Here is a 56,694-nt window from a genome sequence, read left to right as displayed (position 1 = left end):
ATCGTCATCCACGAGGCCAACGCCCGCCCGGGCCTGGCCAACAAGATCGGCTCGCGGTACGCCAGCCAGGTCGCCGTCTCCACGCCCGACAGCAAGCTGCGGAACTCCCGTTACATCGGCATCCCGCTGCGCCGCTCCATCGCCACCCTGGACCGGGCCGCCGTACGCCCTGAGGCCCGGGCCGCGTTCGGCCTGGACCCGAACCTGCCCACGCTGCTGGTCACCGGCGGCTCCCAGGGCGCCCGCCGCCTGAACGAGGTCGTCCAGCAGGTCGCGCCCTGGCTCCAGCAGGCCGGAATCCAGATCCTGCACGCGGTCGGCCCGAAGAACGAACTGCCGCAGGTTCACCAGATGCCGGGAATGCCCCCTTACGTCCCGGTAAGTTATCTGGACCGGATGGACCTCGCGTACGCCGCGGCCGACATGATGCTCTGCCGCGCGGGCGCGATGACCGTCGCCGAACTCTCCGCCGTCGGGCTTCCGGCCGCCTACGTCCCGCTGCCCATCGGCAACGGCGAACAGCGGCTCAACGCCCAGCCGGTGGTCAAGGCCGGCGGCGGTCTGCTGGTCGACGACGCGGAGCTGACCCCCGAGTGGGTGCAGCAGAACGTACTCCCCGTGCTCGCCGACCCGCACCGGCTGTACCAGATGTCCCGCAGCGCCGCCGAGTTCGGCCGCCGGGACGCCGACGACCTGCTCGTCGGCATGGTGTACGAGGCGATCGCCGCCAGTCGTGCACAGCGCTAGCACTGTATGACGGAAGGCAGGGAGCGTGGCCGGATCGACCACCGCCGAGCGCGGTGAACGCAAGCAGGAGTCGTCCGGCCCGCCGCCCCGTCTGCGGTCGAGGCGGGCCCGGCTTCGTGTGATCGTCATTCTGGGTCTCGTCCTGGTCTTCCTCGGTTTCCCGACGGTCTGGCTCTTCTGGGGCTCCGCCTGGCTGCGTGCCGAGAAGGTCTCGGTGTCCGGTACACGGGTCCTGACGCCGGCTCAGGTCAGGGCGGCCGCCGAGGTTCCCCTCGGGAAGCCGTTGATTTCCGTCGACGCCGATGCGATCGAGACGCGACTGCGCCGGAAATTGCCCCGGATCGACTCGGTTGACGTGGTCCGTTCCTGGCCCCACGGAATCGGGCTGAAAGTGGTCGAGCGGACTCCGGTTCTGATTGTGCAAAAGGGCGGAAAGTTCGTCGAAGTGGACGATGAAGGTGTCCGTTTCGCCACGGTTTCCGAGGCGCCGAAAGGCGTGCCCGCACTGGAATTGTCACTGTCCCGGTCCAGCTCCGCCGCCGCCGGCCTGCGTCGCTTCGGCGAGTCCCGGCTGGTGCGCGAGGCGGTGGTCGTCGCCCGCGCCGTTCCGGCCGCCGTCGCGCGCGGCACACGAACCGTCAAGGTCCGTTCCTACGACGACATCTCGCTGGAGCTGGCGGACGGCCGCACGATCGGCTGGGGGAGCAGCGAGAAGGGCGCCGCGAAGGCCCGCACGCTCACCGCCCTGATGAAAGCCTCGCCCGGTGCGCGGTACTTCGACGTGAGTGTTCCCACCGCGCCTGCGTCATCAGGGAGTTGACGCACATCCGCGCAGGCCAGCACCCTGGTTGGGCAGTGCTACGGCTGATCACATAGGGTGAAAAGAAAAACGGGAGGTTCGGCGTGTTCGTTGAACGTGCGCCACTTGTCGACTTAGTGTCCTGTTCAGAAGACTCCAAGGAACAGACACACTGGTAACCCTAAACTTCAGGCTTAGGGTTCGGGTCGGCGATACGGACCGTCCCATTCGGCATCAGTCGTCGGGTCGCGGGGCGCAGCGCGTCACAGTGATTCGGCGACACGTAACTCGAGGCGAGAGGCCTTCGACGTGGCAGCACCGCAGAACTACCTCGCAGTCATCAAAGTCATCGGTGTCGGCGGCGGTGGTGTCAATGCCATCAACCGGATGATCGAGGTCGGTCTCAAGGGCGTCGAGTTCATCGCCATCAACACCGACGCGCAAGCTCTGTTGATGAGCGACGCCGACGTCAAGCTGGACGTCGGCCGTGAACTCACCCGCGGACTCGGCGCCGGAGCCAACCCGGCCGTGGGCCGGAAGGCCGCCGAGGACCACCGCGAGGAGATCGAGGAGGTCCTCAAGGGGGCCGACATGGTCTTCGTGACAGCCGGTGAAGGCGGCGGCACCGGCACCGGCGGCGCGCCCGTCGTGGCCAACATCGCCCGCTCGCTCGGTGCCCTCACCATCGGTGTGGTCACGCGCCCGTTCACCTTCGAGGGGCGGCGCCGCGCGAACCAGGCCGAGGACGGCATCGCCGAACTCCGTGAAGAGGTCGACACCCTCATCGTCATCCCGAACGACCGGCTGCTGTCCATCTCGGACCGCCAGGTCTCGGTGCTCGACGCCTTCAAGTCGGCCGACCAGGTCCTCCTCTCTGGTGTCCAGGGCATCACCGACCTCATCACCACCCCGGGCCTCATCAACCTCGACTTCGCCGACGTCAAGTCGGTCATGTCCGAGGCCGGCTCGGCCTTGATGGGCATCGGCTCGGCCCGCGGCGACGACCGCGCGGTGGCCGCGGCCGAGATGGCGATCTCCTCGCCGCTGCTGGAGGCGTCCATCGACGGTGCCCGCGGTGTGCTGCTCTCCATCTCCGGCGGCTCGGACCTCGGTCTGTTCGAGATCAACGAGGCCGCCCAGCTGGTGAGCGAGGCCGCCCACCCCGAGGCCAACATCATCTTCGGCGCGGTGATCGACGACGCTCTGGGCGACGAGGTCCGGGTCACCGTGATCGCGGCCGGCTTCGACGGCGGCCAGCCGCCCGCCAAGCGGGACACCGTCCTCGGCTCGTCCTCCGCCAAGCGCGACGAGCCTGCCCCGGCGCGGCAGACCGAGAGCCGCCCGTCCTTCGGATCGCTCGGCAGCGTGACCCCGAAGGAGGACCCGGAGCCCGCTCCGGAGCCGGTCAGCGACATCCCGGTCGCCCCGCCGGTCCCGCCGGCGCCGCGGACCTACTCGGACAGTGCGGCCGAGGAACTGGACGTACCGGACTTCCTTAAGTGATTCTCCTGACGTGATAGGACAGCGCGAAAGCGTGAGCGGCGCGCACTTCGGCTTCACCGACCGGTGGGGCGGAGTGAGCGCCGCTCCGTATGAGGAGCTCAACCTCGGCGGAGCGGTCGGCGACGATCCCGACGCCGTACGAACCAACCGCGACCTCGCCGCCAAGTCCCTGGGCGCCGATCCGGACCGGGTGGTCTGGATGAACCAGGTGCACGGGGCCGACGTGGCGGTGGTGGACGGGCCGTGGGGATCTTCGTCCGAGATCCCCTCGGTCGACGCGATCGTCACCGTGCGGCGGGGCCTCGCCCTCGCCGTGCTCACCGCCGACTGCGTGCCGGTGCTGCTCGCCGATCCCGTGGCCGGGATCGTCGCGGCGGCCCACGCGGGCCGGCCCGGCATGATCGCCGGCGTCGTCCCGGCCGCGCTACGCGCGATGACGGAGCTGGGCGCCGAGCCCTCCCGGATCGTCGCCCGCACCGGACCCAGCGTCTGCGGCCGGTGTTACGAAGTGCCGGAGGCGATGCGCGCCGAGGTGGCCGCCGTCGAGCCGGCGGCGTACGCCGAGACGAGTTGGGGCACGCCGGCCGTGGACGTGAGCGCCGGAGTGCACGCCCAGCTCGAACGGCTCGGGGTGCGCGACCGGGAGCAGTCGCCGGTGTGCACGCTGGAGTCGGGCGATCACTTCTCGTACCGCCGCGACCGCACCACCGGTCGGCTCGCGGGCTATGTGTGGTTGGACTGATGGGGCATGACGGACCGTAAGGACGAACTCGCCGCGAATCTGGCGAAAGTGGAACGGCGTATCGCCGACGCGTGCACCGCCGCGGGGCGGGAACGCGACGAGGTGACGCTGATCGTGGTCACCAAGACCTACCCCGCGAGCGATGTGCGGATCCTGTCGGAACTCGGCGTCCGCCACGTCGCCGAGAACCGTGACCAGGACGCGGCCCCCAAGGCCGCCGCCTGTATGGATCTGCCCCTTACTTGGCATTTTGTCGGTCAACTCCAGACCAACAAGGTGCGATCCGTGGTCGGTTACGCGGACTTCGTGCAGTCTGTCGATCGTTCCAAGCTCGTCACAGCTCTGTCGAAGGAGGCCGTCCGGACCGGGCGCGAGCTGGGGTGTCTCATCCAGGTCGCACTCGACGCCGGTGAGAGCGGCCGGGGCGAGCGGGGCGGTCTGGCGCCCGAAGGCATCGGCGAGTTGGCCGGTCTCGTCGCCGAGGCGCCGGGGCTTCGGCTCGCTGGACTGATGACCGTCGCGCCGCTCACCGGAGAGTACGCGGGGCGCGAACAGGCCGCGTTCGGGCGATTGCTGGATTTGTCGACTGACCTGCGCAGGAGTCATCCGACTGCCACCATGGTCTCGGCGGGGATGAGTGCGGACCTCGAACAGGCCGTGGCGGCCGGAGCGACACATGTACGCGTCGGCAGCGCGGTACTCGGAGTCCGCCCCAGGCTCCGGTAACGTCGCCAGGAAGTCGGACCACAGCAGAAAATATGGTCATTGCCGCCGTTAGGCGGACAAAGGCCTCGTGGATCGCGGGCACTTGGCAGTCGTCAGCCGATCCACCACAGAGCGGAGGACTCAGAGCATGGCCGGCGCGATGCGCAAGATGGCGGTCTACCTCGGCCTCGTGGAGGACGATGGGTACGACGGCCGCGGATTCGACCCCGACGACGACTTCGAACCCGAACTCGACCCTGAACCCGAGCGGGATCACCGACGGCACGAGCCGTCCCATCAGCCACATATCTCACATCAGCCCCAAAGGGACGAAGAGGTACGAGTCGTACAACCGTCCCCTCCTCGTGAGCCGGTCGCTCGTTCCGCTTCGCTACCCGCGGAATCCGGCCGCCCGGCGCGCATCGCGCCCGTGGCATCCATCACACAAGAACGCGCAAGTCTGGAGAAGAACGCACCGGTGATCATGCCCAAGGTCGTGTCCGAACGAGAGCCTTACCGGATCACCACGCTTCACCCGCGGACCTACAACGAGGCCCGTACCATCGGGGAACACTTCCGTGAAGGCACTCCGGTGATCATGAATCTGACTGAGATGGACGACACAGATGCGAAGCGACTTGTCGACTTTGCGGCCGGTTTGGTGTTTGGTCTTCACGGCAGTATCGAGCGGGTGACGCAGAAGGTGTTCCTGTTGTCGCCTGCTAACGTCGATGTCACGGCGGAGGACAAGGCCCGCATCGCAGAGGGCGGGTTCTTCAACCAGAGCTGAGACACACCATCGGAAACAGCAGCAACAAGCAGGGCACAGGGGAGAGGGAAGCAAGAGATCATGAGCGTGGTTCTGGATGTCGTCTACATCGCGCTGATGTGCTTCCTCATCGTGCTCATCTTCCGGCTGGTCATGGACTACGTCTTCCAGTTCGCCCGCTCATGGCAACCCGGCAAGGCGATGGTGGTCGTTCTTGAGTCCACTTACACTGTCACGGATCCACCGCTCAAGCTTCTGCGGCGGGTCATCCCGCCGCTGCGTCTCGGGGGCGTGGCGCTCGACCTGTCCTTCTTCGTTCTGATGATCATCGTCTACATCCTGATCACACTCGTGCGGAACGCGATGTGAGCGATGTGACAGATACGGTCTTGCCGACTGCCGACGACTACGTTGAGGTGAAGAGATGCCGTTGACCCCCGAGGACGTGCGGAACAAGCAGTTCACGACCGTCCGCCTCCGAGAAGGCTATGACGAGGACGAGGTCGATGCCTTCCTCGATGAGGTCGAAGCCGAACTGACCCGCCTGCTCCGCGAGAACGAGGACCTGCGCGCCAAACTGGCCGCGGCCACGCGCGCTGCTGCGCAGAATCAGCAGAACATGCGCAAGCCTCCGGAGCAGCAGGATCAGCAGCAGCCCCCGCAGCAGCAGGGGATGCGCGGTCCCGGTGGTCCTGTACCCGCCGGCATATCGGGCCCGCCGCAGCAGCAGATGGGTGGCCCCATGGGTGGTCCGCCCCAGCTGCCGAGCGGTGCCCCGCAGCTGCCCGCCGGTCCCGGCGGTCAGGGTGGTCCGCAGGGTCCCGGTCCGATGGGCCAGGGTCCGGGCGGTCCGGGCCCGATGGGCCAGCCCCCCATGCAGCAGCAGATGGGTGGTCCGATGGGCGGCCCCATGGGCGGTCCGATGGGCGGCCCCGGTCAGGGAGGCCCCGGTGGCGACAGCGCCGCCCGTGTCCTCTCGCTGGCCCAGCAGACCGCCGACCAGGCGATCGCCGAGGCCCGTTCCGAAGCCAACAAGATCGTCGGCGAGGCGCGTTCGCGTGCCGAGGGTCTGGAGCGTGACGCCCGAGCCAAGGCCGACGCCCTGGAGCGGGACGCGCAGGAGAAGCACCGCGTCGCGATGGGCTCCCTGGAGTCCGCTCGCGCCACGCTGGAGCGCAAGGTCGAGGACCTGCGCGGCTTCGAGCGCGAGTACCGCACGCGCCTGAAGTCGTACCTGGAGTCGCAGCTGCGTCAGCTGGAGACCCAGGCCGACGACTCGCTGGCCCCGCCGCGGACTCCGGCTGCCGCGTCCCTCCCGCCGTCCCCGGCGCCTTCCATGGCTCCGGCCGGCGCGAGCGCCCCGTCCTACGGTGGTGGCAACCAGACGATGGGCGGCGGCCCGTCGCCGTCCGGTCCGTCCTACGGCGGTCAGCAGCAGATGTCGCCGGCGATGACCCAGCCGATGGCGCCGGTGCGTCCGCAGGGCCCCTCGCCGATGGGTCAGGCGCCCTCGCCCATGCGGGGCTTCCTGATCGACGAGGACGACAACTGACGGCCTGATGGCCAGTAGTACGGCGTAGACATCGGCAGCGTTCAGGGCGGGGCCCCGGGTTCACACCCGGGGCCCCGCCTTTTGCCACGTGTTGCTACGTGCGTTCGTGCGTACGCAACGCCGAAGGCCCGGACCCACCAAGATCTTTGGCGGGTCCGGGCCTTCGCGATCCGTCGGGCCGGTCGGCCCGGGGGCTACGCCTTGCGCAGGCGGAAGGTGAGCGTCAGGCCCTCGTCCGTGAAGGGGGCGCCGTAGCTGTCATCCGCCTCGCCGGGCACGAAGTCCGTCGCCAGGACCTCGTCGGCGATCAGACCCGCGTGCTCGGTCAGGGCCTCGGTGACGGCCTGGTCGGTCGCCGTCCAGCGCAGTGCGATGCGGTCGGCCACGTCGAGACCGCTGTTCTTGCGGGCCTCCTGGATCAGGCGGATCGCGTCACGGGCCAGACCGGCGCGGCGGAGCTCCTCCGTGATCTCCAGGTCCAGGGCGACCGTCGCGCCGGAGTCCGAGGCCACCGACCAGCCCTCGCGCGGGGTCTCGGTGATGATGACCTCGTCGGGAGCCAGCGTGATCGTCTCGCCGTCGACCTCGACCGACGCCGTGCCCTCGCGCAGGGCGAGCGAGAGGGCGGCCGCGTCGGCGTTCGCTACGGCCTTGGCCACGTCCTGGACGCGCTTGCCGAACCGCTTGCCCAGCGCGCGGAAGTTGGCCTTCGCGGTGGTGTCCACCAGGGAACCGCCGACCTCGCTGAGGGTGGCGAGCGACTCGACGTTCAGCTCCTCCGTGATCTGCGTGCGCAGTTCGGAGTGGAGCGCGTCGAAGCCCGACGCGGCGATCAGCGCGCGGGACAGCGGCTGACGCGTCTTGACGCCCGACTCCGCGCGCGTGGCACGGCCCAGTTCCACCAGCCGGCGCACCAGCACCATCTGCTTGGACAGCTCCGGGTCGATGGCGGTGAGGTCCGCCTCCGGCCAGGACGACAGGTGGACCGACTCGGGAGCGCCCGGGGTGACAGGAACGATCAGGTCCTGCCAGACCCGCTCGGTGATGAACGGGGTCAGCGGGGACATCAGCTGCGTCACCGTCTCGACGACCTCGTGCAGGGTACGCAGAGCCGCCTTGTCGCCCTGCCAGAAGCGGCGGCGCGAGCGGCGCACGTACCAGTTCGACAGGTCGTCGACGAACGCGGACAGCAGCTTGCCGGCGCGCTGGGTGTCGTAGGCGTCCAGGGACTTGGTGACCTGGTCGGTGAGCGCGTGCAGCTCGGACAGCAGCCAGCGGTCCAGGACCGGCCGGTCGGCCGGGGCCGGGTCGGCCGCGGACGGGGCCCAGCCGGACGTACGGGCGTACAGGGCCTGGAAGGCGACCGTGTTCCAGTACGTGAGGAGCGTCTTGCGGACGACCTCCTGGATGGTGCCGTGACCGACGCGGCGGGCCGCCCAGGGGGAACCGCCGGCCGCCATGAACCAGCGCACCGCGTCCGCGCCGTGCTGGTCCATCAGCGGGATGGGCTCCAGGGTGTTGCCCAGGTGCTTGGACATCTTGCGGCCGTCCTCGGCGAGGATGTGGCCGAGACAGACCACGTTCTCGTAGGACGACTTGTCGAAGACCAGGGTGCCGACCGCCATCAGCGTGTAGAACCAGCCGCGCGTCTGGTCGATGGCCTCGCAGATGAACTGCGCCGGGTAGCGGGTGTCGAAGAGTTCCTTGTTCTTGTACGGGTAGCCCCACTGCGCGAACGGCATCGAACCCGAGTCGTACCAGGCGTCGATGACCTCCGGCACGCGCGTGGCCGTGCTGCCGCAGCCGTCCTGCGGGCAGGCGAAGGTGACCTCGTCGATGAACGGGCGGTGCGGGTCCAGGCCCGACTGGTCGGTGCCGGTGAGCTCGGTGAGCTCCGCGAGGGAGCCGACGCAGGTGAGGTGGTCCTCGGCGCAGCGCCAGATCGGCAGCGGCGTGCCCCAGTAGCGGTTGCGGGACAGCGCCCAGTCGATGTTGTTGTTCAGCCAGTCGCCGTACCGGCCGTGCTTGACCGTGTCCGGGAACCAGTTGGTGTTCTCGTTCTCCGCGAGGAGGCGGTCCTTGATCGCGGTGGTGCGGATGTACCAGGACGGCTGCGCGTAGTAGAGGAGCGCGGTGTGGCAGCGCCAGCAGTGCGGGTAGCTGTGCTCGTACGGGATGTGCTTGAAGAGCAGGCCGCGGCCGTCGAGGTCCTCGGTGAGCTTCTCGTCCGCCTTCTTGAAGAAGACACCGCCGACGAGGGGGACGTCCTCCTCGAAGGTGCCGTCCGGGCGGACCGGGTTCACGACCGGCAGGCCGTAGGAGCGGCAGACCTTGAGGTCGTCCTCACCGAAGGCGGGGGACTGGTGGACCAGACCGGTGCCGTCCTCGGTGGTGACGTACTCGGCGTTGACCACGAAGTGGGCCTCGGCCGGGAACTCGACCAGCTCGAACGGGCGCTGGTACGTCCAGCGCTCCATCTCGGCGCCCGTGAAGGACTGGCCGGTGGTCTCCCAGCCCTCGCCGAGGGCCTTGCCGACGAGCGGCTCGGCGACGACCAGCTTCTCCTCACCGTTCGTCGCGACGACGTAGGTGACCTCGGGGTGGGCGGCCACGGCCGTGTTGGAGACCAGGGTCCAGGGCGTGGTCGTCCACACCAGGAGGGCGGCCTCGCCGGCCAGCGGGCCGGAGGTGAGCGGGAAGCGGACGAACACGGACGGGTCGACGACCGTCTCGTAGCCCTGCGCCAGCTCGTGGTCCGACAGGCCCGTGCCGCAGCGGGGGCACCAGGGGGCGACGCGGTGGTCCTGGACCAGCAGGCCCTTGCCGAAGATCTCCTTGAGCGACCACCAGACCGACTCGATGTACTCGGGGTCCATGGTGCGGTAGGGGTCGTGGAGGTCGGTCCAGAACCCCATGCGGGTGGTGAGCTCTTCGAAGGCGTTGGTGTGACGGGTCACCGACTCACGGCACTTCGCGTTGAACTCGGCGATGCCGTATTCCTCGATGTCCTGCTTGCCGGAGAAGCCGAGCTCCTTCTCGACGGCCAGCTCCACCGGGAGGCCGTGGCAGTCCCAGCCCGCCTTGCGGGCCACGTGGTAGCCGCGCATGGTGCGGAAGCGGGGGAAGACGTCCTTGAAGACGCGGGCCTCGATGTGGTGGGCGCCGGGCATGCCGTTGGCGGTGGGCGGGCCCTCGTAGTAGACCCACTCCGGGCGGCCCTCGGACTGCTCCAGGCTCTTGGAGAAGATCTTCTGCTCGTCCCAGAAGGCGAGCACCGCGTGCTCTAGGGCGGGCAGGTCGACCTGGGCGGGTACCTGGCGGTACGTCGGCGATGTCATCAGCGGGCTTCCTCCGGCGGACTTGCTGCCTTCCGTCCGGAGGGACGAGAGCTGAGTCTGTGCCTGCGCCGCCTTCGGCGCGCTCCCGCGGTACCACCCTCCTTGGCCCTCCGGCGCGGGGTGTGCGTCGGCGAGCCCCCTCATTGGGGTCGCGATGCCGGTTCTACTGGCCACGGCGCTCGGCTGCGGCTTTCTTCCGACGGCTCCGGGGTGATCTTCACGTCGCGCTCACCCCCGGGCTTCCACCGTCCCCGGGTCGCTCTGGGCTGCGTACGCCGCTACTCGTCCCCATCCACGCTTTTCGCTCCGCCCAGTGTACGGCGCCGCGCGGACAGCGGCCGACCGCTTTTCGGGACGGCCGGGGCCAGGGAGGCGTACGGGATTCCGTTTGGGGGATTTATGGGTTTGATGACCCGATTGGGGAGGTATAGGTGTTCGGATCCTGGGACGTCCGGCTCGGCGGATTACCCGGCGGGGAGCTGGGCACAACGGATGCAGGTTCGCCGCGCGGCGTGCGCGAGGCGGGCGAATCGGGCGGTGTGCCCCGTTGCCGCGGGACTCAAGTCGATTTATCGTCCCAGCACGATTTCGCGAGCAAGATCACAATATGTGAAGGGGCCGCGGCCATGGTGGCGAAGAAGACCGCCGTACAGCAGTCGGCCTCCGGCAGGTCCGCGGAGGCCTCCGGCGGTGCGGCCAAGGACGTGGGCGGGAAGAAGACCACGCAGGGGGGCTCGGCGGGGCGGGCGGCGAAGGGTGCGGCCGGGAAGGCGACCGAGGGGACGAAGGCGGCTGTCACCAGGACGAAGACGGCCGTCAAGAAGGTGACGGCCAAGAAGGCCGCTGCCGGGAAAGCGGTGGCCGGGAAGGTGGCGGCCAAGGGGACGGCGGCCAAGAAGGCGGGGGCCGAGGCTCCGGCCGGGAAGGCGGCTGCCGAGAAGACGGCCGTGCAGGAGACGGCTGTCGAGGAGACGGAGGCCGGGAAGGCGGCAGCCATAGAGGTGGCGGCCACGAAGGCGACTCCCAGAAAGGCGACGCCCAGAAAGGCGGCGGCCAAGAAGGCCCGGACCAAGGAGGCGGCGGGCACCAAGACGGCAGCCGGGAAAGCGGCTGCCAAGAAGGCGGCCAAGGAGGCGGCGGCCGGGAAGGCGGCAGCCGCAGAGTCGACAGCCACGAGGGCGGCGGCCAAGGAGACGGCGGCCCCCAGCAAGGTGGCCACCAAGACGGCGGCCAAGGAGACGGCGGCCCCCAGGAAGGTGGCCACCAAGACGGCGGCCAAAAAGGCGGCGGCCGAGGGGGCGGCGGCCAAGAAGGCCGCTGTCAAGAGGGCGAAGGCCGCCAAGGCCGTCGCCGCGGAGAAGGACGTCGAGGCCGAGGGCGTTCGCGCCGGAGGCAGGAGCACCACCACGAAGGGCGCGGCCGGAAAGGGCACCACCCGGACCGGCGCGGTCACACAGGACACGGCCGGGAGCAGCACGGCCAAGAATGCGGGTGCGGCCGAGGCCGCGCAGCAGACGGGAGCGACGACGGTGGGTGCGAAGAAGACCCCTGGCACGGCCACGGCGGCCAAGACCGCGGTTCCCAAGGCGCGGGGCGCGGCGGAACCCGGTGAGCTCGCGGTACGCCCGGGCGAGGACCCCTGGACGGCGAAGGAGGTCGACGAGGCGCGTGCCGAGCTCCAGTCCGAGGAGACCCGGCTGCGGGAGGAGATCACCTCGTCCGAGCGGTCCCTCGCCGGCCTGATGCGGGACTCCGGGGACGGCGCGGGCGACGACCAGGCGGACACCGGCACCAAGAACATCACCCGCGAGCACGAGCTGGCCCTGGCCGCGAACGCGCGCGAGATGCTCGTCCAGACCGAGCGCGCCCTGGAACGTCTCGACTCGGGCACCTACGGCCTGTGCGAGAACTGCGGCAACCCCATCGGCAAGGCCCGGATGCAGGCCTTCCCGCGGGCCACCCTGTGCGTGGAGTGCAAGCAGAAGCAGGAGCGCCGGTACTGACCTGCGACCGAATGCCTACTGAGCACGTGGGGCGCACAGAGTGTGCCGTACCCTCGTCCCAGGGCCTGTCTGACACATTCCCGCCTGCCCCGCGACGCCTGGCACGCGCGCTCGCCGCGTTGCCGCACCGCCCGCCGTGGCTCCGCCACGAGGGCGCTCCGGCGCCTTGCGATCGCACGCACCAGACGCCGCGGGCCCCGCCCTGCGGGCGGACGACGGGAATGTGTCGGGCAGGCCCTGGTCAGGCACCTAGGTTGAAGGACTCACGTGGCAGAGGCGGAGCGCATCATCGGTACGCCGGACACACCGGACGCGGCCGGCAGCGGGCAGGAGCGGCCCGGCGAGCACACGGCCTCGGGCGAGCGCGCCGACTCGGAGGTCACCCGCGCCCCGGCCGGTGGGTCCGGCACCGACGCGGCGGCCGCCGGAGCGTCCGGCACCGATCGGCCGGAGGCCACGGCCGGGCGGCCCCGGGGCAAGCGGCGGATCGCGGTCCTGTTCGCGGTCGCCGCCTTCGCCTACGCCCTCGACCTGGTCAGCAAGTTGATCGTGGTGGCCAAACTGGAGCACCACCCGCCCATCGAGATCATCGGGGACTGGCTGAAGTTCGAGGCGATCCGCAACGCGGGCGCGGCCTTCGGCTTCGGCGAGGCCTTCACGGTGATCTTCACCGTGATCGCGGCGTCGGTGATCGTGGTGATCGCCCGGCTCGCCCGCAAGCTCTACAGCCTGCCCTGGGCGATCGCGCTCGGCCTGCTGCTCGGCGGTGCGCTGGGCAACCTCACCGACCGGATCTTCCGGGCGCCGGGTGTCTTCGAGGGCGCGGTGGTGGACTTCATCGCACCGAAGCACTTCGCCGTGTTCAACCTGGCCGACTCGGCGATCGTGTGCGGCGGCATCCTGATCGTGCTGCTGTCGTTCAAGGGGCTCGACCCGGACGGGACCGTCCACAAGGACTGAGCCCCGCACGGAGTTGTCCACAGGCGCCGTACGGGGCCGACGATCCTGTCCGGCATACTCGACGGGTGAGCACGATTCCCGAGATCCGTACCCTGCCCGTGCCCGACGGCCTGGAGGGCGAGCGCGTCGACGCCGCCATCTCCCGCATGTTCGGCTTCTCCCGGACCAAGGCGGCCGAGCTCGCCGCCGGCGGGAAGGTCACGGTCGACGGATCGGTGGTCGGCAAGTCGGAGCGTGTGCACGGCGGCGCCTGGCTGGAGGTCGAGATGCCGCAGGCGCCCGCGCCGGTGCAGGTGGTGGCCGAGCCGGTCGAGGGCATGGAGATCGTGCACGACGACGATGACGTGGTCGTGATCGCCAAGCCGGTCGGCGTGGCCGCGCACCCCTCGCCGGGCTGGACCGGGCCGACCGTCATCGGAGGCCTCGCCGCCGCCGGATACCGGATCTCGACGTCGGGCGCCGCCGAGCGTCAGGGGATCGTGCACCGGCTGGACGTGGGCACGTCGGGGCTGATGGTGGTGGCCAAGTCGGAGTACGCGTACACGTCGCTGAAGCGCCAGTTCAAGGAGCGCACGGTCGACAAGCGGTACCACACGCTCGTCCAGGGCCACCCCGACCCGACCAGCGGCACCATCGACGCCCCGATCGGCCGGCACCCGCAGCACGACTACAAGTGGGCGGTCACCGCCGACGGCAAGCCGTCCGTCACGCACTACGACCTCATCGAGGCGTTCCGCGCGGCCTCCCTGCTCGATGTGAAGCTGGAGACCGGCCGCACCCACCAGATCCGCGTCCACATGGCCGCCCACCGGCACCCCTGTGTCGGGGACCTCACCTACGGCGCCGACCCGACGCTCGCCAAGCGGCTCCATCTGACCCGCCAGTGGCTGCACGCGGTGCGGCTCGGGTTCGAGCACCCGGGGGACGGGCAGTGGGTGGAGTTCGCCAGCGACTACCCGGCCGACCTGCAGAAGGCCCTGGACCAGGTCCGGGAGGAGACGTACGGATGAGCAGCACGCCGTCGCCGTCGTACGTGGTGCGGGTCGCCGAGGGCCCGGCCGACCGTGAGGCGTGCTTCGCCGTGCGCAAGGAGGTCTTCGTCGGCGAGCAGGGCGTGCCGGAGGAGATCGAGTACGACGCGTACGACGCCGGGGCCGTCCATGTGCTGGCGGTCCGGGAGGACGGTGTGCCGCTCGGGACCGGGCGGCTGCTGCACGGGGAGGCGGCCGTGGCGCAGACCGGCGCCGGACCGACCGTGGGTTGCCTCGGCCGGCTCGCCGTGGCGGGCTCCGCACGCGGGCTCGGTGTCGGCGTCGCCCTGGTGCGGGCCATCGAGGACGCGGCACGCGCGCGCGGGCTCGCGGCCGTGGACCTGCACGCGCAGACGCACGCGCTCGGCTTCTACGAGCGGCTCGGCTACGAGCCGTACGGGCCCGAGTACATGGAGGCGGGCATTCCGCACCAGGGGATGCGGCGTTCGCTCTAGCCCCGCGTGACGGGTGCCGAAACGGTTTGCCCTGGGAGCTGCGTGGCAGGCTTGAGGTCAGTTGTGTGACCGTTTGACCTCCCGGAGCGCTGACCGTGGATCAGTTGGCCCTGCTGTTCGTGCTGCTGCTCGGGGCCGTGATCAGTGTGCCCGTGGGCGACCGGTTCAAAGTGCCCGCGCCGGTGCTGATGACGCTCCTGGGGATAGTCCTCGCGCTGCTGCCGTTCGTGCCGAACGTCGAGATCCCGCCGGACCTGATCCTGCCGTTGCTGCTGCCGCCGCTGCTGTACGCGGCCGTGCGGCGCACCTCGTGGCGGCAGTTCACGGCGAACAAGAGGCCGATCTTCCTGCTCGCCGTGGCACTGGTGTTCGTCACCATGGCCTCTGTGGCCGCCGTGGCCGACGCGATCGTGCCGGGCCTGCCGCTCGCCGCGGCGTTCGCCCTCGGCGCGCTGGTGGCGCCGCCCGACCCGGTCGCGGCGACCGCTGTCGCCGGGCAGCTGGGGCTGCCGCGCCGGCTGGTGTCGATCCTGGAGGGTGAGGGGCTCTTCAACGACGTGACGGCCATCGTCCTCTACCACGTGGCGATCGCCGCCGCCGTCAGCGGGACGTTCTCGCCCTGGAGCGCGGGGCTCGATCTGGTGCTGTCGGCCGTGGTGGCGGTGGCCGTGGGCATCGCGCTGGGCTGGGGCGCGAACAAGCTGATGGAACTGCTCGGGGACGCCACGCTCCAGATCGGGCTCACCCTCCTCGTGCCCTACGCCTCGTACGTCATGGCCGAGGAACTGCACGGGTCCGGGGTGCTCGCGGTGCTCACCACCGCGGTGTTCCTCGCGGAGTACGGGTCCGACGCCGACGACGTCATGACGCGGCTGGCCGGGCACACGTTCTGGAACATCGTCGACACGCTCGTCACCGGTGTCGCGTTCGGGCTGGTCGGCCTCGAGCTGCACAACGCCATTCGCACCGCTTCCGGCCGGTGGGGCGAGCTGCTCGGATGGGCGGCGGTGGTGGTGGTCGTCGTCGTGCTCGTCCGGCTGCTGTGGCTGATGCCGGCGACCTGGCTCACCAAACGGCTGCACGCGCGGCGGGACTACGACGAGGACATCCCGGTGAGCTGGCGCGAGACCGTGGTGATGTGGTGGTCGGGGATGCGCGGGGTGGCCTCGGTGGCGCTGGTGCTGGCCATTCCGCTGGAGACGGACGCGGGGGCGCCGTTTCCCAGCCGGGACGAGATCATCTTCATCGCGTTCGGGGTGATCATGGCGACCCTGGTGCTGCAGGGGCTGACGTTGCCGTGGCTGGTGCGGCGGCTCGGCGTGAAGGCCGACACCGATCACGAGAAGGAGCTGGCGAAGGAGCTGGCCATCCGGGCGTCGAAGGCCGCGAAACACCGGCTCCGGGAGATCGAGGAGACCGAGGAGCTGCCGGAGGAACTGTCCGAGCAGATGCTGCGGCGGGCCTTCGACCTCGGGGTGCGGATCAGCCCCGAACTGGCCGAGGACGAGCGGCGGGAGGCGTACCGCGAGCGGGCGCGGCGGGTGAAGCGGGTGCGGCGGATCCAGCAGGAGATGCTGAGCGCGGCGCGGCACGAGGTGCTGGCGGCGCGGAGCGAGCCCGGGGCGGATCCGGAGGTCGTCGACCGGGTGCTGCGCCATCTCGACGTGCGCAGTCTGCGGTGAGCCGGCCGGCCACGCGTCGCCCGTGACGTTTCGTCGAGAGGCCGGAGATTCCCTGGGGGACGGTTCGCCGTCGGCGGCTGACGGGCCGTAAGGTCGTCGGTATGGCACGGAATGTAGTGATCAGTGGTGGGGGTACGGGAATCGGGCTCGCGACGGCCCGGGTGTTCGCCGAGGACGGAGACCGGGTGTTGCTGCTCGGGCGGCGGCCTGAAGTGCTGGAGAAGGCCGCGGTGCCCGGGGCCCTGACCTACGCGGCCGATCTGGCCGAGCCGGAGGACGTGCGCGGTGTCGCCTCGTTCGTGGAGCGGGAGCTCGGGGCCGTGGACGTGCTCGTGCACGGCGCCGGGGGCAACGGGCTGCTGGAACCGGACGCCGGGAGCGACGATCCCCTCGCGGGCGTCGCCCATACCTGGACCGTGAACTTCCGGCTCAACACCCTGACCGCCGTCCTCCTCACCGAGGCGCTGAAGCCGCGGCTCGCCGAGCCCGGCGGGCGCGTGCTGTTCCTCGGCTCCATCGCCGCCTACCGGGGCTCCGGAAGCGGGGCCTACGCGGCGGCCAAGGCCGGTCTGCACCCCTACGCCCACGATCTCGCCCGCGAGCTGGGACCACGCGGCATCACGGTGAACGTGGTCGCGCCCGGCTACGTCGAGGACACCGAGTTCTTCGGAGACGCGATGGACGAGGAGCGCCGGGCACGGCTCGTCGGCGAGACCTCGACCGGGCGGGCCGGCACCCCCGGGGACGTCGCCGGGACCCTGCACTGGCTCGCCTCCCCGGGCGCCGGGCACATCACCTCGCAGATCATCCAGGTCAACGGCGGCGCCGAGCGCGGTCACTGACCCGTGCCGGGACGGCCGCCCCGCAGACGACGGCCGCCCCATGTCAGAGGACGGCCGCCCGCGTCACGGGCGGCCGTCCTCGTCGCTCCCTCCTCAGCGTTCCGGGCGTCCCGAGCTGTGGTAGCGCCGCTGCTGGAGCGGCACCCCGTCCGGGGACGGATTGTGGCCGTTGCCGGAAGAGGGCGGCAGGATCGCGTCCGCCGTGTTCACCCGGGGCAGGGCGTACGGGTGCTCGTCGGCCAGCCAGCGGACCATCTGCTCGCGGACCGCGACCCGTACGGTCCATATGTCGTCGGCGTCCTTCGCGGTCACCAGAGCCCGCACCTGGATGGTGTTCGGGGTGGTGTCCGTGACGCACAGGTTGTAGGCGCGGCCGTCCCAGGCCGGGCACTCGCGCAGGATGTCGCGGAGCTTGTCGCGCATCGCTTCGACGGGGGCCGTGTGGTCGAGGTGCCAGAAGACGATGCCGGTCATCTGCGGGGTGCCCCGCGACCAGTTCTCGAACGGCTTGGACGTGAAGTACGACACAGGCATCGTGATCCGGCGCTCGTCCCAGGTGTGGACGGTCAGGTACGTCAGGGTGATCTCCTCGACGGTTCCCCACTCGCCGTCCACCACCACGGTGTCCCCGATGCGCACCATGTCGCCGAAGGCGATCTGGAAGCCGGCGAACATGTTGCTCAGCGTGGACTGGGCTGCGACACCGGCGACGATGCCGAGGATGCCGGCCGAGGCCAGCAGCGAGGCGCCCGCCGCCCGGAACGCCGGGAACGTCAGCAGCATGCTCGCCGCGGCCACCACGCCGACGATCGCGGACACCACCCGCATGATCAGTGTCACCTGGGTGCGCACCCGGCGGACCCTGGCCGGGTCGCGGTGGGCCCGGGCACTGGCGTACCGGCTGTACGACGTCTCGACGATCGCCGCCGCGATACGGATCACCAGCCAGGCGGTCGACCCGATCAGTACCAGGGTCAGCGTCCGGCCGATGCCTTCGGCGCGGCTCTCCAGCAGTTCCGCCTCGTCGTACGACCCTCTCAGCAGGGCCGCCAGGAGCACGAGCTGGTAGGGGATGCGGCCGCGGCGGAGCAGACCCCACAGCGGGGTCTCGTGGTGCCGTTCGTCGGCCTTGCGCAGCAGGAGGTCGGTGGCCCAGCCGATCACGAGCGTGAGCACGACCGAGCCACCGACCACGATCAGCGGTCGTAGCAGGTTCTCCATGCCCCCGAACCTAACCGGCTCCCGGGGGGCATGAACATGTGACTTCCGCTGCGTCCTGGGTAGTGCCGCCAAGCCGGGTTGTCACACCCCGCTGGCACCATGGCCTACATGAACATCATGCTCTTTCACTCGACCCAGGGGTTGCGGCCCGCGGTGCTCCAGGCCGCTGACAGACTGCGCGCGGCCGGACACGAGGTGTGGACCCCCGACCTCTTCGACGGGCGTACGTTCGACACGGTCGAGGAGGGGATGGAGCACAACGAGAAGATCGGCAAGGACGAGCTGCTGAAGCGGGCCGTGCTGGCCGCCGCGCCTTACTCGGAGCGCGGGCTGGTGTACGCGGGGTTCTCGCTCGGCGCCTCCATCGCGCAGACCCTCGCCCTCGGCGACGAGAAGGCGCGCGGCCTGCTGCTCCTGCACGGCACGTCGGACATCGCGCCCGGCGTCACCGCGGAGGACCTGCCGGTCCAGCTGCATGTGGCGGAGCCGGACCCCTTCGAGACGGACGACTGGCTCAGCGCCTGGTATCTCCAGATGGGCCGGACCGGCGCCGACGTGGAGGTGTACCGGTACGCGGGGGCCGGCCACCTCTACACCGACCCCGACCTGCCCGACTACGACGAGGAGGCCGCCGAGGCCACCTGGCGGGTGGCGCTCGGCTTCCTCGAATCCCTCTAGGAAGTCGTCAAGGCCGGCTCTTACACAGGGTCGTAGGCGCGCTCGACCTTCTGCGTGCCGCTGCGTGTGCGGTACGAGCGGGCCCAGGCGGCCGTGGCGTCGCGCTCGGTGCGGTCGGAGACGACGTAGTAGTCCATCTGCGCGCGCTCGGCCGTGATGTCCAGGACGCCGTAGCCGTGGCGGTCGGTGTCGACCCAGTGGACGTGCCGGTTGGCGGCGCGGATGACGGGCGAGGCGACGGACGAGACCGTCCCCTCGGGGACCTTGACGATGTCGTCGAGATTGTCCGAGGTGACCGAGGTGACGACGAACTCCGTGGCGGCCGACGGCGACAGCGGATAGGTGCCGGCGTCCACCGGCACGTCGTTGGCCCACGCCATGTGGATGTCGCCGGTGAGGAAGACGGTGTTGCGGATCGCGTTCGCGCGCAGGTGGGCCAGCAGTTCGCGGCGGTCGTCGGTGTAGCCGTCCCACTGGTCGGTGTTGAGAGCGAGTCCCTCCTGCGGCAGGCCGAGCAGCTTGGCGAGGGGCTTCAGCAGGTCGGCGGAGAGCGAGCCGATGGCGAACGGCGAGATCATCACCGAGTTGCCGACCAGCCGCCAGGTCGTGTCGGAGGCCTTCAGGCCCGACTTGAGCCAGTCGAGCTGGGCGCGGCCGGTGAGCGTACGGTCCGGGTCGTCGACCCCGCCGTTGCCGACCTTCACCTGCTGGGAGCGGAAGGACCGCAGGTCCAGCAGCGAGAGGTCGGCCAGCTTGCCGAAGCGCAACCGGCGGTAGGTGGTGCCCGCGAGCGCCGGGCGTACCGGCATCCACTCGAAGTAGGCCTGCTTGGCCGCGGCCTGGCGGGCGGACCAGGCGCCCTCCGCACCCTCCGTGTGGTTCTCGGCGCCGCCCGACCAGGTGTCGTTGGCGAACTCGTGGTCGTCCCAGATCGCCACGACCGGGGCCGTCGCGTGCAGCGCCTGGAGGTCCGGGTCGGTCTTGTACCGCGCGTGCCGGACGCGGTAGTCGGCGAGCGTGACGATCTCGTGCTCCGGGGCGTGCGGGCGCACGACTTTGCCGCGGGTGGCGTACTCGCCGGTGCCGTACTCGTAGATGTAGTCGCCGAGGTGCAGCCAGGCGTCCAGGTCGCCGCGGGCCGCGAGATGGCGGTACGGGGAGAACCAGCCGGCCTCCCAGTTGGCGCAGGAGACCACGCCGAAGCGGAGGTTGGTGACGGCCGCGTCGGCCGCCGGGGCGGTGCGGGTGCGGGCGGCGGGGGAGTCGGTGCCGCCGGCGGAGAAGCGGAACCAGTAGTCGGTGGCCGGTTCCAGGCCGCGGATGTCGGCCTTCACCGTGTGGTCGGAGGCGGCGGTCGCGGTGGTGGAGCCCTTGGCGACGACCGTGGTGAACGCCTTGTCCCTGGCGACGACCCAGCTGACGTCGGTGTCCGGGCCGATTCCGGAGCCGGGTATGGCCTCCGGTACGGGCGTCACACGGGTCCACAGCAGGATGCCGTCCGGCAGCGGGTCACCGGAGGCGACGCCGTGCAGGAAGGCGGGGGCCTGGTCGGCGGCGCGCGCGGGCAGGGCCGCCGCCAGCGGTCCGGCCAGGACAGCGGTCGCCGCCGCGGCCTTGACGACCGTACGGCGGCGCGGGGTGAGGGAGTTGAGGCCCTCTGACGTCTTCGATGATCTGTATCGACTGGTCACGACCGATCAGGTTACTGATCGGTATGCACCAGAGCGGGCGAACTCGGAAAGTTCGCCCGCTCTTCACGCGGTGGTGGGTCCCTGACCCGCCGTCACTACTTCTTGAGGGCCTCGCCCACGACCCGGTTGAAGTCGGCGACCGTCATCAGCGGCGTGCCCTGGCTGTCGGCCGTGAGCTGCTTGCCGTCCATGACGAAGCCCGGAGTGCCCTTCACGCCGTCCTTGTTGTCGTCGAAGGTCTTCGACATGGCCATCGCCCAGGCGTCGTAGGTGCCCTTCTCGACCGCGTCCTGGAACTTCTTGTTGCCCTTCAGCTCCGGGACGGTGTTCGCGACCTTGATCAGGTAGCTGTCGTCCTTGAACTTGTCGGTCGTCTCGTCCGGGTGGTACTTCGCCGAGTACAGCGCGGCCTTGTAGTCGAGGAACGCCTGGTCGCTCACGTTCAGCGCGGCGCCCAGGGCGCTCAGGGCGTTCTTGGAGCCCTCGCCGTTGTCCTTGTTGTCGATGAACGTGGCGCCGACGAACTGCATCTTGAACTTGCCGTCGTCGATGTCCTTCTTCACGGTCGAGCCGACGGTCTGCTCGAACTGGGCGCAGACGGGGCAGCGCGGGTCCTCGTAGATCTTCAGGGTCTTCTTGGCCGAGTCCTTGCCGATGACGACCGTGGTGCCCTTGGTGCCCGTGGTGTTGGCCGGGGTGACGACCTTGGCGTCCTTCTGGCCCTCCCAGTAGCTGGGCTTGTTGGCCTGGACGACCGCGTAGCCGATGCCGCCGGCTATCGCCAGGACGCCGACGATGGAGCAGGCGACGACGATCTGCCGCTTGGCCTTCGCCCGCTTGGCCTCGCGCTCGCGCTCGGCGCGCAGCCGCTCCCGGGCCGCCGTCTTCGCCGACTGGCTGTTCCGCTTGCTCATGGTGATGTTCTCCGTAGGGGACACGCACACGTCGTGTGCGCAATACGTAAGGGGGACTGCTCGTGCTCGAAAGTGCCGTGCGTCACGGCGGGTGCCTCAGGCGAAGGCGGGGGAGCACGGCGGTCCGCGCCGTCCCAGGGAGTACGCGAGGACCAGGTCGCGGGCGGTCGACGTGCGGTCCGCGGCCCGTGAGGGCAGCCGGCGCCCGGCCGGGGCCCGCCGCACCGCCACCGCGGCGACCGCCAGCAGCAGCGGCCGGAACGTCGTAGCCGTGACCGCCCGCAGCAGCTGGGCCAGAGCCCGCTCGCCGCGGCGCAGCCAGACGGCGGCGGCGAGGCCGACGCCGATGTGCGCGCCGAGCAGCAGCCAGGAGGTGGCCGGGTCGGCATGCGCGACCGCGGCCGCGAGCCGGTCCGTGCCGGCGGCGCCGGCCATCCTGGCCAGCGGCGTGCCGACCTCGCCTCCCCCGCACAGCACGTCCAGGCCGACCGACCGCAGCGGGCCTGCCACCGGGCCGCCCGCCCGGCCGTAACAGGCGTGCTGGCCCGTGGTGAACACCGTGTCGGCGCCCAGTTCCAGCGGGATCAGCAGGGCCGCGATCCGCCCGAAGGAACGCTCGCGGCCCGCCAGGGCGTACGCGATCACGAACACGGCGGTGGCGACCGCGGCCACCGTGCTCACCGGCAGCGGGGCCTGGGACAGCAGGACGTGCGACGCGGTGCTGAGCGTCACGACCACGGCCGTGAACAGCGCCGCGCGCACGGCTCTGAGCTGGATCCCGGATATGTCCATAGCGAAAGGAGAGTCTGTCACGGAGGCCGGTAAGGGACCCCTAAAGGATGCCTGTGAGGGCGCGGACGGCCAAAAACCTCACAGACCCGGAATCCTTCCGTTGCGGAACAGATCCACGAAGGTCTGGTGGTCGGCACGGGCGCGTGCGCCGTAGCCGTGCGCGAAGTCGACCAGCAGCGGTGCGAAGCCCTCCTCGTCCGCGGCGATCGCCGCGTCGATGGCCCGCTCCGTGGAGAACGGCACCAGGGACTCACCGGACTGGTCGTCCGCCGCCGAGTGCATCGTGGCCGTGGCCCGGCCGAGGTCGGCGACCACCTGGGCGATCTCCTCCGCCTCGTCGATGTCGCCCCAGTCGAGATCCACCGCGTACGGCGAGACCTCGGCGACCAGCTGGCCCGCGCCGTCCAGCTCGGTCCAGCCCAGCCACGGGTCGGCGTGCGCCTGGAGGGCGCGCTGGGAGATGACCGTGCGGTGCCCCTCGTGCTGGAAGTAGTCGCGGATCGCCTGGTCCGTGATGTGCCGGGAGACCGCCGGGGTCTGGGCCTGCTTGATGTAGATCACGACATCGTTCTCCAGGGCGTCGCTGTGGCCCTCCAGGAGGATGTTGTACGACGGCAGCCCCGCCGAGCCGATGCCGATGCCGCGGCGGCCCACGACGTCCTTCACGCGGTAGGAGTCCGGGCGGGCCAGCGAGCTGTCCGGCAGGGTCTCCAGGTAGCCGTCGAACGCGGCGAGCACCTTGTAGCGGGTGGCCGCGTCCAGCTCCACCGAGCCGCCGCCCGGTGCGAAACGGCGCTCGAAGTCACGGATCTCCGTCATCGACTCCAGCAGGCCGAACCGGGTCAGCGAGCGGGCGTCCCGCAGCGCGTCCAGCAGCGGGCCCTGCGCGGTGTCCAGCGTGAACGGCGGCACCTCGTCGCTCTTGGCGCCGGTGGCCAGGGCGTGGATCCGCTCGCGGTAGGCGACCGCGTAGATCCGCACCAGCTCGGAGATCTGCTCGTCGCTGAGCGCCTTCGCGTACCCGATCAGGGCGATGGACGCGGCGAAGCGCTTGAGGTCCCAGGTGAAGGGGCCGACGTAGGCCTCGTCGAAGTCGTTGACGTTGAAGATCAGGCGGCCGTTGGCGTCCATGTACGTGCCGAAGTTCTCCGCGTGCAGGTCGCCGTGGATCCACACGCGCGAGGTGCGCTCGTCCAGATACGGACCGCCCCGCTTCTCTGCGTCCAGGTCGCGGTAGAAGAGGCACGCCGTACCCCGGTAGAAGGCGAAGGCCGAGGCCGCCATCTTCCGGAACTTCACGCGGAACGCGGCCGGGTCGGCGGCCAGGAGCTCGCCGAAGGCGGTGTCGAAGACGGCGAGGATCTCCTCACCGCGGTGCTCCTCGTCGAGCTGCGGGAACGACATCGCTGGGTGCCTCCTGGTGCGTACGTCTGGGGACGGCGGGTCCGTCCTCTGCCTAACGTGCTGTGGTCCGCGGGAGTGCCCGCGACCCTCGCACGAAGGTACGCGGGGCAGCCCCCCGAGTGTCAGTGCCGGGGCATAGACTTCGACGCTGTCCCCCAGACTGTCCGCAGCCTGTCGGACCCCATTGGTCGTATGTTTTTCCTGGAGGCCGCAGCCGTGTCAAAGCCGCCGTTCACGCACCTGCACGTCCACACCCAGTACTCGCTGCTGGACGGTGCCGCGCGGCTGAAGGACATGTTCAACGCGTGCAACGAGATGGGCATGTCGCACATCGCCATGTCCGACCACGGCAACCTCCACGGGGCGTACGACTTCTTCCACACGGCGCAGAAGGCCGGGGTCACGCCGATCATCGGCATCGAGGCGTATGTCGCGCCCGAGTCCCGCCGCAACAAGCGCAAGATCCAGTGGGGCCAGCCGCACCAGAAGCGGGACGACGTCTCCGGTTCCGGTGGTTACACCCACAAGACGATGTGGGCGGTGAACTCGACCGGCCTGCACAACCTCTTCCGGCTGTCCTCCGATGCGTACGCCGAGGGCTGGCTCCAGAAGTGGCCCCGGATGGACAAGGAGACCATCGCCCAGTGGTCCGAGGGGATCGTCGCCTCCACCGGCTGCCCCTCCGGCGAGGTCCAGACCCGGCTGCGCCTCGGCCACTTCGACGAGGCCCTGAAGGCCGCCGCCGACTACCAGGACATCTTCGGCAAGGACCGCTACTTCCTGGAGCTGATGGACCACGGCATCGAGATCGAGCACCGGGTCCGTGACGGTCTGCTGGAGATCGGCAAGAAGCTCGGCATCCCCCCGCTGGTCACCAACGACTCGCACTACACGTACGCGCACGAGGCGTCGGCCCACGACGCCCTGCTGTGCATCCAGACCGGCAAGAACCTCTCCGACCCGGACCGCTTCAGGTTCGACGGCACCGGCTACTACCTGAAGTCCACGGACGAGATGTACGCCATCGACTCCTCGGACGCCTGGCAGGAGGGCTGCGCCAACACCCGGCTGATCGCCGAGATGGTCGACACCACGGGCATGTTCGAGAAGCGCGACCTGATGCCCAAGTTCGACATCCCGGAGGGGTACACCGAGGTCAGCTGGTTCCGCGAGGAGACCCTGCGCGGCATGCACCGCCGCTTCCCGGACGGCATCCCGGACGACCGCATGAAGCAGGTCGAGTACGAGATGGACACCATCATCTCGATGGGCTTCCCGGGCTACTTCCTCGTGGTCGCCGACTTCATCATGTGGGCCAAGAAGCAGGGCATCGCGGTCGGCCCCGGCCGAGGCTCCGCGGCCGGCTCGATCGTCGCCTACGCCCTCGGCATCACCGACCTCGACCCCATCCCGCACGGCCTGATCTTCGAGCGGTTCCTCAACCCCGAGCGCATCTCCATGCCCGATGTCGACATCGACTTCGACGAGCGCCGGCGCGTCGAGGTGATCCGGTACGTGACGGAGAAGTACGGCGCCGACAAGGTCGCCATGATCGGCACGTACGGCACCATCAAGGCCAAGAACGCGATCAAGGACTCCGCGCGCGTACTCGGCTACCCCTACGCGATGGGCGACCGCCTCACCAAGGCCATGCCCGCCGACGTCCTCGGCAAGGGCATCAACCTCGACGGCATCACCAACCCCGAGCACCCCCGCTACTCGGAGGCGGGCGAGATCCGGGCGATGTACGAGAACGAGCCCGACGTGAAGAAGGTCATCGACACCGCCAAGGGCGTCGAGGGCCTGGTCCGGCAGATGGGCGTGCACGCCGCCGGCGTGATCATGTCCAGCGAGACCATCACCGACCACGTCCCGGTCTGGGTCAGGCACACCGACGGCGTCACCATCACCCAGTGGGACTACCCGAGCTGCGAGTCGCTCGGCCTGCTGAAGATGGACTTCCTGGGCCTGCGCAACCTGACGATCATGGACGACGCCGTCAAGATGGTGAAGTCCAACAAGGGGATCGACATCGATCTCCTGAGCCTCCCCCTCGACGACCCCACGACCTTCGAACTGCTCCAGCGCGGCGACACCCTCGGCGTCTTCCAGTTCGACGGCGGCCCCATGCGGTCCCTGCTCCGGCTGATGAAGCCGGACAACTTCGAAGACATCTCCGCCGTGTCGGCCCTGTACCGCCCGGGCCCGATGGGCATGAACTCCCACACGAACTACGCCCTTCGAAAGAACGGCCAGCAGGAGATCACGCCGATCCACCCCGAGCTGGAGGAGCCCCTCAGGGAAGTCCTGGACGTCACCCACGGCCTGATCGTCTACCAGGAGCAGGTGCAGAAGGCCGCCCAGATCATCGCCGGCTACTCGCTCGGCGAGGCCGACATCCTCCGCCGCGTCATGGGCAAGAAGAAGCCCGAGGAACTGGCGAAGAACTTCGTCCTCTTCCAGGAGGGCGCCCGCAAGAAGGGCTTCAGCGACGAGGCCATCCAGGCCCTGTGGGACGTGCTGGTCCCCTTCGCCGGCTACGCGTTCAACAAGGCGCACTCCGCCGCGTACGGCCTGGTCTCGTACTGGACCGCCTACCTGAAGGCGAACCACCCCGCCGAGTACATGGCCGCCCTGCTCACCTCGGTGAAGGACGACAAGGACAAGTCGGCCGTCTACCTCAACGAGTGCCGCCGCATGGGCATCAAGGTGCTCCCGCCGGACGTCAACGAGTCGATGTCCAACTTCGCGGCCCAGGGCGACGACGTGATCCTCTTCGGCCTCTCCGCCGTCCGCAACGTCGGTACGAACGTCGTCGAGTCGATCATCAGGTGCCGCAAGGCCAAGGGGAAGTACGTCTCCTTCCCGGACTACCTCGACAAGGTGGAGGCGGTGGTCTGCAACAAGCGCACCACCGAATCGCTGATCAAGGCCGGCGCCTTCGACGCCATGGGCCACACCCGCAAGGGCCTGACCGCGCACTACGAACCGATGATCGACAACGTGGTCGCGGTCAAGCGCAAGGAGGCCGAGGGGCAGTTCGACCTCTTCGGCGGCATGGGCGAGGACGAGAGCAGCGAGCCGGGCTTCGGGCTCGACGTGGAGTTCTCCCCCGACGAGTGGGACAAGACCTATCTGCTCGCCCAGGAGCGGGAGATGCTCGGTCTGTACGTCTCCGACCACCCGCTGTTCGGCCTGGAGCACATCCTGTCCGACAAGGCCGACGCGGGCATCTCCCAGCTGACCGGCGGTGACTACTCCGACGGCTCCGTGGTCACCATCGGCGGCATCATCTCCGGCCTCCAGCGCAAGATGACCAAGCAGGGCAACGCCTGGGCCATCGCCACCGTCGAGGACCTCGCCGGCTCGATCGAGTGCATGTTCTTCCCCGCGACCTACCAGCTCGTCTCGACCCAACTCGTCGAGGACGCCGTGGTGTTCGTCAAGGGCCGCCTCGACAAGCGCGAGGACATCCCACGGCTCGTCGCGATGGAGCTGATGGTGCCGGACCTCTCGAACGCGGGCACCAACGCACCCGTGATCCTCACCATCCCCGCCACCCGGGTCACACCGCCGCTGGTCAGCCGCCTGGGCGAGGTCCTCAGCCACCACAGGGGCGACAGCGAGGTCCGGATCAAGCTCCAGGGACCCACCAAGACGACCGTGCTGCGTCTGGACCGGCACCGGGTGAAGCCCGACCCGGCGCTCTTCGGCGACCTGAAGGTGCTGCTCGGACCGTCCTGCCTGGCGGGCTGACGCAGGGCTCCAAGTCAGGGAGCCGGGGAGCTCTCGACGCGCCTGAGGGGCGTACCCGGTACCGGGGTACGCCCCTCACGCATGTGCGGGGTCTCAACAACCCGTCACACAGATGTCAGTTGTGGCCGAAGCTGCGCTTCCGCTTGTGGGAGGCCACGTCGCCGGGGGTCATGTCGGCCTCGGGCTGGGGCTCCGCCTCCGCCGCGGGACGGCGGTCCGCCCGCTGTCCGCGCTCGGTCGGACGCTGCTGCTTACGGTCACGGTTCTTGTTCTTGGCCATGGTGATGCCTCCTGTGGGGGATCTAGGGGCCAGGGCCGGGACCAGATTCACACAGGCCGACAACGATCGCATGTCGGACAATTACCGTGCGTGACAGGGGCGGTCGCGGCCGGAACCTCCGAAACGCCACGCCGAAGATCGAGTTCCGGCCGTTAACCTCCGCGCCGTCGGGCAGACTCGAAGCAAGCCCGAAACAAACCTCCTGGGAAGAGGGTGAGTCGCGTGGACCGCTGCATCGTCCTGGTGGACGCCGGGTATCTGCTGGGAGCCGCGGCGAGTCTCCTCGCCGGGGAACCCTCCCGGTCCCGGATCACCGTCGACCACGCCGCCCTCATCCAGGGGCTGCGCGAGCGTGCCGAGTCCGACACGCAGCAGCCACTGCTGCGCATCTACTGGTTCGACGGCGCCCCCGACCGCGTCCCGCAACCCGAGCACCGCAGGCTGCGCGTGATGCCCCGGGTCACCGTCCGGCTGGGCGCGCTGACCCGAAGCGACGGCCGCTGGGCGCAGAAGGGCGTGGACGCCGCCATGCACGCCGAGCTCACCGAACTGGCCCGCAACCGTGCCTGCTCCGACGTCGTCCTCGTCACCGGCGACGGCGACCTGCTGCCCGGCATGATGGCCGCCAAGGAGCACGGCGTCGCCGTCCACCTGTGGGCCGTCCAGGCCGCCGACGGCGACTACAACCAGTCCGAGGACCTGGTCGCCGAGGCCGACGAACGGCGCGTGCTGGACCGTACGTGGATCACCAAGGCCGTCCGCGCCAAGGAGTACAACGGGGTGTGCGCGCCGCAGCCCGTGACCCGGCCCGAGATCGCCGCGATCCTCTCCGCGCCGCTGCCCGACTCCGCCCTCGCCGCATCGGCCGAGCGGCCCGCCCAGCCGCCCCCGCACCCGGCGGCCGGCACCGGGCAGAACGGCACGGAGGAGCGGCTGCCCGCCGCCAAAGGGGTCCCCACGCCCAAGGACCTGGCCGCCCTGCGTGGGCCCGGCGTCCAGCCCGCCCAGCACCCCGCCTCCGCAACCCTGCGCTGGTCCTCCGACAAAGGCTGGGTCGACCGGCCCACGGCCGAGCCCCCCGAGGCCGCCTCGATGCCGACGCTCGCCCAGCTGACCACGGCCGAGCAGCGCTGGGCCGACCGCGAGGAGGACATCACCACGGTCGGCGGCGACCCCTACGAGGTCGGGCAGGTCTTCGCCCGGCGCTGGGTCGAACGCCTCGGCGACCAGACCCACCTCCAGAAACTGTCCGGCATGTACCCGCGCGTCCCGCACCGCGTGGATGGCGAGCTGCTGCGCTACGCAGCCCGCTTCGGCCTGCTCGCCCACAAGGACGACCAGATCGACGAACGGGACCGCTACGCCATCCGGGCCGGATTCTGGAAGGAGATCGGCGTGCGCACGGGCGTGGAGCACGCACCCGTCGGCGACTGACGTCTGTGCCGGCGGATTTCCCTTTGCGGACCGACCCGGGAGCGGACCGGGGCGCCCGACACCGTAGTCTCGTCCCTTGTGAGTAAGCGCGCGGCACAGGCATTTCGGCACGACGGTGACGTCGTGTGCGCGGTGCGCGGGCTGACCAAGACCTATCCGGCGGTCCGGGGCAGGCGCGGCGCGCCCGGCACCCCCGAGGTCCGCGCCACGGACGACGTGACGCTGGACATCCGCCGGGGCGAGATCTTCGGCCTGCTCGGGCCGAACGGCGCCGGCAAGTCCACCCTCGTACGCCAGCTCACCGGGCTGATGCGGCCCGACACGGGCAGCGTGGAGATCCTCGGGCACGACATCGTGCGCCATCCGGAGCGGGCCGCGCGGATCCTCGCCTACCTCGGTCAGGAATCGACCGCCCTCGACGAGCTGACCGTGTCGCTGGCCGCCGAGACCACCGGTCGGCTGCGCGGACTGGACGTACGGCGGGCGCGGGCCGAGCGGGACGACGTACTCGACGAACTGGGGCTCGCGTCGCTCGCCGGGCGTCCGCTGAAGAAGCTCTCCGGGGGGCAGCGGCGCCTGGCGTGCTTCGCCGCGGCGCTCGTGGGGGAGCGGCCGCTGCTCGTGCTCGACGAGCCGACCACCGGCATGGACCCGGTGGCGCGGCGGGCCGTCTGGTCGGCGGTCGACCGGCGGCGGGCCGAGCGCGGCACGACCGTGCTGCTCGTCACCCACAACGTCATCGAGGCCGAGACCGTGCTGGACCGGGTGGCCGTCCTGGACCGGGGGCGGGTGATCGCCTGCGACACGCCGGGCGGGCTCAAGGAACAGGTCGCCGGCGAGGTGCGGGTGGACCTGGTGTGGCGCGACGCGGCACCGCTGCACGTCCCCGAGGTGGCCGCGCTGCGGGACCGCGTCGTGGAGGCGGGCCGTCGCTGGACGCTCCGGCTCGGGCCCGAGGAGGCCCGGGCGGTGGTCGCCACCGTCACCGGAGGGGCGGCCTTCGCGGCCCTGGACGACTTCACGCTGGCCACGCCGAGCCTGGAGGACGTGTACCTGGCCCTGGGCGGTGCCGCGCGGCAGGGACTGGTGAAGGCGTGAGAAGCATCGAGGCCCTGAGCGCGCGGGCCGCCGTGTCCGTATCGAACAGGGCGACTGCCGCAGTGCACCGAGCGAAGGGAAACAGCGCGACGTGAGTGTCGTACCCGCCGATGTCCTGCCGGGCAGTGCCCTGGCCGCTGAGGAGCCCGCCGCGAACGCGGCCGAGCTCGGACCTCGCGCGCGGTTGTGGCCGTCGCTGGCGGCCGTGTACCGGGCGCAGCTCTCCCGGGCGCGGGTCGCGCGGATCCCGCTGCTGTTCGTGGCGACCTTCCAGTCGATCGGGATCATGATCCTGATGCGCGGGGTCGTGGACGACGGCGCGGAGGCGCAGGCGGTCGTCGCCGGCTCGTCGGTCCTGGTGGTCGCCTTCGTCGCGCTGAACCTCCTCGCGCAGTACTTCGGTCAGCTGCGGGCCAGCGGCGGACTCGACCATTACGCCACCCTGCCGGTGCCGCCGGCAGCGGTGGTGCTGGGCGCGGCGGGCGCGTACGCGTCGTTCACCGTCCCCGGGACCGTCGTGACCGCGGTGTTCGGCTGCGTGCTGTTCGGGCTGCCGCTGGCCCATCTGTGGATCCTCGTGGCCGTGATCCCGCTCGCGGGCGCCGCGCTCGCCGGCCTGGGGGCGGCGCTGGGGCTGCTCGCGCCCCGGCCGGAGCTGGCCACGCTGCTCGGCCAGATGGGCATGTCGGCGGCGCTGCTGCTGGGCGTGCTGCCGGCCGACCGGATGCCGGAGGTCGTGCGCTTCACACGGGATCTGCTGCCGTCGACGTACGGTGTCGAGGCCTTCGCCCGGACGTTCGGGCCGGATCCCGACTGGGCCTTCGTCCTCGGTGACCTCGCCGTGTGCGGGGCCGTGGGCGTCGTCTCGCTGGCCGTGGCGACCTGGGCGTACCGGCGGGCGGCCGTCCGGTGAGCGGGGAGGGGTCGTCCGGTGACGCGGAGCACAGGCGGGCCTGGCACGATGGCAGGGTGACCGCACCACTGACTCCGCCACCGCCACCGCATGAACGTTCCGCGCAGGGCGCGTGGCAGCCGCCGGACGCCGGGTCCGCGGCGTACGGGCCCCAGGCGCAGGGGGCGCACGCTCCGGGGGCCCAGCATGCCGAGTACGCCGGGCACGGCTGGTACGGACAGGACGGGCCCGGAATGAAGACGGAAGTGCGGGAAGCCGCCCTGATCTCGGTGGCCGTGGCGCTCGGCGGGGTGCTGCTCGGGGTCCTGTGGTGGTGGCTCGCGCCGCACGTGCCGCTGGTCGGTGCCGTGGTGAACGGCGACTGGGTCGTCTACCTCAAGGACACCGAGGGGGAGCAGGCCATCGGGGTGGACGGGACGTTCACGCTGCTCGCGCTGGGCTTCGGGGTCGTGAGTGCCCTGGTGGTGTTTCTGCTGCGGCGGCGCGGGGGTGTGCCGCTGGTGGTGGGGCTGGCCGTCGGGGGGCTGCTCGGGGCGCTGCTGGCCTGGCGGGTCGGGGTGTGGCTCGGGCCCGGGGAGGATGTCGTCGCGCGTGCGAGGGAGGTGGGCAAGGGGGTGACGTTCTCGGCGCCGTTGAAGTTGGGGGCGAAGGGGGCGTTGCTGGCCTGGCCGTTTGCCGCGCTGGTGTTTCATCTGGGGTTGACGGCGTTGTTCGGGCCTCGGGATCCGGAGCCGGAGTTCGGGGACGGGGCGTATCCGGGGCCGCCGGCTGCTTAGTGCTCGGCGTCGTCGCTGAGGACGGGTGGGTGCGCAACCCGGCGTCGCGGGGTGCCGCTGCGCCCACCCGTGCCGCCCCAGCGGCACGACTGCCCGCAGCTAACGTCGGATAGACGCGAGTACCGCTTCCGTCAGCTTGGACAAGTCCCCCGGGGACAGTTCCACTTCCAGGCCTCTCCTGCCCGCCGAGACGCAGATCGTCGGGTGGGACGTGGCCGAGGTGTCCAGGACCGTGGGGAGTTTTCTGCGTTGGCCCAGGGGGGAGATGCCGCCCCTGACGTAGCCCGTCGTGCGTTCCGCCAGGGTCGGGTCGGCCATCGTCGCTCGTTTGCCGCCGGTCGCCGCTGCCAGGGCCTTCAGGTCCAGTTGGCCCGCGACCGGGACCACCGCGACCGTCAGCGTGCCGTCGACGTCGGCGACCAGGGTCTTGAAGACGCGGTCCGGGGAGACGCCCATCGCCTCGGCGGCCTCCTCGCCGTAGGAGGGGTGGGCGGGGTCGTGGTCGTAGGAGTGGACCGTGAACTCCACGCCCGCCGCCGTGAGCGCGACCGTCGCGGGGGTGCCGCCCGCCTGCTGCTTCTTCGACTTCTTCGCCATCCCGGTCCGCTTCAGTTGAGGCTCGTCGGGCCGCGCGTCAGTTCCGACGCCGGCAACGACGGCAGACTACGGATGACGGCCGTCTCGGAGCGAAGGAGTTTCAGCTCGTCGCGCAGCCGGGAGGCGGTGTCGGGAGCCTGGAGCAGGCGTTGCTTGGCCGGGACGTCCAGCATCATCGCCGCGGCCACCAGGTACGACACCACGCCCGGCTCGTCGGGCAGGTCGGCGCCGGTCGACAGGGACCGTTCGCGTGCGCCCGCCAGTCGCTTCTGGTACTGGCGGAAGGACCGCAGCACCCCCTCGGCCAACGGCGCCGCCTCGTCGCCCGGTTCCTCCGGCAGCGTCTCCAGCTCGGCCGTCAGGAACGGGCCCGACGCCTCGACCGACAGCAGCCGCACCCGGGTCGTACCGGTCGCCAGCACCTCGAAGGAGCCGTCGGCGCGCTCCCGGATCGTCGCCGCGTCGGCCACGCAGCCGACCTTGTGGAACGCCGCGGCCGGGTCCGCGCCGAAACCGGCCGCGGGCCCCCGCTCGGGCACGGCCGTCGGGTCGGGCAAGCCGGGCGCGCTCGGGGCCACCTCGTGGCCGTCGCGGATCGCCACGACGGCGAACCGGCGCGGCTCGTCCTCCGGTGTCTTCAGCAGCTCGCGCATCATGGCGCGATACCGCTCCTCGAAGACGTTGAGCGGGAGCACGAGCCCCGGGAACAGGACGGAGTTCAAGGGGAAGAGGGGGAGCCGGACGGTGGTCACGACGCAGAAGCCTAATGGTCGCCGGAGCGGACTCGTCCGCCCCGTTCACTCCGTGGATGCCCGGAGGGCCTGCCGGCCGCCCCGGCCCGGATGTCGTCGCGGACTCGCAGGAAGTGGTGGAGCGGGTCGTCCGACACCTGGTCCCAGGGGAACGAGGTGGCGTACGGCCCGTTCAGGCGCAGCTGTTCCCGGGCGTCCGCCCAGCGTTCCAGGCGCACCAGGACGAAGATGAGCAGGTTCCGCATCCGGGCGGGCCAGGGGTCGGCCGCCGGCAGCCGCGGGGACAGCGCGATCGCCCGGTCGACGGCCGTGTCCAGCCGCTCGCGCGGTACTTCGGGGCCGCAGCCGTCGGTGAGGTAGCCGAAGGCCGCCCGCAGCGGGAGGGCCTGGACGAGCGCGTCGGCGGGCGCGTCCTGCGCGGCCCGGTCGGCGAAGTCGAAACACTCGTGGTGCGAGCCGTGCCAGTAGGTTGCCAGGTAGCGCAGGGCCGCCACATGGCACCCGTAGTGGTGCGGGGCGCGGCGGACGGCGGCCGCCCACAGCTCCTCGAAGTACTTGTGCCCGGCCTGGGCGCCCCGGGCGTGGTCGAGCGCGAGCCGCCACGGCACCGGGTCCCGCTGGTCGCCCCGGGCCGCGGCCGTGATCAGCGGGCTCACCTCGCGCAGCACCTCGGCCCGGGCCGGGGACTGCCAGGCGCGGTCCACCGCCAGCTGGGCCCCGACCAGCAGCGCGTCCGGGTCCTTCGGGGCGGTGGCGAGCCAGGCGTCCAGCCACTCGGGGCGCGAGCGGGCGAAGGCGGCCAGCCGGGTCACGTACCGGTCGCGCCGCTCCCACTCGGCCGCCGCGCGCGTGGCCTGGAGCAGCACGGCCGCCGGTCCGTGATCGCCCCGGGCGGCGGCGACCAGAGCCGGACTGAGCCGGGCGTCGGGCGCGTCGAGCAGCACCTCGTCGTCGGTGAACGGTCCGCCGGCGAGGTGGGAGGCGGTCCTTGTCATCCGGCTCGGGCGGATGAACGGCAGCTGCAGAGCCATGGTGCTGACCATTGAAAGTCCGCTGGTCAGGGCGGCGCCAGTACGTTCATGGAACTTGCGGAAAGTTGTACGCCGCGTGGTCAAGAGAAGGCAAAGCTGTGACAGTTCAACAACTGTGGTCACACCAGCACCATGAGTCGCGCGAACGGCCCGGGACCATCAGCTGCGTCGCAGCAACCGCGTCGCCCCCGCCGCCACCGTCGTCGCCAGGATCCAGCCCAGCAGGATCATCGCCGTCGCCAGCCACTGCCAGCCGCCGCGCAGCTGCCAGAACCCCACCTGGCCCAGGTCGATGACCGGCAGCAGCAGATCGAGGGTGAACAGCGCGGGGCTCCACTCCGGATGCTCGCCCCGCTTCATCGGCGGATGCCCGGACTGCGCGAAGGCGAGCGAGCCCGCCGCCCACAGCACCGCCATCCACACCGCGGCCCGGCCCGGCCGGTACCCGTAGGCGACCGTCCAGTCCTGGGCGTAGCCCCAGAGCTTGGCGGCGAACGGCAGGCTCTCGCGGTGCCGGCGCTGCTTGGCGAGCAGCACCTCGCGGGCGTCCTCGTCCTCCCCGCCGGCCCGCAGCACCGCCGCCAGCCGCTCGTACGGCTCCGGGTTGTACTCGGCGGTCGCCGCCGCGACCCAGTCCAGCCGCTCGGCCAGCGGGAACGGCCCGCGCGGCACGAGGTTCTCGTAGGCGAAACCGCCCATGTGCAGCCGCCCCGGGCCCGGCCAGGCGTCCGCCCGGTCCATCAGGTTGATGATCTTCGCCCCCGACAGCACCACCCGCCCTCGCTCCGGATGCTCCCCGAGGAAGCGCAGCTCCGGCGTCTGCACCCGGCGCAGCGACAGCTCCTGGTCGTCGGTGAGGGTGAACCTGGCCTGCTCGAAGTCGACGGCGTCGCCGAACCGCCCGTCGTCCAGCCGGATCCCGCCCTCACACGCGAACCGCTGGATCCGGGTCCCCTGCGCCGGGGTCATCCCGCTCATCGCCTGGGCGCCGACCCCCGCCGGCGTCAGATACAGACTGCGCTCGACGGTCAGCTGCGGGGCGTTCAGCGCGAGCCGCGCGTACGGGTTGGCCAGCCGGGCGCCGCGCAGGCTCAGCGAGACACCGACAGTGGCGGCGCGCAGGCTCAGCTCGCCGTGCGACTCCAGCAGCTCGGCCTGTAAGTCCTGGCCGACGGTCATGCCGTCCGCGGCGACCGACCGGCCGCTGCGGTCCCGCTGCACCACCGCCTGGTTGAGCATCAGGTCCGTGCCGATCTGCGCGTCGGTGAGACGGATACCGCGGTGGAAGCGGCAGCGCGGCAGGTGCAGATCGCCCTCCGTGTGCACCCGGGCCGCCTCCAGCCGCGGCACCGAGCAGTCCACCATCCGCAGCGTCGTGAAGCGGGCCTCGGGCACCAGCACGTCCTCCTCGAACCGGCACCGGCGCATCTCGACATAGGGCACCACCGTGCCGCCCGCGAGGTCCAGCGAGCCGCTGACCCGCACGCCGACCAGCTTCAGCGAGGACACCCGGCCGGCCAGGGCGGGCGGGCCGTCGAGCAGCAGCCAGCAGACGATCCGCGCCCGCACGGCCCGCTCCTCGCCCCACGGATGACCGCCGTGCGGATCGTCCACCACGGGATCGCCGCTGCTCAGGTCGTACACCGTGCCGTTGCGGAAGGCCTGCCACATACCGGCCTCGGCCGCGGTCAGGTCCTCGGGCAGCTCCCCGGCACGCACGCCGGCCCCCTCGGTCACGTCTCTTCCTTCCTCCCCGGGTACTCGCGAGTTCAGATCTTCGTACAACTGTTCATGCCCGCTGGGTGACGACCCGAACGCGAAACGTGCTGTGCTTTGCGGGGGACACCCCCACACCCCCACCCCCGTGATCCTCCGGGTTTCCGCGGCGTTCTGTATCAGCCATTGATACGAGCGCACGGCCCGTCATCGGGGTCTGAGAGAATTGAGCACGTGATCTCCCGAATCGATCTGCGCGGCGACGCCCTTCCCGAGGGCCCCGCCCTGCGTGACCTGCTGCCCCGAGCCGACTTCGACGTTGCGGCCGCCCTGGAGAAGGTGCGTCCGATCTGCGAGGACGTGCATCATCGGGGCGACGCGGCGCTGATCGAGTTCGCCGAGCGGTTCGACGGGGTCAGGCTCGACCAGGTACGGGTGCCGGCCGCCGCGCTCGGCCGCGCGCTGGAGGAGCTCGACCCGGCCGTGCGCGCGGCCCTGGAGGAGTCCATCCGCCGCGCCCGGATCGTCCACCGCGAGCAGCGCCGCGGCACGCACACCACCCAGGTGGTACCCGGCGGCTCCGTGACCGAGAAGTGGGTGCCGGTCGAGCGGGTCGGGCTGTACGCGCCCGGCGGCCGCTCCGTGTACCCGTCCTCCGTGATCATGAACGTGGTGCCCGCGCAGGAGGCCGGCGTCGAGTCGATCGCCCTCGCCTCACCCGCGCAGGCCGAGTTCGGCGGCCTGCCGCACCCGACCATCCTGGCCGCCTGCGCGCTGCTCGGCGTCGACGAGGTGTACGCGGCCGGCGGTGCCACGGCCGTCGCGATGTTCGCCCACGGCACCGAGTCCTGCGCGCCCGCGAACATGGTCACCGGCCCCGGCAACATCTGGGTCGCCGCCGCCAAGCGCTACTTCACCGGCAAGATCGGCATCGACGCCGAGGCCGGCCCGACCGAGATCGCGGTCCTCGCCGACGACACGGCCGACCCGGTGCACGTCGCCTCCGACCTGATCAGCCAGGCCGAGCACGACCCGCTGGCCGCCGCCGTCCTCGTCACGGACTCCGTCGAGCTCGCGGACGCCGTGGAGAAGGAGCTGGAGCCGCAGGTCGCCGCCACCAGGCACGTCGACGACCGGATCGTCCCCGCCCTGTCCGGCAAGCAGTCCGCGATCGTCCTGGTCGACGGCATCGACGAGGGCCTCAGGGTGGTCGACGCGTACGGCGCCGAGCACCTGGAGATCCAGACGGCCGACGCCGCGGCCGTGGCCGACCGGGTCCGCAACGCCGGCGCGATCTTCATCGGCCCCTGGGCCCCGGTCTCCCTCGGCGACTACGCGGCCGGCTCCAACCACGTCCTGCCCACCGGCGGCTGCGCCTGCCACTCCTCGGGCCTGTCCGTCCAGTCCTTCCTGCGCGGCATCCACATCGTCGACTACACGCGGGACGCGCTGGCCGAGGTCGCGCATCACGTGGTGACGCTGGCGGAGGCGGAGGACCTGCCCGCGCACGGCGCGGCGATCAAGGCAAGGTTCGGTTGGAAGGTGCCCGAGAGCAAGTGAACGACGTACGCATCGACGATCTCCCCGTACGGGACGAGCTGCGCGGCAAGTCCCCCTACGGCGCGCCCCAGCTGGACGTCCCCGTACGGCTGAACACCAACGAGAACCCCTACCCGCTGCCCGAGCCGCTGGTCGAGCGCATCGCCGAGCGGGTCCGCGAGGCGGCCCGGAACCTCAACCGCTACCCGGACCGGGACGCGGTCGAGCTGCGCACCAAGCTCGCCGAGTACCTGACGGACACCTCCGGCCACCAGGTCGGCCCGGCCAACGTCTGGGCCGCCAACGGATCCAACGAGGTCATCCAGCAGCTGCTCCAGACCTTCGGCGGGCCGGGCCGTACCGCGATCGGCTTCGAGCCGTCGTACTCGATGCACGGGCTCATCGCGCGCGGTACCGGCACGGGCTGGATCTCCGGCCCCCGGAACGAGGACTTCACGATCGACCTGGCGGCGGCCGAGAAGGCCATCGCCGAGAACCGGCCGGACGTCGTCTTCATCACCACCCCCAACAACCCGACCGGCAACGCGGTTCCGCCCGAGACCGTCCTCGCGCTGTACGAGGCCGCCCAGGCGGCCAAGCCGTCGATGGTCGTGGTCGACGAGGCGTACATCGAGTTCAGCCACGGCGACTCGCTGCTGCCGCTGCTCGACGAGCGCCCGAACCTGGTCGTCTCCCGCACGATGTCGAAGGCGTTCGGCGCGGCGGGGCTGCGCCTCGGCTACCTCGCCGCGCACCCGGCCGTCGTGGACGCCGTCCAGCTCGTCCGGCTGCCCTACCACCTGTCGGCCGTCACCCAGGCGACCGCCCTGGCCGCCCTGGAGCACACCGCCACCCTGCTCGGCTACGTCGAACAGCTCAAGGCCGAGCGGGACCGCCTGGTCACCGAACTGCGCGAAACGGGCTACGAGGTCGTCGAGTCCGACGCCAACTTCGTGCAGTTCGGGCGGTTCGACGGCGAGGGCGGCGCGCACACGGCCTGGCAGAAGATCCTCGACCGGGGCGTCCTGGTCCGGGACAACGGCATCCCCGGATGGCTGCGGGTGTCCGCCGGAACCCCCGAAGAGAACGACGCGTTCCTCGACGCGGTACGTGCACTGAAGAAGGAGCAGAGTTCATGAGCCGCACCGGACGCGTGGAGCGGACGACCAAGGAGACCTCGGTCCTCGTCGAGATCGACCTCGACGGCACCGGCAAGACGGAGATCTCCACCGGCGTCGGCTTCTACGACCACATGCTCGACCAGCTCGGCCGGCACGGTCTGTTCGACCTGACCGTGAAGACCGAGGGCGACCTGCACATCGACTCGCACCACACCATCGAGGACACCGCCCTCGCGCTCGGCGCCGCCTTCAAGCAGGCCCTCGGCGACAAGGTCGGCATCTACCGCTTCGGCAACTGCACCGTCCCGCTGGACGAGTCCCTCGCCCAGGTCACCGTCGACCTGTCCGGCCGCCCCTACCTCGTGCACACCGAGCCCGAGAAGATGGCGCCGATGATCGGCGAGTACGACACCACCATGACCCGGCACATCCTGGAGTCCTTCGTGGCCCAGGCCCAGATCGCGCTGCACGTGCACGTGCCCTACGGCCGCAACGCGCACCACATCGTGGAGTGCCAGTTCAAGGCGCTGGCCCGGGCCCTGCGCTACGCGTCGGAGCGCGACCCGCGCGCGGCCGGCATCCTCCCCTCCACGAAGGGCGCCCTGTGAACGGCACCTCGACCCTGCTGATCGTCGTCGGCCTGTTCCTCGTCGGCGGGATCTACTCCTTCGTCAAGCAGAAGATGCCCAAGGGCCTGATCGTGCTGCTGTCGATCGGCGCCGCGATGTGCCTGGCCGCCGGTGTCGTGAGGCTGGAGGTGTGGAATTGAGCAGCCCGAAGAAGGTGGTCGTGTTCGACTACGGCTTCGGCAACGTCCGCTCCGCCGAGCGTGCCCTCGCGCGCACCGGAGCCGACGTCGAGATCACCCGTGACTACGACAAGGCCATGAACGCCGACGGGCTGCTCGTGCCCGGCGTCGGCGCCTTCGCCTCCTGCATGAAGGGCCTGCGCGAGGCGCGCGGGGACTGGATCGTCGACCGCCGGCTGTCCGGCGGCCGCCCGGTCATGGGCATCTGCGTCGGCATGCAGATCCTCTTCGCGCGCGGCATCGAGCACGGCGTGGAGACCGAGGGCCTCGACGAGTGGCCCGGCTCGGTCGAGCCGCTCCAGGCCGAGATCGTGCCCCACATGGGCTGGAACACCGTGGACGCCCCGGCCGGCTCGCAGCTGTTCGCCGGCCTGCATGCGGACGCGCGCTTCTACTTCGTGCACTCCTACGCCGTCCACGACTGGTCGCTGGAGACCCACAACCCGACGATCGAGCCCCCCAAGGTCACCTGGTCCACGCACGGCAAGCCGTTCGTCGCGGCCGTCGAGAACGGCGTCCTGTGGGCCACGCAGTTCCACCCCGAGAAGTCCGGCGACGCCGGAGCGCAGCTGCTGAACAACTGGATCGGAACCCTCTGAGATGGCTTCGAAGCTCGAACTCCTCCCCGCCGTCGACGTCCGTGACGGCCAGGCGGTCCGCCTGGTGCACGGCGAGTCCGGTACGGAGACCTCCTACGGCTCGCCCCTGGAGGCCGCTCTCGCCTGGCAGCGGTCCGGCGCCGAGTGGCTGCACCTGGTCGACCTGGACGCCGCGTTCGGCACCGGGAACAACCGCGAGCTGATCGCCGAGGTCGCCAAGGCGATGGACATCAAGGTGGAGCTGTCCGGCGGCATCCGCGACGACGACACCCTCGCCGCCGCCCTCGCCACCGGCTGCAAGCGCGTGAACCTCGGCACGGCCGCCCTGGAGACCCCCGAGTGGGTCGCCAAGGTCATCGCCGAGCACGGCGACAAGATCGCGGTGGGCCTGGACGTCCGGGGCACGACCCTGCGCGGCCGCGGCTGGACCCGGGACGGCGGCGACCTCTACGAGACGCTGGAGCGCCTCGACAAGGAGGGCTGTGCCCGCTACGTCGTCACCGACATCGCCAAGGACGGCACGCTCCAGGGACCGAACCTGGAGCTGCTGCGCAATGTGTGTGCCGCGACGGACCGTCCGGTCGTGGCCTCCGGCGGCGTGTCCTCGCTGGACGACCTCCGGGCCATCGCCGGCCTCGTCCCCCTCGGTGTCGAGGGCGCGATCGTAGGGAAGGCGCTGTACGCGAAGGCGTTCACCCTGGAAGAGGCCTTGGAGGCAGTGTCGTCATGAGTGATGCCGTACGGCGAGTGCAGAGCGGAAGTCCCTGGGAAGAGTCCTTCGGTTTTGCACGTGCCGTCGCGGCGGGCGACCACGTGCTGGTGGCGGGCACCACGTCCTTCAAGGGCAGCGTGCTGTACGGGGAGGGGGATCCGTACGAGCAGGCGAAGGTGGCCTTCACCAGCGCGCTCGACGCGGTCGCCGAGTTCGGGCTCGGTGCCGCGTCGGTGATCCGCACCCGCATGTACCTGGCGCACGCGCGCGATCTCGACGAGGTGGGCCGCGCGCACAAGGAACTGTTCGACACCGCGCGCCCGGTCGCGACCTTCCTGGTCGTGGAGGGCTTCATCGATCCGCGTGTGCTGGTGTCCGTGGAGATCGAAGCATTCAGAGGAGCCGTGACTTCATGACCCTGGCGGTCCGAGTCATCCCCTGCCTGGACGTGGACAACGGCCGGGTCGTCAAGGGCGTCAACTTCCAGAACCTGCGCGACGCGGGCGACCCCGTCGAGATGGCCAAGGTGTACGACACCGAGGGCGCCGACGAGCTGACGTTCCTGGACATCACCGCCTCGTCGGGCAACCGCGAGACGACGTACGACGTGGTGCGCCGCACGGCCGAGCAGGTGTTCATCCCGCTCACCGTCGGCGGCGGCGTGCGTACCGCCGAGGACGTGGACAAGCTGCTGCGGGCCGGTGCGGACAAGGTCGGCGTCAACACGGCCGCGATCGCCCGCCCGGAGCTGATACGCGAGATCGCGGAACGCTTCGGCCGCCAGGTCCTCGTCCTCTCGGTGGACGCCCGTCGCACGGAGTCCGGCTCCTTCGAGGTGACCACCCACGGCGGCCGCCGCGGCACCGGCATCGACGCCGTCGAGTGGGCGCATCAGGCCGCCGAACTCGGCGCGGGCGAGATCCTGCTCAACTCGATGGACGCGGACGGCACCAAGGACGGCTACGACCTGGAGATGATCCAGGCCGTGCGGGGGCACGTCACCGTCCCGGTCATCGCCTCGGGCGGCGCGGGCAGGCTGAAGGACTTCCCGCCGGCGATCGAGGCCGGCGCGGACGCGGTGCTGGCGGCGTCCGTGTTCCACTTCGGCGACCTGCGCATCGGCCAGGTCAAGGAGACGCTGCGGGAGGCCGGACACCCCGTGCGGTGACACCGGCCGTGTGTGGAGCCCCGGCCGCGTGAGGCGACCGGGGCTCTCCCGTGCGCGCGGCGCTTCTCAGATCCCGAGCTGCTTCGTCTCGTGCAGCTTCGCGATCGCGGCCTCGTCACCGTCCAGCTCGACCTTCGCCTTGCTCTGCCGGCCGTACGAGAACAGCACCAGCTCCGACGGCTCGCCGGTCACCGTGACCACCGGCGTACCGCGGTGGGCGACCACCGTCTGGCCGTCCGGGCGCCGCAGCACCAGGCCCGTCGGCACGCCTCGGCCCATCAGGCGGGCCGTGCGCTCCAGCCGGGACCACAGGGCGTCCTGGAACACCGCGTCGAGCTCGCGCGCGGACCAGTCCGGCTGGGCCCGGCGGACGTCTTCCGTGTGGACGTAGAACTCGATGATGTTCGACGCCTCGTCGACCGGCTTGAGCGAGAAGGGGGAGAAACGCGGCGGCCCCGTACGGATCAGCTGGATCAGCTCCTCGTACGGCTTGCCGGTGTACTCCGCCATCACCCGGTCCAGGCGCGGCGCGAGCTGCTTGATCAGTATCCCGCCCGCGGCGTCCGGCCGGCGTTCGCGCACCACCACGTGCGCGGCGAGGTCCCGGGTCGTCCAGCCCTCGCAGAGGGTGGGCGCGTCCGGACCCGCGGTCTCCAACAGGTCGGCGAGGAGAAGTCGTTCACGCTTGGCATGGGTCGACATGCGGCAAGCCTACGACCGCGCGGAAGGTCCGCCCAGTGGACACTCCACCAGGCCTGTCAGTGGCGCGCGGCACAATGGTCGGCATGACCAGCACGTCCCCCCGGCCCAGCCGCCTCGACCCGGAGATCGCCGCCCGCCTCAAGCGCAGCAGCGACGGCCTCCTGCCCGCCATCGCCCAGCAGTACGACACCGGAGAGGTGCTGATGCTCGGCTGGATGGACGACGAGGCGCTGCACCGCACCCTGACCACCGGCCGGTGCACCTACTGGTCCCGCAGCCGCCAGGAGTACTGGGTCAAGGGCGACACCTCCGGCCACTTCCAGTGGGTGAAGTCCGTCGCCCTCGACTGCGACGCCGACACCGTCCTGGTGAAGGTCGACCAGGTCGGCGCCGCCTGCCACACCGGAGCCCGCACCTGCTTCGACGAGGACGTCCTGCTCAAGGACGGGGACGGCGGCTGCGAAGACTCCGCGACGGATCAGTAAGGTCAGCCGCCATGGACCTCGAGACGTTCCGCAAGCTCGCCGCCGACCGGCGGGTCATCCCGGTCACCCGCAAACTCCTCGCCGACGGCGACACTCCGGTCGCGCTCTACCGCAAGCTCGCCGCCGAGCGCCCCGGCACCTTCCTGCTGGAGTCCGCGGAGAACGGCCGCTCGTGGTCCCGCTACTCGTTCGTGGGCGTCCGCAGCGCCGCCACCCTGACGGAGCGCGACGGGCAGGCGCACTGGCTCGGCACCCCGCCCGTCGGCGTCCCCGCCGGCGGTGACCCGCTCGCCGCCCTGCGCGCCACCATCGAGGCCCTGCACACCCCGCGCGACCTCGCCGAGGACCTCGGCCTGCCGCCCTTCACCGGCGGCATGGTCGGCTACCTCGGCTACGACATCGTCCGCCGCCTGGAGAAGATCGGCCCCGGCGAGCGCGACGATCTGAAGCTGCCCGAGCTCACCATGCTCCTGACCAGCGACCTGGCCGTCATGGACCACTGGGAGGGCTCGGTCCTGCTGATCGCCAACGCGATCAACCACAACGACCTGGAGACCGGCGTCGACGAGGCCCACGCCGACGCCGTGGCCCGGCTCGACGCCATGGAGGCCGACCTCTCCCGCCCCGTCGCCCAGCCTCCGGCCGCGCTCCCGCCCTCGGAGCTCCCCGAGTACACCGCGCTGTGGGGCGGCCCCGACTTCCAGGAGGCCGTCGAGGACGTCAAGGAGCGCATCCGGGCCGGCGAGGCCTTCCAGGTGGTCCCCTCCCAGCGCTTCGAGACGCCCTGCACCGCGAGCGCGCTGGACGTCTACCGGGTCCTGCGGGCCACCAACCCGTCCCCGTACATGTACCTGTTCCGCTTCGACGGGTTCGACGTCGCCGGCTCGTCCCCCGAGGCCCTGGTCAAGGTCGAGGACGGGCAGGCCATGGTCCACCCCATCGCCGGCACCCGCTGGCGCGGCGCCACCCCGCAGGAGGACCAGGCCCTCGCCGACGAACTGCTGGCCGACCCCAAGGAGCGCGCCGAGCACCTCATGCTCGTCGACCTGGGCCGCAACGACCTGGGGCGGGTCTGCGAGCCCGGCTCCGTCGAGGTCGTGGACTTCATGTCCATCGAGCGGTACTCGCACGTCATGCACATCGTCTCGACGGTCACCGGCCGCGTCGCCGCCGGCCGCACGGCCTTCGACGTCCTCACCGCCTGCTTCCCGGCCGGCACCCTCTCCGGCGCCCCGAAGCCCCGCGCCATGCAGATCATCGACGAACTCGAACCGTCCCGGCGCGGGATCTACGGCGGCTGCGTCGGCTACCTCGACTTCGCCGGCGACTCCGACACCGCCATCGCCATCCGCACGGCGCTGCTGCGCGACGGCACCGCCTACGTCCAGGCCGGAGCGGGCATCGTCGCCGACTCCGACCCGGTCGCCGAGGACACCGAGTGCCGCAACAAGGCGGCGGCGGTCCTGCGGGCCGTGCACACGGCGAACCGGCTCGGAAAGGCCTGAGACGAACCCCCGGGTGACGGTTCGCCCGGGGTTCAAGCGATAGTGGGGGATGTGACTGCTGTACCTCACTCCCGTCCCGAAGCCGCCGGATCCGCCCGGGCCGGCCGCCTGAGCCTCGCCGTCGCGCTGTTTGCCGGTGCCCTCGGCGCGGCCGTGGCACTGCTCGCCTCCCGGCAGCAATGGGCGGAGGGCACCGCGACGGTGGCCGGCGGCGCCTTCCCCCTGTCCGCCAAGGGCAGCGACGTCACGGGCGTCCCCGCGGCGCTCGCCATCGTGGGCCTCGCCGCGCTCGTCGCCGTCTTCGCCGTCCGCCGGGCCGGCCGCGTCGTCGTGGCCGCGCTGCTCGCGCTGTCCGGCGCGGGCACCGTCGCCGCCGCCCTGATCGGCGCCTCCGACGGCTCCGCCCTCGACGAGAAGGCCGCGGAGGCCTCCGGTGACACCACGGCCTCCGTGGCGGCCCTCAGCCACACGGCCTGGCCGTACGTCGCGGTCGTCGGCGGCGTGCTGCTCCTGCTGGCCGGACTGCTCGCCCTGCGCTACGGCCGGCTGTGGCCCGCGATGTCGGGCCGCTACGAGCGGGGCGGCACCCCCCAGCCGCGCCGCAAGGCACCCGCCGTCGACCCGGACCGGCCCGAGGACCTGTGGAAGGCACTCGACCGGGGAGAGGACCCGACCGGGGCCTGAACCGTACGCGGAGCCGAGGGAGTACCCCCGCTCACCGCGCGGGCGTGCGTGCGGGACAATGAGCCTGAGCGTCCTGCTCAGACACGCACACAGCAACGAGGAGCAAGCAATGGCGGGCAGCAGCCACGGTCACACCCCGGCCGCCTGGACCGGTGTCACGATCGCCTTCATCGGTTTCTGCGTCGCGGGCGCGTTCATGGTGATGGACCAGCCGGTGGGCTTCTGGGCGGGCATGGTCGTCGTGCTGCTCGGTGGTGTCGTCGGCGCCATCATGCGGATGATGGGCCTGGGCCAGCCCAGGGACCTGCACCAGCCGCACCAGGTGACGGGCGACCGCGAGCCGGCGAGCGCCGAGGGCTGACCTCCGCGGAACACCGCGTCGTCGCGTGAGGGGCGGCCGGCACACGGGTGCCGGGGCCGCCCCTCACGCGCGTGCCGGGCACAATGCATACCGTGAACACCGACAGCCGAAGGGTGACGCGGAGCGTCCCGGGGCGCCTGGCCGTCCCCGCCGGGGTGCTCGCGGCCGTCGCGGCCGCCTTCGCCTACGTGGGCGCGGTGGATCCCAACGAACCCGGCCACTACCCAGTCTGCCCGCTGCTGCGCTACACGGGCCTGTACTGCCCCGGCTGCGGCGGACTGCGCAGCGCGCACGCCTTCGTGCACGGGGACTTCCCGGCGGCGCTCCAGGACAACGCCCTGGCCGTCCTCGGCTATCTGGGCTTCGCCGTGGTGTGGACCGTATGGGTGGTCCACGCGGTCCGCGGGCGCCCGCTGCGGATCGACCCTCGTCCCGGGGCGGTGTGGAGTCTCGGCGCGTTGCTGCTGGTCTTCACGGTTGTCCGGAACCTGCCCTTCGGTGGCTGGCTCCATCCTTGATCAACTGGTGGATGTCCAGTATGGGGGCACCTCCCGCCCGAGCATGCGAAGCTGGTTCGAGGGTGGGGGAGGGACCGGCGTCAACCGGATGCGAGGCCCGCGCCCCGCTGCGGATACCATCGCAGTGACCATCGGTTTTCGACTGGTCGCTGGAACTCGCAACCGTCTGGAAGGGGGCCGCTCGCGTGAGTGTGCTCGACGAGATCATCGACGGAGTCCGTGCCGACCTCGCGGAGCGGCAGGCGCGCGTCAGCCTCGACGAGCTCAAGGAGCGCGCGGCGAAGGCTCCCGCGGCCAAGGACGGTGCGGCCGCCCTGCGCGGCGAAGGTGTCAAGGTCATCTGCGAGGTCAAGCGCTCCAGCCCGTCCAAGGGCGCGCTGGCCGCGATCGCCGACCCGGCCGGGCTCGCCGCCGACTACGAGGCGGGCGGCGCGGCCGTCATCTCCGTGCTCACCGAACAGCGCCGCTTCGGCGGCTCGCTGGCCGACCTGGAGGCCGTCCGCTCCCGCGTGGACATCCCGGTCCTGCGCAAGGACTTCATCGTCACGTCGTACCAGCTGTGGGAGGCCCGGGCCTACGGCGCCGACGTCGTCCTGCTGATCGTCGCGGCCCTGGAACAGCCCGCCCTGGAGTCCCTCATCGAGCGCGCCGAGTCCATCGGGCTCACCCCGCTCGTCGAGGTGCACGACGAGGACGAGGTCGAGCGCGCGGTCGACGCCGGCGCCCGTGTGATCGGCGTCAACGCGCGCAACCTGAAGACCCTCGAGGTCGACCGCGGCACCTTCGAGCGGGTGGCACCGGAGATCCCCGACCACATCATCAAGATCGCCGAGTCCGGCGTCCGCGGCCCCCACGACCTCATCGCCTACGCCAACGCCGGCGCCGACGCGGTCCTGGTCGGCGAGTCCCTCGTCACCGGCAAGGACCCCAGGACGGCGGTCTCCGACCTGGTGGCGGCGGGCGAGCACCCCGCACTCCGGCACGGCCGGGGCTGATCACCCGCTAGGCTTGCCCCGATGACTCTCACCGTGACCACAGTGGACCGGCACGCGCGCCTCGCGCGCGGCTGCCGTCCCCGGGGCTGCCGCGCACCGGCACGCCGCGTGCACGGCCGCAGGGTCAGGTACGTCATCGGTGACGAACCAGGGCAGGTCAACGGCCGTCGATGGCAGCGCGCCCTTTAGGGGCGCGGGGAACTGCGCGACAAGCCACAGCCGGCCGGCGGCCGACTGACGAAGCCCCGCCCCCACGGCGACTAGTGCGTTCAACACCACTCACCGTGAGGTATCCGCATGCCCAGCGACTTCTTCATCCCGGACCCAGAGGGGCAGACCCCCAGCCCCGAAGGCTACTTCGGTGCCTTCGGCGGCAAGTTCATCCCGGAGGCCCTCGTCGCCGCCGTCGACGAGGTGGCCGTCGAGTACGACAAGGCCAAGCACGACCCCGAGTTCGCCAGGGAACTCGACGACCTCCTGGTCAACTACACCGGCCGCCCCAGCTCCCTCACCGAAGTGCCCCGGTTCGCCGAGCACGCCGGCGGGGCCCGCGTCTTCCTCAAGCGCGAGGACCTCAACCACACGGGCTCCCACAAGATCAACAACGTCCTCGGCCAGGCCCTGCTCACCAAGCGCATGGGCAAGACCCGCGTCATCGCCGAGACCGGCGCCGGCCAGCACGGCGTCGCCACCGCCACCGCGTGTGCGCTCTTCGGTCTCGACTGCACCATCTACATGGGCGAGATCGACACCCAGCGCCAGGCCCTCAACGTCGCCCGCATGCGCATGCTCGGCGCCGAGGTCATCGCCGTGAAGTCGGGATCGCGCACCCTCAAGGACGCCATCAACGAGGCGTTCCGCGACTGGGTGGCGAACGTCGACCACACCCACTACCTCTTCGGCACGGTCGCCGGCCCGCACCCCTTCCCCGCCATGGTCCGCGACTTCCACCGCGTCATCGGCGTCGAGACCCGCCGCCAGCTCCTGGAGCGCGCCGGGCGCCTCCCCGACGCGGCCATCGCCTGCGTCGGCGGCGGCTCCAACGCCATCGGCCTGTTCCACGCCTTCATCCCGGACACGGACGTACGCCTCATCGGCTGCGAGCCCGCCGGGCACGGCGTCGACACCGGCGAGCACGCGGCGACCCTGACCGCCGGCGAGCCCGGCATCCTGCACGGCTCGCGCTCGTACGTCCTCCAGGACGACGAAGGCCAGATCACCGAGCCCTACTCGATCTCGGCCGGCCTGGACTACCCGGGCATCGGCCCCGAGCACTCCTACCTCAAGGACACCGGCCGCGGCGAGTACCGCGCGGTCACCGACGACGCGGCCATGCAGGCCCTGCGCCTGCTGTCCCGCACCGAGGGCATCATCCCGGCCATCGAGAGCGCCCACGCGCTGGCCGGCGCCCTGGAGGTCGGCAAGGAGCTGGGCAAGGACGGGCTGATCGTGGTCAACCTGTCCGGTCGCGGCGACAAGGACATGGACACCGCGGCGCGTTACTTCGGCCTCTACGACACCGACGCCGAGGTCGCCGCCGACGCGGACGCCGACACCGCCGAGATCGAGGGGGACGCCAAGTGAGCGGGAACATCCGACTGCTGGCCGACACCCTCGCCACGGCCAGGTCCGAGGGGCGGTCCGCTCTCATCGCCTACCTCCCGGCCGGGTTCCCGACCGTGGACGGCGGCATCGAGGCGATCAAGGCCGTCATCGACGGCGGCGCCGACGTCGTCGAGGTGGGCCTGCCGCACAGCGACCCCGTCCTCGACGGGCCCGTCATCCAGACCGCCGACGACATCGCCCTGCGCGGCGGCGTCAAGATCGCCGACGTGATGCGCACCGTCCGCGAGGCGCACTCCGCCACCGGCAAGCCCATCCTCGTCATGACGTACTGGAACCCCATCGACCGCTACGGCGTCGAACGGTTCACCGCCGAACTCGCCGAGGCGGGCGGCGCCGGGTGCATCCTGCCCGACCTGCCCGTGCAGGAGTCGGCACTGTGGCGGGAGCACGCGGAGAAGCACGGTCTCGCCACCGTCTTCGTCGTCGCGCCCAGCAGCAAGGACGAGCGGCTCGCGCAGATCACCGCGGCGGGCAGCGGCTTCGTCTACGCCGCCTCCCTCATGGGCGTCACCGGCACCCGCGCGACGGTCAGCTCACAGGCCGAGGACCTGGTGGGACGCACCCGCGCCACCGGCACCGACCTGCCCGTCTGCGTCGGGCTCGGCGTCTCCAACGCCACCCAGGCCGCCGAGGTCGCCGGCTTCGCCGACGGCGTGATCGTCGGCTCGGCCTTCGTCAAGGCCATCCTGGACGCCCCGGACGACGCGGCCGGACTGGAAGCCGTGCGGGCGCTCGCGGGCGACCTCGCGAAGGGCGTGCGCGGACAGGCGTAAGTAAGAGGGAAGTCATACGGGTCCCTCTTACGGGTGGACCTGGGGCCGGGGAGGCGCGGTGCGCCTCCCCGGTTCGTTTCCGGGGTGTGAGCGAGAAGAACCGTGAGGGAAAGCGCACCGCCCGAGAGCGGCTGGCGGTCGAGCGCGAGAAGCAGAAGTCCGCGGACAAGCGCCGGCGCGCGCTGATCGTGGGCGGGGCCGTCGTCGCCGTCCTGGGACTCGCGGCGGTGATCGGCGTCGTCGCCGCCAACGCCGGGAAGGACGACGAGAGCGAGGCTTCGGGCCCGGTCGTGGCGCCCTCCGGAGCCCAGGGCAAGGACGGTCTCGCCATCCCGGTCGGCAAGGACAGCGCCAAGTCCACGCTCACGGTCTGGGAGGACTTCCGCTGCCCGGCCTGCAAGTCCTTCGAGACGGCGTACCGGCCGGTGATCCACGAGCTGACCGACGCCGGCCAGCTCAAGGTCGAGTACCACCTGGTCACCCTCATCGACGGCAACATGGGCGGCAGCGGCTCCCGCAACGCGGCCAACGCCGCGGCCTGCGCCCAGGACGCCGGGAAGTTCGCCGCGTACCACGACGTGCTCTTCGAGAACCAGCCCCAGGAGGTCGACGACGCCTACGCCGGCAACGCCAAGCTGATCGAGCTGGCCGGCAAGGTCGACGGCCTGGACACCCCCGCCTTCCGCAAGTGCGTCGAGAGCGGCACGCACAACACCTGGGTCGCCAAGTCCCACCAGGCGTTCAACAAGGGCGGTTTCTCGGGCACGCCGACCGTGCTGTTCGACGGCGAGAACATCTACCAGGACCGGACGATGACGCCGGCGAAGTTCAAGAAGATGGTGGAGGAGCAGAACAAGGGGTAAGGGCTTTTCTCACGCCCCCGTTATGGACCCGTAGCCGGGCTGCCTGCCGTGGCCCCGGCCCGGCACGGTAGCGTCGACCTTGCCATGGAACTTGCCTTCATTCCCAGCCCGTCGCGCGGGGTGCTGTACCTCGGCCCCATTCCGCTGCGCGGCTACGCGTTCTGCATCATCATCGGCGTCTTCGTTGCCGTCTGGCTCGGCAACAAGCGCTGGATCGCCCGGGGCGGGCGGGCCGGCACGGTGGCCGACATCGCGGTCTGGGCCGTGCCCTTCGGCCTGGTCGGCGGCCGGCTCTACCACGTGATCACGGACTACGAGCTGTACTTCAGCGAGGGCCGTGACTGGGTGGACGCCTTCAAGATCTGGGAGGGCGGCCTCGGCATCTGGGGCGCGATCGCACTGGGCGCGCTCGGTGCGTGGATCGGCTGCCGGCGCCGGGGCATCCCGATGCCCGCGTACGCGGACGCCGTCGCGCCGGGCATCGCCCTCGCCCAGGCGATCGGCCGCTGGGGCAACTGGTTCAACCAGGAGCTGTACGGCAAGCCCACCGACCTGCCCTGGGCCCTGGAGATCACCTCGTCCGCGGACGGACGGGTGCCGGGCACCTACCACCCGACGTTCCTGTACGAGTCGCTGTGGTGCATCGGCGTCGCGCTCCTGGTCATCTGGGCGGACCGCCGCTTCCGGCTGGGACACGGCCGGGCGTTCGCGCTGTACGTCGCCGCGTACTGCGCGGGGCGTGGGTGGATCGAGTACATGCGCGTCGACGACGCCCACCACATCCTGGGTCTCCGGCTCAACGTGTGGACCGCGATCTTCGTGTTCCTGCTCGCGGTGGCCTACCTCGTGGTGTCGGCGAAGACCCGGCCGGGCCGGGAGGCCGTGGTGGAGCCCGCCTCCGGCGGTGAAGCCACCGCGGACGCCAAGACCGACGAGAGCCAGGCCGACGGCGAGAGCAAGGCCGACGGCGAGAGCAAGGCCGACGCCGACGACGCCGACGACGAGTCCAAGGACGAGGCCGGGTTCGGCGAAAAAAGGCCCTGACGGATCAACCGTTCGACATTCGAGTTTGAGGGGGGGCCCCGGACCCTTTCCGGGGCGCCCCTCGGCGCGTCTACCCGGCGGCGTGCCAGTGACAGGGTGCGCTGGGCCGCCGTCACCACCGCCGTGTCGACGAAGCGCCCGTCCGGGAGGGCCCGGGCGCCCTGTTCCGTCGCCGCCGCCTTGACGACCGTCTCCGCCTCTTCGATCTCCCGCTCGGTGGGCAGGAAGGCCCGCTCGATCACCGGGAGCTGGCGGGGGTGGATCGCGGCCCTGCCCAGGAAGCCCAGGGCGCGGCCGTGGGCGCAGGAGGCGGCCAGCCCGTCCAGGTCGCGGATGTCCGGGTGCACCGACTGCGCCGGCGGGGGCAGGCCCGCGGCCCGGGCCGCCACCACCACCCGGGAACGTGACCAGTCGAGACCCGCGTCGTCGCGTACGCCCAGGTCGGCCCGCAGGTCCGCCTCGCCGAGCGCGATGCCCCGGAGACACGGATGGGCCGTGGCGATGGCGTACGCCCGTTCCACGGCGAGGGCTGTCTCCAGCAAGGCGTACAGGCCGGCAGTGGTCCGGTGCGCGATGTGTGTGATCCCGGCCGGGGAGGCCACCTTGGGCAGCCGCAGCCCCGACAGACCCGGGGCCGGGCCGATCGCGGCGACGTCCTGCTCGCCCCAGGGGCTGTCGAGGGCGTTGACGCGGACATGGACCGGGACGGGCTGCGGCTCGCCGAGCAGCTCGGCGGCGGCCGCGCGGGCATACGCCTTCCGGTCCGGGGCGACCGCGTCCTCCAGGTCGACGACGACGACGTCGGCACCGGCGGTGAGGGCCTTGGCCACCACGTGCGGGCGGTCGCCCGGTGCGTAGAGCCAGGTGAGCGGGGGCGCCGCCGTCACAGGGCGCCCTCCGTGCGCAAGGCCTTGAGGTCGGTCTCGGTGAGGCCGAGTTCGGTCAGGACCTCGTCGGTGTCCGCGCCGTGCGGGCGGCCGGCCCAGCGGATCGCGCCGGGCGTGGCGGAGAGCCGGAAGAGGACGTTCTGCATCCGTAGGGGGCCCAGGTCCGGGTCGTCGACGGTGGTGATGGTGTTCAGGGCCCGGTACTGCGGGTCCGCCATCACGTCCCGGACGTCCTGGACCGGGGCCACCGCGGCTTCCGCCTTCTCGAAGGCCGCGATGACGTCGGTGCGGGTGCGCGCGGCGATCCAGGAGCCGACCGCCTCGTCCAGGACGTCGGCGTGGCGGGCGCGCTCGGCGCCCGTGGCGAACCACGGCTCGTCGATCAGCTCCGGACGGCCCACCAGGCGCATCACGCGTTCCGCGACCGACTGGGCCGACGTCGACACGGCGACCCAGGTGCCGTCGGCGGTGCGGTACACGCCGCGCGGGGCGTTGTTGGGGGAGCGGTTGCCGGTGCGGGGCTGGACGTGGCCGAGCTGGTCGTACCAGAGGGGCTGGGGGCCGAGGGCGGCCAGGATCGGTTCGATCAGCGCCATGTCGACGACCTGGCCCTCGCCGGTGCGGTCGCGGGCGGCGAGCGCCGTCATGACGGCGTAGGCCGTCGTCAGACCGGCGATGGAGTCGGCCAGGCCGAACGGCGGCAGCGTCGGGGGCGCGTCCGGTTCGCCGGTGATCGCCGCGAAGCCGCTCATCGCCTCGGCGAGGGTGCCGAAGCCGGGGCGGTGCGCGTAGGGGCCGAACTGGCCGAAGCCGGTGACGCGGGCCAGCACCAGACGCGGGTTGGCGGCCGACAGCTCCGGCCAGCCCAGGTCCCACTTCTCCAGGGTGCCGGGGCGGAAGTTCTCGATGACCACGTCGGCGGTGGCGGCGAGCCGCAGCAGGGTGGTGCGGCCGCCGGGCTTCGACAGGTCGAGTGTGATGGTGCGCTTGTTGCGGCCGAGCATCTTCCACCACAGGCCCACGCCGTCCTTCGACGGACCGTGGCCGCGGGACGGGTCCGGTCTCGACGGATGCTCGACCTTGACGACCTCCGCGCCGAAGTCGCCGAGCAGGGTGGCGGCGAGCGGGCCGGCGAAGAGGGTGGCGAGGTCGAGGACGCGGAGGCCGGTGAGGGGAGCGGTCATGGGCGCGGAGACGGGCGCGGTCGTGGGCGCGGTCATGGGCGGTGGGCCTCCCGGTCGGTGAGGTGGGCGAGGGTGTCGAAGCCGATGCCGTTGAAGTCGCCGACGGAGGTGGAGAGCCGGTTCTTCAGGGGGGCCGTCCAGCGGTCGGGGAGTGCGGAGGGCGAGCCGGCGAGGAGGGCCGCGATGCCGCCGGTGGTCGCGCCGCTCGAGTCGGTGTCCCAACCGCCGCTCACGGCACGGCAGATGGAGCCGGAGAAGTCGCCGTTCGCATGGGTGAGGGCGGCGGCGATCAGGGCGGTGTTGGGGACGGCGTGCACCCAGTGGTACGTGCGGGCGTGGGTGGCGTGGAGTTCGTCGACGACCGTGTCGAAGTCCTCGTGCTCGCCCGCCAGTCGGATGGCGTGGCGGACGGCTCGGGCGAGGCGGGAGCGCGGGGGCACGACGGTGAGGCCGGTGCGGAGGCAGGTGTGGATGTCGTGTTCGCGGGTCGCGGCCGTCGCGATGGTGGCCGCCGTGAACATCGCCGCGTAGACGCCGTTGGCGGTGTGGGTGAGGGTGGCGTCGCGGTGGGCCTGTTCCGCGGCGGCGGCCGGGTCGCCGGGGTTGGTCCAGCCGTGGACGTCGGCCCGGATCAGGGCGCCGATCCATTCGCGGAACGGGTTGCGGTGGCGGGCGGTGTGCGGGGGTTCCAGGCCGGTGAGGAGGTTGCGGTAGGCGATGCGTTCGGCGGTGAAGGTGCGGGCGGCGGGGAGTTCCTCCAGCCAGGTGCGGGCCACGTCCGTGGTGGTGAAGGTTCTGCCGTGGCGCCCGAGGACGAGGAGGTTGAGGAGGGGGTAGTTGAGGTCGTCGTCCTCGGGCATGCCGTCGATGTTCTCGGCGAGGGAGTTGTTCGCCGAGCGGCGGTTCCAAGGGTGCTTCCGGAGGAGGTCCTCGGGGACGCCCCTGGCTGTGAAGTAGGTGGTGAGGGGCCAGTTGCCGGTGGATCTGGCCAGTTGGCGGATGCCGTCGAGGGGGAGTTTTTCGACTGGTTTGCCCAGGAGGCAGCCGGTGGCTCTGCCCAGCCAGGCGGCTTCGAGGTGCTGCGGGGTGGTGGCCGAGGTGGGGGTGGGGGCGCTCACCGGCGCCGGCGGGGTGCAGTCTGCGCCCACCCGTGCCGCCCCAGCGGCACGACTGCCCGCAGACGGCGGTCGCTTGCCCGCAGATGGCGGTCGCTTGGCCGCAGGCGGGGGCGGCCATTGGGGGCAGGCTGCTCTGATGGTTTCCAGGGCTGTTGGTTCGTCTTCCGACAATGTGCTGGGGAGGTCGGTCAGTTCGTCGAGGAGGTCGTTTGCCAGTCGGCGGAGGTAGCGGGAGGCCGGGGTGGGGGACGCGCCTGCCGTGAGGGGGGCGTCCGGGCCGCCTGCCGCTCTCCAGCGGGACGCGATCGCCGACGGCTCGCGCCCGTCCTGGGCTGCCTGGCGCAGTTCGTGGCCGATCAGGTCTTCCGGCTGGACCCAGGTCAGTCGGAGCATTCCGGTCCTCCGAGGGACGCGAAGGCTCGTTCGTGGGTGCGGCGGCGGGTCACGTCCCGGGTGAAGATCTCGCGGGTGACCTCGCTGAGCGTGGCCGCCGGTTCCCAGAGGTCCAGGCGGCTGGCCTCCGCGATCGCCTTGGCCCAGTCCTCGGGGGGCGGTGAGCCCAGGGCCCCGGCCAGCGCTCCGGCCATCGTGGCGATGGAGTCGCAGTCCCGGCCGTAGTTCACGGCGCCGAGGACCGCGTGGCGGTAGTCGCCCCGGGAGATGAGCAGCATGCCCAGGGCGATGGGGAGTTCCTCGATCGCGTGCAGGCGGGAGGGGCGGCGGGCGCCGAGGGAGGGGGAGCGGTAGTCGGGGCCGACCGTGTCGTACGGAGTCACCGCCGCACGCAGGGGTGCGAGCGCCGACTCGAAGTCGGTGTGGCGGGAGGCCTCCTCGCAGACCCGCTCGATGGCCGTGCGGGTGCCGTCCTTCGCCAGGGACAGGCAGGTCGAGATGACCGAGTCCGGCGTCGCTCCCGGGGCGCACGCCGCCGCCACCGCCGCGGCCAGGACACCCGCCGCCTCACGGCCGTACGACGACTGGTGCGCGCCGGCGACGTCCAGGGCCTCCGCGTACGCCGCCCGCGGGTTGGCCGCGTTGACCAGGCCGACCGGGGCCATGTACATCGCCGCACCGCAGTTGACGATGTTGCCGGTGCCGGCCTCGCGCGGGTCGGCGTGGCCGTAGTGGATCCTCGTCACCAGCCACTTCTCCGCCAGGAAGATCCGCTGGAGGGGGAGGGCCTCGGTCTCCAGTTCCGGGATCCAGCGCGGCTCGGTCATCAGGTCGGGGACGAGGTGATCGGCGACCGCGTAGGCGTCCAGGTGGTCGCGGACCCGGGCGTAGACCCGCACCAGGGCGTGGGTCATCAAGGTGTCGTCGGTGACGTGGCCGTCGCCCTTGTGGTACGGGGCGAGGGGGCGGGCGGTGCGCCAGGCGTCGCCGTGCCAGGGGCCGACGATGCCGTGGACGCGGCCGCCGTGCCGTTCGAGGATCTGCTCGGGGGAGTAGCCCTCGACGGGGCCGCCGAGGGCGTCGCCGACAGCCGCTCCGACCAGCGCTCCGGTGATGCGCTCGTCCAGGAGGGCGTTTTGGTGGGGTTTGGGCTTCATGGGCGCATCATCCACCCGGGTGGGCCGGTTGTGCGGCTTCCAGGAGTCCGGCGAGTTCCACGACCGAGCTGCTGCCGGAGCGGCCCCGCAAGGCCATCGCCCCGCTGAAGGAGTCCGGCGAGCGCTGGCTGGAGATCATGGAGATCGCGCACGGCCTGGGCGTGGAGTCCACGTCGACCATGCTCATGGGCACCGGCGAGACCAACGCCGAGCGCATCGAGCACCTGCGGATGATCCGGGACGTCCAGGACCGCACGGGCGGCTTCCGTGC

General features: G+C 71.1%; 54 protein-coding genes and 2 pseudogenes (1 of these 56 cut by a window edge). 40 read left to right on the top strand and 16 right to left on the bottom strand.

Annotated features, from left to right (window positions below; translation table 11 throughout):
• The 8 genes from murG to SSQG_RS09955 form a co-directional block, all read left to right on the top strand.
• On the top strand, positions 1–747 hold the 3' portion of the coding sequence (gene murG / locus SSQG_RS09990) for an undecaprenyldiphospho-muramoylpentapeptide beta-N-acetylglucosaminyltransferase (RefSeq protein WP_003989619.1). It extends 351 nt beyond the left edge of the window; the window shows 747 of its 1,098 coding nt (coding positions 352–1,098); its start codon lies off the left edge, out of view; its stop codon occupies positions 745–747.
• A 25-nt stretch (positions 748–772) separates the two neighbouring features.
• Positions 773–1,567, top strand: a complete 795-nt coding sequence (locus tag SSQG_RS09985) for a cell division protein FtsQ/DivIB (protein ID WP_003989618.1) — start codon at positions 773–775, stop codon at positions 1,565–1,567.
• Between the two features lie 288 nt (positions 1,568–1,855).
• The gene (gene ftsZ / locus SSQG_RS09980; protein ID WP_003989617.1) at positions 1,856–3,049 is read left to right on the top strand and encodes a cell division protein FtsZ; all 1,194 of its coding nucleotides are present in this window, start codon (positions 1,856–1,858) and stop codon (positions 3,047–3,049) included.
• 10 nt (positions 3,050–3,059) lie between these two features.
• Positions 3,060–3,791: a peptidoglycan editing factor PgeF gene (gene pgeF, locus SSQG_RS09975; RefSeq protein ID WP_003989616.1), complete on the top strand. Its 732-nt coding sequence runs from the start codon at positions 3,060–3,062 to the stop codon at positions 3,789–3,791.
• Between the two features lie 6 nt (positions 3,792–3,797).
• A complete protein-coding gene (locus tag SSQG_RS09970; protein WP_003989615.1) occupies positions 3,798–4,517 on the top strand; it encodes a YggS family pyridoxal phosphate-dependent enzyme in 720 nt (239 codons plus the stop codon).
• Between the two features lie 127 nt (positions 4,518–4,644).
• Positions 4,645–5,286 (top strand): cell division protein SepF, encoded by a 642-nt coding sequence (locus tag SSQG_RS09965; protein ID WP_003989614.1) that lies wholly within the window; start codon positions 4,645–4,647, stop codon positions 5,284–5,286.
• Positions 5,287–5,346: 60 nt separating this feature from the next.
• Positions 5,347–5,634 (top strand): YggT family protein, encoded by a 288-nt coding sequence (locus SSQG_RS09960; protein WP_003989613.1) that lies wholly within the window; start codon positions 5,347–5,349, stop codon positions 5,632–5,634.
• A gap of 55 nt (positions 5,635–5,689) precedes the next feature.
• Positions 5,690–6,817: a DivIVA domain-containing protein gene (locus tag SSQG_RS09955; RefSeq protein WP_003989612.1), complete on the top strand. Its 1,128-nt coding sequence runs from the start codon at positions 5,690–5,692 to the stop codon at positions 6,815–6,817.
• A gap of 194 nt (positions 6,818–7,011) precedes the next feature.
• Here SSQG_RS09955 and ileS read toward each other — a convergent pair whose 3' ends face one another.
• Positions 7,012–10,155 carry an isoleucine--tRNA ligase gene (ileS, locus tag SSQG_RS09950; protein ID WP_003989611.1) on the bottom strand — a complete coding sequence of 1,048 codons (3,144 nt, stop codon included), beginning with the start codon at positions 10,153–10,155 and terminating at the stop codon, positions 7,012–7,014.
• Between the two features lie 626 nt (positions 10,156–10,781).
• Here ileS and SSQG_RS09945 point away from each other — a divergent pair.
• From SSQG_RS09945 to SSQG_RS09920, 6 genes are all read left to right on the top strand, one after another.
• Positions 10,782–12,158, top strand: a complete 1,377-nt coding sequence (locus SSQG_RS09945; RefSeq protein WP_039932275.1) for a TraR/DksA family transcriptional regulator — start codon at positions 10,782–10,784, stop codon at positions 12,156–12,158.
• A 267-nt stretch (positions 12,159–12,425) separates the two neighbouring features.
• Positions 12,426–13,118: a signal peptidase II gene (gene lspA / locus SSQG_RS09940; protein WP_003989609.1), complete on the top strand. Its 693-nt coding sequence runs from the start codon at positions 12,426–12,428 to the stop codon at positions 13,116–13,118.
• Between the two features lie 65 nt (positions 13,119–13,183).
• On the top strand, positions 13,184–14,128 hold the full coding sequence (locus tag SSQG_RS09935; protein ID WP_003989608.1) for an RluA family pseudouridine synthase: 945 nt from the start codon (positions 13,184–13,186) through the stop codon (positions 14,126–14,128).
• Entirely contained in the window at positions 14,125–14,604 is a 480-nt protein-coding gene (locus SSQG_RS09930) for a GNAT family N-acetyltransferase (RefSeq protein ID WP_003989607.1), read from the top strand. The genes SSQG_RS09935 and SSQG_RS09930 overlap by 4 nt, the downstream gene beginning before the upstream one ends.
• Positions 14,605–14,699: 95 nt before the next feature.
• Positions 14,700–16,286 (top strand): Na+/H+ antiporter, encoded by a 1,587-nt coding sequence (locus SSQG_RS09925; protein WP_039932274.1) that lies wholly within the window; start codon positions 14,700–14,702, stop codon positions 16,284–16,286.
• A 101-nt stretch (positions 16,287–16,387) separates the two neighbouring features.
• Positions 16,388–17,128 (top strand): SDR family NAD(P)-dependent oxidoreductase, encoded by a 741-nt coding sequence (locus tag SSQG_RS09920; protein ID WP_003989605.1) that lies wholly within the window; start codon positions 16,388–16,390, stop codon positions 17,126–17,128.
• Positions 17,129–17,221: 93 nt separating this feature from the next.
• On the opposite strand, the gene SSQG_RS09915 is transcribed toward SSQG_RS09920, so the two are convergent.
• On the bottom strand, positions 17,222–18,349 hold the full coding sequence (locus SSQG_RS09915; protein ID WP_003989604.1) for a mechanosensitive ion channel family protein: 1,128 nt from the start codon (positions 18,347–18,349) through the stop codon (positions 17,222–17,224).
• 108 nt (positions 18,350–18,457) lie between these two features.
• Between SSQG_RS09915 and SSQG_RS09910 the strand changes: the two genes are divergently transcribed.
• On the top strand, positions 18,458–19,027 hold the full coding sequence (locus SSQG_RS09910) for a dienelactone hydrolase family protein (RefSeq protein ID WP_003989603.1): 570 nt from the start codon (positions 18,458–18,460) through the stop codon (positions 19,025–19,027).
• A 20-nt stretch (positions 19,028–19,047) separates the two neighbouring features.
• Here the strand turns inward: SSQG_RS09910 and SSQG_RS09905 are convergent, their stop codons facing one another.
• From SSQG_RS09905 to SSQG_RS09890, 4 genes are all read right to left on the bottom strand, one after another.
• Entirely contained in the window at positions 19,048–20,718 is a 1,671-nt protein-coding gene (locus SSQG_RS09905; RefSeq protein ID WP_003989602.1) for an alkaline phosphatase D family protein, read from the bottom strand.
• A gap of 95 nt (positions 20,719–20,813) precedes the next feature.
• Positions 20,814–21,632: a thioredoxin domain-containing protein gene (locus SSQG_RS09900; protein ID WP_003989601.1), complete on the bottom strand. Its 819-nt coding sequence runs from the start codon at positions 21,630–21,632 to the stop codon at positions 20,814–20,816.
• Between the two features lie 96 nt (positions 21,633–21,728).
• A complete protein-coding gene (locus SSQG_RS09895; protein WP_003989600.1) occupies positions 21,729–22,424 on the bottom strand; it encodes a hypothetical protein in 696 nt (231 codons plus the stop codon).
• Between the two features lie 78 nt (positions 22,425–22,502).
• Entirely contained in the window at positions 22,503–23,828 is a 1,326-nt protein-coding gene (locus SSQG_RS09890) for a DUF2252 domain-containing protein (RefSeq protein WP_003989599.1), read from the bottom strand.
• A gap of 216 nt (positions 23,829–24,044) precedes the next feature.
• Between SSQG_RS09890 and dnaE the strand changes: the two genes are divergently transcribed.
• Positions 24,045–27,584 (top strand): DNA polymerase III subunit alpha, encoded by a 3,540-nt coding sequence (gene dnaE / locus SSQG_RS09885; protein WP_003989598.1) that lies wholly within the window; start codon positions 24,045–24,047, stop codon positions 27,582–27,584.
• A 115-nt stretch (positions 27,585–27,699) separates the two neighbouring features.
• Here dnaE and SSQG_RS38960 read toward each other — a convergent pair whose 3' ends face one another.
• A complete protein-coding gene (locus SSQG_RS38960) occupies positions 27,700–27,864 on the bottom strand; it encodes a hypothetical protein (RefSeq protein WP_244299081.1) in 165 nt (54 codons plus the stop codon).
• Between the two features lie 222 nt (positions 27,865–28,086).
• Here SSQG_RS38960 and SSQG_RS09880 point away from each other — a divergent pair, with 222 nt between their 5' ends.
• From SSQG_RS09880 to SSQG_RS09865, 4 genes are all read left to right on the top strand, one after another.
• Complete coding sequence (locus SSQG_RS09880; RefSeq protein WP_039932273.1) at positions 28,087–29,298, top strand: NYN domain-containing protein; 1,212 nt, start codon at positions 28,087–28,089, stop codon at positions 29,296–29,298.
• A gap of 123 nt (positions 29,299–29,421) precedes the next feature.
• Positions 29,422–30,396 (top strand): ABC transporter ATP-binding protein, encoded by a 975-nt coding sequence (locus SSQG_RS09875; RefSeq protein WP_039932271.1) that lies wholly within the window; start codon positions 29,422–29,424, stop codon positions 30,394–30,396.
• A 91-nt stretch (positions 30,397–30,487) separates the two neighbouring features.
• The gene (locus tag SSQG_RS09870; protein ID WP_003989594.1) at positions 30,488–31,309 is read left to right on the top strand and encodes an ABC transporter permease; all 822 of its coding nucleotides are present in this window, start codon (positions 30,488–30,490) and stop codon (positions 31,307–31,309) included.
• Positions 31,310–31,365: 56 nt separating this feature from the next.
• Positions 31,366–32,085, top strand: a complete 720-nt coding sequence (locus SSQG_RS09865) for a DUF2567 domain-containing protein (protein WP_003989593.1) — start codon at positions 31,366–31,368, stop codon at positions 32,083–32,085.
• Positions 32,086–32,184: 99 nt separating this feature from the next.
• On the opposite strand, the gene ybaK is transcribed toward SSQG_RS09865, so the two are convergent.
• The 4 genes from ybaK to SSQG_RS09845 all read right to left on the bottom strand — a co-directional run bounded on the left by ybaK (position 32,185) and on the right by SSQG_RS09845 (position 36,202).
• Positions 32,185–32,682: a Cys-tRNA(Pro) deacylase gene (gene ybaK / locus SSQG_RS09860; RefSeq protein WP_003989592.1), complete on the bottom strand. Its 498-nt coding sequence runs from the start codon at positions 32,680–32,682 to the stop codon at positions 32,185–32,187.
• 11 nt (positions 32,683–32,693) lie between these two features.
• Positions 32,694–33,434 (bottom strand): LON peptidase substrate-binding domain-containing protein, encoded by a 741-nt coding sequence (locus tag SSQG_RS09855; RefSeq protein WP_003989591.1) that lies wholly within the window; start codon positions 33,432–33,434, stop codon positions 32,694–32,696.
• Positions 33,435–33,445: 11 nt separating this feature from the next.
• The gene (locus SSQG_RS09850) at positions 33,446–34,477 is read right to left on the bottom strand and encodes a hypothetical protein (protein WP_052310254.1); all 1,032 of its coding nucleotides are present in this window, start codon (positions 34,475–34,477) and stop codon (positions 33,446–33,448) included.
• Positions 34,478–34,624: 147 nt separating this feature from the next.
• Positions 34,625–36,202, bottom strand: a complete 1,578-nt coding sequence (locus SSQG_RS09845; RefSeq protein ID WP_003989589.1) for a hypothetical protein — start codon at positions 36,200–36,202, stop codon at positions 34,625–34,627.
• Positions 36,203–36,415: 213 nt separating this feature from the next.
• Here SSQG_RS09845 and hisD point away from each other — a divergent pair, with 213 nt between their 5' ends.
• The 8 genes from hisD to hisF are packed head-to-tail and all read left to right on the top strand — an operon-like array spanning position 36,416 to position 42,128.
• Positions 36,416–37,741: a histidinol dehydrogenase gene (hisD, locus tag SSQG_RS09840; protein ID WP_003989588.1), complete on the top strand. Its 1,326-nt coding sequence runs from the start codon at positions 36,416–36,418 to the stop codon at positions 37,739–37,741.
• Positions 37,738–38,859 (top strand): histidinol-phosphate transaminase, encoded by a 1,122-nt coding sequence (locus SSQG_RS09835; RefSeq protein WP_003989587.1) that lies wholly within the window; start codon positions 37,738–37,740, stop codon positions 38,857–38,859. Before hisD ends, SSQG_RS09835 begins: the two co-directional genes overlap by 4 nt.
• Positions 38,856–39,449, top strand: coding sequence for an imidazoleglycerol-phosphate dehydratase HisB (hisB, locus tag SSQG_RS09830; RefSeq protein WP_003989586.1), 594 nt, complete (start codon positions 38,856–38,858; stop codon positions 39,447–39,449). The genes SSQG_RS09835 and hisB overlap by 4 nt, the downstream gene beginning before the upstream one ends.
• Positions 39,446–39,610, top strand: coding sequence for a hypothetical protein (locus SSQG_RS41735; RefSeq protein WP_003989585.1), 165 nt, complete (start codon positions 39,446–39,448; stop codon positions 39,608–39,610). The genes hisB and SSQG_RS41735 overlap by 4 nt, the downstream gene beginning before the upstream one ends.
• Positions 39,607–40,248, top strand: a complete 642-nt coding sequence (hisH, locus tag SSQG_RS09820) for an imidazole glycerol phosphate synthase subunit HisH (RefSeq protein ID WP_039932266.1) — start codon at positions 39,607–39,609, stop codon at positions 40,246–40,248. Before SSQG_RS41735 ends, hisH begins: the two co-directional genes overlap by 4 nt.
• Position 40,249: 1 nt before the next feature.
• Positions 40,250–40,978, top strand: a complete 729-nt coding sequence (gene priA / locus SSQG_RS09815; RefSeq protein WP_003989583.1) for a bifunctional 1-(5-phosphoribosyl)-5-((5-phosphoribosylamino)methylideneamino)imidazole-4-carboxamide isomerase/phosphoribosylanthranilate isomerase PriA — start codon at positions 40,250–40,252, stop codon at positions 40,976–40,978.
• A complete protein-coding gene (locus SSQG_RS09810) occupies positions 40,975–41,376 on the top strand; it encodes a RidA family protein (protein WP_003989582.1) in 402 nt (133 codons plus the stop codon). The genes priA and SSQG_RS09810 overlap by 4 nt, the downstream gene beginning before the upstream one ends.
• Positions 41,373–42,128 (top strand): imidazole glycerol phosphate synthase subunit HisF, encoded by a 756-nt coding sequence (gene hisF / locus SSQG_RS09805; protein WP_003989581.1) that lies wholly within the window; start codon positions 41,373–41,375, stop codon positions 42,126–42,128. The genes SSQG_RS09810 and hisF overlap by 4 nt, the downstream gene beginning before the upstream one ends.
• Positions 42,129–42,194: 66 nt before the next feature.
• Here hisF and SSQG_RS09800 read toward each other — a convergent pair whose 3' ends face one another.
• On the bottom strand, positions 42,195–42,830 hold the full coding sequence (locus SSQG_RS09800) for a TIGR03085 family metal-binding protein (RefSeq protein ID WP_003989580.1): 636 nt from the start codon (positions 42,828–42,830) through the stop codon (positions 42,195–42,197).
• Positions 42,831–42,913: 83 nt separating this feature from the next.
• Between SSQG_RS09800 and hisI the strand changes: the two genes are divergently transcribed.
• The 11 genes from hisI (at position 42,914) to lgt (ending at position 51,684) form a co-directional block, all read left to right on the top strand.
• On the top strand, positions 42,914–43,315 hold the full coding sequence (gene hisI, locus SSQG_RS09795) for a phosphoribosyl-AMP cyclohydrolase (protein WP_003989579.1): 402 nt from the start codon (positions 42,914–42,916) through the stop codon (positions 43,313–43,315).
• Between the two features lie 11 nt (positions 43,316–43,326).
• Complete coding sequence (locus SSQG_RS09790; RefSeq protein WP_003989578.1) at positions 43,327–44,820, top strand: anthranilate synthase component I; 1,494 nt, start codon at positions 43,327–43,329, stop codon at positions 44,818–44,820.
• Between the two features lie 42 nt (positions 44,821–44,862).
• A complete protein-coding gene (locus SSQG_RS09785) occupies positions 44,863–45,504 on the top strand; it encodes a TIGR02234 family membrane protein (RefSeq protein ID WP_003989577.1) in 642 nt (213 codons plus the stop codon).
• 109 nt (positions 45,505–45,613) lie between these two features.
• Positions 45,614–45,865, top strand: a complete 252-nt coding sequence (locus SSQG_RS09780) for an HGxxPAAW family protein (RefSeq protein ID WP_003989576.1) — start codon at positions 45,614–45,616, stop codon at positions 45,863–45,865.
• 83 nt (positions 45,866–45,948) lie between these two features.
• Complete coding sequence (locus SSQG_RS09775; RefSeq protein WP_039932263.1) at positions 45,949–46,383, top strand: DUF2752 domain-containing protein; 435 nt, start codon at positions 45,949–45,951, stop codon at positions 46,381–46,383.
• Positions 46,384–46,568: 185 nt separating this feature from the next.
• On the top strand, positions 46,569–47,378 hold the full coding sequence (gene trpC / locus SSQG_RS09770) for an indole-3-glycerol phosphate synthase TrpC (protein WP_003989574.1): 810 nt from the start codon (positions 46,569–46,571) through the stop codon (positions 47,376–47,378).
• 21 nt (positions 47,379–47,399) lie between these two features.
• Positions 47,400–47,567 (top strand): tryptophan biosynthesis modulator TrpM, encoded by a 168-nt coding sequence (gene trpM / locus SSQG_RS43945; RefSeq protein ID WP_425314985.1) that lies wholly within the window; start codon positions 47,400–47,402, stop codon positions 47,565–47,567.
• A gap of 108 nt (positions 47,568–47,675) precedes the next feature.
• Positions 47,676–48,962, top strand: coding sequence for a tryptophan synthase subunit beta (gene trpB / locus SSQG_RS09765; RefSeq protein ID WP_003989573.1), 1,287 nt, complete (start codon positions 47,676–47,678; stop codon positions 48,960–48,962).
• Positions 48,959–49,777: a tryptophan synthase subunit alpha gene (gene trpA, locus SSQG_RS09760; protein ID WP_003989572.1), complete on the top strand. Its 819-nt coding sequence runs from the start codon at positions 48,959–48,961 to the stop codon at positions 49,775–49,777. Before trpB ends, trpA begins: the two co-directional genes overlap by 4 nt.
• Positions 49,778–49,863: 86 nt before the next feature.
• Complete coding sequence (locus SSQG_RS09755) at positions 49,864–50,640, top strand: DsbA family protein (protein ID WP_003989571.1); 777 nt, start codon at positions 49,864–49,866, stop codon at positions 50,638–50,640.
• 84 nt (positions 50,641–50,724) lie between these two features.
• The gene (lgt, locus tag SSQG_RS09750; RefSeq protein WP_003989570.1) at positions 50,725–51,684 is read left to right on the top strand and encodes a prolipoprotein diacylglyceryl transferase; all 960 of its coding nucleotides are present in this window, start codon (positions 50,725–50,727) and stop codon (positions 51,682–51,684) included.
• Positions 51,685–51,761: 77 nt separating this feature from the next.
• On the opposite strand, the pseudogene SSQG_RS38955 reads toward lgt, so the two are convergent.
• From SSQG_RS38955 to SSQG_RS09730, 4 genes and pseudogenes are all read right to left on the bottom strand, one after another.
• Positions 51,762–52,571, bottom strand: a pseudogene (locus SSQG_RS38955) (HpcH/HpaI aldolase/citrate lyase family protein); the annotation flags it as partial.
• On the bottom strand, positions 52,568–53,791 hold the full coding sequence (locus SSQG_RS09740; RefSeq protein WP_003989568.1) for a CaiB/BaiF CoA transferase family protein: 1,224 nt from the start codon (positions 53,789–53,791) through the stop codon (positions 52,568–52,570). The gene SSQG_RS09740 and the pseudogene SSQG_RS38955, both read right to left, overlap by 4 nt.
• Positions 53,788–55,266 carry an ADP-ribosylglycohydrolase family protein gene (locus tag SSQG_RS09735; protein WP_003989567.1) on the bottom strand — a complete coding sequence of 493 codons (1,479 nt, stop codon included), beginning with the start codon at positions 55,264–55,266 and terminating at the stop codon, positions 53,788–53,790. The genes SSQG_RS09740 and SSQG_RS09735 overlap by 4 nt, the downstream gene beginning before the upstream one ends.
• Entirely contained in the window at positions 55,254–56,423 is a 1,170-nt protein-coding gene (locus SSQG_RS09730; RefSeq protein WP_039932261.1) for an ADP-ribosylglycohydrolase family protein, read from the bottom strand. The genes SSQG_RS09735 and SSQG_RS09730 overlap by 13 nt, the downstream gene beginning before the upstream one ends.
• Positions 56,424–56,473: 50 nt before the next feature.
• On the opposite strand from SSQG_RS09730, the pseudogene SSQG_RS38950 reads away from it, so the two are divergent.
• Positions 56,474–56,694 (top strand): annotated as a pseudogene (locus SSQG_RS38950) (dehypoxanthine futalosine cyclase); the annotation flags it as partial.

The sequence above is a fragment of the Streptomyces viridochromogenes DSM 40736 genome (assembly GCF_000158955.1).
Lineage (GTDB): Bacteria > Actinomycetota > Actinomycetes > Streptomycetales > Streptomycetaceae > Streptomyces > Streptomyces venetus.
The sequence above is the reverse complement of the archived record's forward strand: the minus strand, read 5'-3'. Positions and strand labels throughout refer to the sequence as shown.

Bases quoted from the DNA above. Each gene is read 5' to 3' on its own strand.
- SSQG_RS09970 (WP_003989615.1), top strand. From the start codon at position 3,798: ATGACGGACCGTAAGGACGAACTCGCCGCGAATCTGGCGAAAGTGGAA.
- SSQG_RS09965 (WP_003989614.1), top strand. From the start codon at position 4,645: ATGGCCGGCGCGATGCGCAAGATGGCGGTCTACCTCGGCCTCGTGGAG.
- SSQG_RS09960 (WP_003989613.1), top strand. From the start codon at position 5,347: ATGAGCGTGGTTCTGGATGTCGTCTACATCGCGCTGATGTGCTTCCTC.
- SSQG_RS09955 (WP_003989612.1), top strand. From the start codon at position 5,690: ATGCCGTTGACCCCCGAGGACGTGCGGAACAAGCAGTTCACGACCGTC.
- ileS (WP_003989611.1), bottom strand. From the start codon at position 10,155: ATGACATCGCCGACGTACCGCCAGGTACCCGCCCAGGTCGACCTGCCC.
- SSQG_RS09945 (WP_039932275.1), top strand. From the start codon at position 10,782: ATGGTGGCGAAGAAGACCGCCGTACAGCAGTCGGCCTCCGGCAGGTCC.
- SSQG_RS09930 (WP_003989607.1), top strand. From the start codon at position 14,125: ATGAGCAGCACGCCGTCGCCGTCGTACGTGGTGCGGGTCGCCGAGGGC.
- SSQG_RS09920 (WP_003989605.1), top strand. From the start codon at position 16,388: ATGGCACGGAATGTAGTGATCAGTGGTGGGGGTACGGGAATCGGGCTC.
- SSQG_RS09915 (WP_003989604.1), bottom strand. From the start codon at position 18,349: ATGGAGAACCTGCTACGACCGCTGATCGTGGTCGGTGGCTCGGTCGTG.
- SSQG_RS09910 (WP_003989603.1), top strand. From the start codon at position 18,458: ATGAACATCATGCTCTTTCACTCGACCCAGGGGTTGCGGCCCGCGGTG.
- SSQG_RS09900 (WP_003989601.1), bottom strand. From the start codon at position 21,632: ATGAGCAAGCGGAACAGCCAGTCGGCGAAGACGGCGGCCCGGGAGCGG.
- SSQG_RS09895 (WP_003989600.1), bottom strand. From the start codon at position 22,424: ATGGACATATCCGGGATCCAGCTCAGAGCCGTGCGCGCGGCGCTGTTC.
- SSQG_RS09890 (WP_003989599.1), bottom strand. From the start codon at position 23,828: ATGTCGTTCCCGCAGCTCGACGAGGAGCACCGCGGTGAGGAGATCCTC.
- SSQG_RS38960 (WP_244299081.1), bottom strand. From the start codon at position 27,864: ATGGCCAAGAACAAGAACCGTGACCGTAAGCAGCAGCGTCCGACCGAG.
- ybaK (WP_003989592.1), bottom strand. From the start codon at position 32,682: ATGGCGAAGAAGTCGAAGAAGCAGCAGGCGGGCGGCACCCCCGCGACG.
- SSQG_RS09850 (WP_052310254.1), bottom strand. From the start codon at position 34,477: ATGGTCAGCACCATGGCTCTGCAGCTGCCGTTCATCCGCCCGAGCCGG.
- hisB (WP_003989586.1), top strand. From the start codon at position 38,856: ATGAGCCGCACCGGACGCGTGGAGCGGACGACCAAGGAGACCTCGGTC.
- priA (WP_003989583.1), top strand. From the start codon at position 40,250: ATGGCTTCGAAGCTCGAACTCCTCCCCGCCGTCGACGTCCGTGACGGC.
- SSQG_RS09810 (WP_003989582.1), top strand. From the start codon at position 40,975: ATGAGTGATGCCGTACGGCGAGTGCAGAGCGGAAGTCCCTGGGAAGAG.
- hisF (WP_003989581.1), top strand. From the start codon at position 41,373: ATGACCCTGGCGGTCCGAGTCATCCCCTGCCTGGACGTGGACAACGGC.
- SSQG_RS09800 (WP_003989580.1), bottom strand. From the start codon at position 42,830: ATGTCGACCCATGCCAAGCGTGAACGACTTCTCCTCGCCGACCTGTTG.
- hisI (WP_003989579.1), top strand. From the start codon at position 42,914: ATGACCAGCACGTCCCCCCGGCCCAGCCGCCTCGACCCGGAGATCGCC.
- SSQG_RS09790 (WP_003989578.1), top strand. From the start codon at position 43,327: ATGGACCTCGAGACGTTCCGCAAGCTCGCCGCCGACCGGCGGGTCATC.
- SSQG_RS09780 (WP_003989576.1), top strand. From the start codon at position 45,614: ATGGCGGGCAGCAGCCACGGTCACACCCCGGCCGCCTGGACCGGTGTC.
- SSQG_RS09775 (WP_039932263.1), top strand. From the start codon at position 45,949: ATGCATACCGTGAACACCGACAGCCGAAGGGTGACGCGGAGCGTCCCG.
- trpM (WP_425314985.1), top strand. From the start codon at position 47,400: ATGACTCTCACCGTGACCACAGTGGACCGGCACGCGCGCCTCGCGCGC.
- trpB (WP_003989573.1), top strand. From the start codon at position 47,676: ATGCCCAGCGACTTCTTCATCCCGGACCCAGAGGGGCAGACCCCCAGC.
- lgt (WP_003989570.1), top strand. From the start codon at position 50,725: ATGGAACTTGCCTTCATTCCCAGCCCGTCGCGCGGGGTGCTGTACCTC.
- SSQG_RS09740 (WP_003989568.1), bottom strand. From the start codon at position 53,791: ATGACCGCGCCCACGACCGCGCCCGTCTCCGCGCCCATGACCGCTCCC.
- SSQG_RS09735 (WP_003989567.1), bottom strand. From the start codon at position 55,266: ATGCTCCGACTGACCTGGGTCCAGCCGGAAGACCTGATCGGCCACGAA.
- SSQG_RS09730 (WP_039932261.1), bottom strand. From the start codon at position 56,423: ATGAAGCCCAAACCCCACCAAAACGCCCTCCTGGACGAGCGCATCACC.